The organism is Sorangium sp. So ce834, from assembly GCF_051521425.1.
Classification (GTDB): Bacteria; Myxococcota_A; Polyangia; order Polyangiales; family Polyangiaceae; genus Sorangium; species Sorangium cellulosum_D.
The window spans coordinates 7,194,901-7,252,571 of record NZ_CP150351.1 but is presented as its reverse complement, the minus strand read 5'-3'; the positions used below and the strand labels follow the sequence as shown (position 1 = coordinate 7,252,571).

Below are 57,671 nucleotides of genomic sequence, written 5' to 3'. Positions count from 1 at the left end.
GCGCGGCCGGCTCTTCTACGAGGCGCGGCTCCGCTACGCGCGCAAGCAGCTCCCGACGGCGGGGCTCGACCGCGGCTTCTATATCGAGAAGTCGCTGCGCGCGCTCGCGCCCGAGGACCTCGCCGCGGCGCTCGGCGGCGGCGCGCCGCCCGGCGCCGCGGCGGGCGCGGCGCCCTCGTCGCTCGCCTTCGCCGGCGGCGACCTCGTGCTCGGCGAGATCCTCGTGGTGGCGCCCTCGCCGCGCGATTTCGTGGTCATCGACGACCCGCTTCCGGCCGGCCTCGAGGCGATCGACGCCCGCCTCGCGACGTCCGCGCGCTCGCTCGACGTCGACGCGGCGGAGGCCCAGGCGGACGACGAAGGCGCCGACGCCGACCAGGACGACCTGCGCGCGACCGGCCGTGCGTACGAGCCGAGCCGGTTCGTCCGCGAGGTCCGCGACGATCGGGTCCTGTTCTTCGTCGACCACATGGCCGCCGGGATGTACCGGTACCGGTACCTCGCGCGCGCCACGACGCTCGGCGCGTTCGTGGTCCCGCCCGCGCGCGCCGAGGAGATGTACAGCCCCGAGGTCTTCGGCCGCACGGGCGCCCTCGCGGTCAAGGTCGGCAGCCGGGACGCGGCGCCGCGCCCGCGCTGAGCCGTGGGCGCACCCTCCTCGCCCGGCCCCGGCCGCGCGCGGCGCTGGCTCGCGGCCGTCCGCCCGCGCCTGCCGCTGCTCCTGCGCCGCGCGGCGCGGATCGCGCTCGCCCTCGCCGTCGCGCCGTGGCTCCTGCTCGCCTTCGCCGCGGCCCTCACGAAGCTCCCGCCGGAGCTCGCGGCCCCCGAGGAGCGCGCCGTCTCCACGGTGCTGCTCGACCGCCACGGCACCGTGCTCCGCGAGCTCCGCGCCGGCGACGGCGCCCGCGCGCGCTGGCTGCCGCTCGCCGAGGCCGGCGACCGCATCCAGCGCGCGCTCCTGGCCGCCGAGGACCGGCGGTTCGCGGTCCACCCCGGCGTCGACCCGATCGCGATCGCGCGCGCGCTCGGCCAGCTCGCGGCGGAGCGGCGCGTCGTCTCGGGCGCGTCCACGATCACCCAGCAACTCGCGCGCGCGCTCGTGCCGCGCCCCCGCACCGTGCGCGGCAAGCTCGGCGAGATGGCGCTCGCGCTGCGCATCGAGGCGTCGCTCTCGAAGCGCGAGATCCTCGAGCAGTACCTGAACCGCGTCGCGTTCGGCCCGGGCCTGCGCGGCGTCGAGGCCGCGAGCCGCTTCTACTTCGACAAGCCCACCGCGGACCTGTCGCTCGCCGAGGCCGCCGCGCTCGCCAGCATGCCGCGCGGCCCCGCGCTCTACGATCCGCGCCGCGGCGCCGGCCCGCTCGAGCGCCGCCGGAACCGCGTCCTCGACCGCATGCTCGCGGCCGGCCTCGCCGGCGAGGCCGAGGTCGCCCGCGCCCGCGCCGAGCCGATCGCGCTCGCCCCGAAGGGCAGCGGCCTCGGCGCGCCGCACCTCGTCCGCGCCGTGCTCGGCGGCGCGCTGGGCCCGGGCGCCGGCCCCGCGGCGGGCGGCGCCGGCGCGGCGCCGCTGCGCGGCCGGGCGAGCTCGATCACCCTGACGATCGACCGCGGCCTCCAGCGCGAGATCGAGGTCCTCGCGCAGCAGACCGTCCGCGGCCTCTCGGACCGCGACGTCGGCGCCGCGGCCGTGGTGGTGCTCGAGAACGCGACCGGCGAGATCCTCGCGTACGTCGGCTCGCACGACATCGAGGACACCGCCGGGCTCGGCCACAACGACGGCGTCCTCGCGCTGCGGCAGCCCGGCTCGGCCCTCAAGCCGTTCGTCTACGAGCTCGCCATGGAGCAGCTCGGGTTCACGGCCGCGACCGTCCTGCCCGACGTCGAGCTCTCGTTCCCGACCGCGGACGGCAGCTACGCGCCGCGCAACTACGACGGGCGCTTCCACGGCCCCGTCCGCCTGCGGGACGCGCTCGCCAGCTCGTACAACGTCCCGGCGGTCTGGACGGCGGCCGCGCTCGGCCCCGAGCGCGTGCTCGCGCGGCTCCGCGAACTCGGCCTCGGCTCGCTCGATCGCGAGCCGTCGCGCTACGGCGTCGCGATCGCGCTCGGCGACGGCGAGGTCCGCCTGCTCGATCTCGCGAACGCCTACGCCACGCTCGCGCGCGGCGGCGTCTACCTGCCGGTGCGCGCCGTGCGCGCGCTCTCGCTCGCGTCGCCCGCGGTCTCCGACGTGGCGCCCGCGCGCGGCGCGGGCGACGCCGCCACCGAGCCCATCGATCCGCCCGGGCGCGGCGCGCGCGTCCTCGACGCCGCGCGCGCCCGGGTGATCGTCGACATCCTCGCCGACGACAAGGCGCGCATCGCCTCGTTCGGCGAGGGCAGCGCGCTCGACCTGCCGTTCCCCGTGGCCGCGAAGACGGGCACCTCCAAGGGGTTCCGCGACAACCTCGCGGTCGGCTTCACGCCCGACGTCACGGTCGCCGTCTGGGTCGGCAACTTCGACGGCTCGCCCATGGGCGGCATCAGCGGCATCACCGGCGCGGGTCCGCTCTTCCGCGACGCCATGCTCGCCGCCGCGCGCGTCCGGCCGCCGCGCCCCTTCGATCCGCCCGATCCCGAGCTCCTCGCCGAGGTCGAGGTCTGCAGCCTGTCCGGCATGAAGCCGACCGCCGTCTGCCCGCACCGCCGCCGGGAGCTCCTCCCGCGCGGCGACGCCGCGGCGCTCGCGCCGTGCGACATGCACGAGGCCGTGCGCATCGATCGCAGGAACGGCCTGCGCGCCGGCGCCTGCCCGGACGCCGCGGTCGAGGAGCGCGTCTTCGAGCGCCACGACGCGGAGCTCACCGCCTGGGCGCGCGCCGCCGGCCGCCCGATCGCGCCCGAGGAGGCCTCGCCCCTCTGCGGCCCGCTCCCGGGCGGCGACGGCGTCCCTCCGGCCGGCGCGCGCGTCCGCGTCGCGTACCCGCCCGACGGCGCCCGGTTCGTCCTCGACCCCTCGGTCAACTCGCTGCAGGCCATCCGGCTCCGCGCCGACGTGCCGCCGGGCGTGCGCCGCGCGCGCTTCGTGCTCGACGGCCGTTCGATCGAGGTCGGCCCGCCGTTCTCGCTCGACTGGCCGCTCGTCGCCGGCGCGCACCGGCTCCGCGTCGAGGCGGACGGCGCGTCCGCCGGCGAGGAGATCGCGTTCTCGGTGGAGTGAGCGGCGGGCGAGGGGAGCGGCCCGCCCTCCGCCCCGCGGCGCGCGTCAGCCGAAGAACGGCAGGTCCTCTTCCTCGGAGAGCGGGAACCGCTGCGCGAGCGGGTCGTCCGCGATCTTCGCGAGCTTGCGCAGCGCCTTGTGGACGTGCCCCGGCTTGATCCGCACGCCGCCCTGCCTGGGCTCGAGCGTCACCGGATCCACCTCGAGCGGGTTGTGCCGATCGTCCGTCGCGCCGATCACCCGGTTCCCCGGGATGCCCGCGCCGACCATCATCATGCTCGTGATGTTCCAGTGGTCCTTGCCGTTGCCCTCGTTGTAGCCCGGCGTCCGCCCGAAGTCCGAGCCCACCACGATGACGATCCGGTCGGCGATGCCCTGCTCCTCCGCGGCGGTCAGGAGGAAGTCGATGCCGTCGCAGATGTCGGTGAGCCGCGGGATGTGGCTATCGTCGTGGTTGCCGTGGGTGTCGAACCCGCCGATCGTCAGGTTCGCGCTGACGCAGATGCCGGCCTGGTAGGCCGCGAGCGCGACCTGCGCCTGCCGCCGCAGCGACGCCCGCTCGAACTCCGCGGGCAGGAACTGGATGAGCTGCTTGAGCTCGTTCTGCCCGACGCGCGAGGTGAAGAGCGTGCTCATCGCCTGCTTCACGTGGGGCAGGCGCTGCTGCTCGAGCTTCGCCATGTGCCGCGCCTGCCGCGCCTCGAGGATCCGCGTCATCGTGGCGTCGGTGTGGTACTGCTCGCGGTTCTCGCTGTTCGAGGGATCGGTCCTGTTCGGGTAGGCGAGCCGCTGCAGGAGGCCGGTGTCGGGCACGCGGGTGACGGCCACGACGTTCGCCGTCGTGTCGTAGCCGCCGTTGCTGATGAACCCCATCGGCAGCGCGCCGCCGTGGACGCCCGCCACGAGCGCCGCGAAGCCCGGCTTGCCCTCGCGGAGCGTCCCGGACCACGTGTTGCGCACGCCCGCGTCATGGCTGTTCGTCGACGTGTCGATGCCGTTGATGACGAGCAGCCGGCTGTAATGCTTCTTGAAGAACTCGGCGTTGCCGCCGACCGGCGCGAACTTGATGTTGCCGGCGGTCCCGATCTCTTCGTGCAGGTAGCTGCGGTTCATCGCGTCCCGCGTCTTCTGCTCCTCGACGCTCATGGCGCCCTTCGGATCGCAGAGGCTCGTCGGGTCCCAGCCGCCGCTCGCGTGGAGGTTGATCCAGAGGGGGCCCTCGTAGGGGCCGGCCGCCGCGGCGTCCCGCGACAGCGCGCCCGCCGCGACGACGCCCAGGCCCGCCATAGATGCCAGTTTGAGGAAATCTCGACGTTCCATGGCTGCTCCTACTGGTAAAGAAACCTGAAGTCCGACAGGAGATAGGTCATGACGCTCATCCACGCGCGGACCGTGTAGTTCGCGTCCCGCTGGAGCCTCTCCTCGTCGGGCAGACCGTCGCGGGTCCAGTAGTCGTTGTTCACCTGGCAGGGGCCCGGCAGCCACGTCGAGAGCCGGCCCTCCTCGCCCTCCGGCTTCTTCATGCCCGCCTTGCCCTCCTCCCACGTCTCGACGAAGATCTTGTACGTCCGCTCGATCTCCGGATCTCCGATCTCGAGCGACTCGCCCAGCACCCGCTTGTGCAGGTACTGGATGTTGTTCTTGATCGCCTCGACGGCCGGCAGCACGTCGAAATCGTTCGTGTCCCGCGGCTCGAACGTCGTCTCGACGAACGGGAAGAGCAGCCGCTCCTCCTGCGGGAGCCAGAGATCGCGCGGCACCGAGATGCACGCCATCTCGTTCGCCATCCGGTCGGCGACGTTGGCCATGATCCCGTTCGGCTCGGTGATCCGCTGGATCACCTCCTCCGAGTCGATGCCGCCGTACAGCAGGCGGTAGGCGTCGCGCCGGAGCAGGTAGTCGTAGCGGTTGCCGTCGTCCTCGAACGCCCTCGGCCGCCACGGATACCCGGTCACCGCCCAGATCTTCCGGTGCAGCTGCTCGGGCCCGAGGAACCGCGTGCCGCCGAGCTGCGCGAGCGGATCGCGCTGGGACGACGCCTGCGCGACGTTGCGCGCGCGGAAATAGGGGCTCTTGACGATGGCCTTGACGACCGTCTTCAGGTTGTAATCGCTGTCGGCGAAGTCGTGCGCCATCGCGTTGAACGCGTGGTACTGGGCGAGGTACGCCCGGAACTTGGCGCTGAACTCCGGATCGTCGTTCGTCGGCGCGACGAGCGGCTTTTGCCCGGTGAGGCCCGTGTACATCGTGTAGACGGCCGCGAGCGCGAAGCGCGGGTCGTCGGCGACGCGCTTCGCCACCCACGAGAGCGCGCTCGGGAACTCGCTGAACGGCACCGACGCGGCGCCGAAGCCCGGCGGCCGCATGTCCTCGTACCAGGTGTCGTCCGGCTTGTAGCGGCCCGAGGAGTCGAAGCTGTGGAACCCGCCGGACAGCGGGTCCAGGGCGGCGTGGCAGACGGTGCACGCCGCGTTGTTCATCGTCGGGTTGAAGTCGGTGATCTTCGTCTGATCGAGCGGCTGCTCGGCGGTCTTCAGGATGTCGGTGCCGAGGAAGAACTGATAGACCATCCTCGCCCGGTGGCGGTTCCTGTTGGTGCTCGTCGTCGGGTGCCTGTTGAGGAAGACCGGCGAGGTGAGCACGCCCGCGAGCGGGATCGGGTCGCGCTTCGCCGGGACGAACTCCTCCGGATCCGCGTCGTTCTCGAACTCGGCCGTCACGCCGTACGCCTTCGCGGAGAACGGGTTCACGACCGTGTAGTCGGCCGTGAGGACCTCCTTGAACGACCGGTCGTTCCGCACGATATAGGCGATGAGCTCGAGCGGCTCTCGCCCGACGCCCCGGTTCGTCCAGCTCTTCAGCTTGTTCGTGACGTCCTCCAGGTCGCGCGCGCCGTATTTCTCGACCAGCGCGGGATCCTGCGGGAGGCTGTTGTACCACTTGGCGTCGTACGCGTCGTTCTTCAGCAGATCGACGGCCGCCTCGCCGTTCAGGTAGCGGTCGGTGAGGAAGAGATCGTTGTAGATCTCCTTCAGCCGCACGTAGAACGCCTCCTCCGTGAGCATCTGGTCCAGGATCGGGTCCAGCGCGTCCATGCCGCTCTGCGCGACGGCCTGCTCCTCGGCCTCGGTGGGCAGGCGGCCGGCGATCTCGAGGCTCGCGGCGCGGAGCGTGTCCTCCGGCCCGCTCATCACCACGCCGGCGAAGGACGCGTTGACGTCCGTCTCGCAGGACGACGGCTCCTTCGTGCGGTCGACCATCTCCCGGAGCGCCTCGTACTCGGCGCCGTCCGCGTCGATGACGTGCCCGCCGCCGTGCTCGATCCTCTTCGTCGGCTTGAGGAGCACGTACGACTCGCCGCTCAGCTCGAGCCCCGCGAGCGATTTGAACGTCGCGAGGTTCTTGTCGAGGAAGCCCGCCTCGCTGCTCCCGGCGAGGATCAGCTTCGACTCCGCGGCCTGCCCCTGCGGGTTATGGCAGCCGATGCACTTCGTCGAGAGGATGGGGACCCACACCTTCTCGGCGAAGAACTGCTCGTCGGAGATGCACGGGCCGCCGGCGTCGCCGGTGCAGCCGCTCGACCCGGCCGCGAGCGCGCCCGCGCCCGCGGTGAGCCCGAGGAGCCCCAGGGCCGTCGCGGCGCGCTTCCGGAGGTACCATCCTGTTCTCGGCATAAGCATCCTCGCCGGGGGCGCCTGCGCGCGCCCCCGCGTTGAGGGGACCGGGGGTGCGGACCCCCGAACCTCGTTGATCGACATACCGTCGAAGCACCCAAGGAGGGCTGTCGTTCAACGACGCCCGATGAAGCGAACTGGACAATCGCCCGCTCCATCTCCTGCGTAGCCACGTAGTCTAACCTCTCTAGGGGTTCTCCCGCCATGCGCTCCGTACATCGCTTGATGTGAATTTTTTCCTGATATCTCTCGTGATTGTGAAGTTTTTCGACGCGACGCTGCGGGTCCTCCGGAATGCGCGTACCCGGTGCGCCCAGGTGGGCGCGGCCATGTGGTGGCGGGGTCGTACGTGGATGTGGTCAAGTCCGGGGAAATCGAATAACCGTTGGATATGAGCTCGTCGAGGGATGCGACCCGCGCTCGCGCGGTGCAGTGGTTCGTGCGCGGCGGCACGCTGCGGGCAGGTGGCCGGGATCCGGTCAAGATCGGCATCGCGCCGGTCGTGGTGGGGCGCGATCCCAGCTGCGATGTGGTCGTCGACGATCCGGAGGTCAGCTCGACGCATTGCGAGCTGCGCGCCGAGGGCCCCGGCGTGCTCGTCCGCGATCTCGGCAGCAAGAATGGGACGTTCGTGTCGACGGTGCGCATCCGCGAGGCGATCCTGACGGCCGCGTGCGCCATCCAGGTCGGCGGCTCGGTGCTGGGCTTCGAGCCGCTCGACAAGGAGCGCGTCGACGTCGGCTTCGACGAGAGCTTCGGCCCGCTGATCGGCGCCTCGCCGCGGATGCGCCACCTGTTCCGCCTGCTGCGCGAGGTGGCCGCGACGGAGCTGTCGCTGCTCATCACCGGCGAGACCGGCACGGGCAAGGAGCTCGCGGCGCAGGCGATCCACGACAGCTCGAGCCGGCGCGGCGGTCCGTTCGTCGTCGTCGACTGCGCCTCGCTGCCCGGCGCGCTGGCCGAGAGCTTCCTGTTCGGGCACGAGCGGGACGCCTTCCCCGGGGCGACCGAGCGCAAGGGCGGCGCCTTCCACGAGGCGAACGGCGGGACGATCTTCCTCGACGAGCTCGGCGAGCTGCCGCCCGAGCTCCAGCCGAAGCTGCTCCGCGTGCTGTCCGAGCGGAAGCTCAAGCGCGTCGGGTCGCGGGTCTACGAGCCCGTCGACGTGCGGATCATCGCGGCGACGCGGCGCGATCTCGGCCGCAGCATGAACACCGGGCGCTTCCGGAGCGATCTCTTCTTCCGGATCGCCCAGATGCGCATCGAGCTGCCGCCGCTGCGGGAGCGGCGCGAGGACATCCCGCTGCTCGTCGAGAGCGTCTGCGCGCGCCTCGGCTGCCCGGAGCGCTCGGTGGAGATGGTCAATCTCATCACCACGACGCTCGGCCAGCACGATTTCCCGGGCAACGTCCGCGAGCTCATGAACGTGACCAGCGTGGCCGCGAGCCTGCCGCCGGGGGCCGAGGCGATCGCGGCGATCCTCCCGCTCGAGGGCGGCGGCGACGTCGTCGCGCCGACGTCGGCCTTCGGCGAGGCGAAGCGGAGCGCCGTGGCGGCGTTCGAGCAGCGCTACTTCAGCGAGCTGATCCGCGCCACGGGCGGCAACGTCAGCGAGATGGCGCGCCGCGCCGGCATGGAGCGCCACCACGTGCGGATGTTCTTGAGGAAGCACGGGCTGACCGCGAAGCCGTGAGGCCGCCGGCGCCTTCCGCGGCCTCTCTGTTCTTTCTAGAGCACCGAATAGGTTGAAAGTCAGCCAAGTTCAACAGGTTACGGCACCCGCCGGATCCGTCGAGGAGCAAGCTGGGAGAGCACGGCATGCAGCAAGAGGAGAGGCCGCAAGGGCGCAAGGGGCGCAAGGAGAAGGGGACAGAGATGGAATGATATTCTTCTCTTCCCCTCGCGTCCCCTGCGCCCTTGCGGTCCTCCTCCCATGAATCGATTTCGCGGGAGTTCGACGCGATCGGCGTTCTAGGCGCCGCCCGCGCCGCCCGTCCCCGCGGCCCCGCCGCTGCCGCCCGGATCGCCGCCCGCGCCATTGCCGCCGGTGCCGGCCGGGGCGCCGCCCGCGCCGCCGCCGCCGCCCTCGCCGCCGCCCGTCGTGGCCGCGGTGGTCGTGGCCGGGCCGCCGCCGCAGCGCTCCGCGGAGCGGCAATCGGCGCAGGAGCAGCCCTCGAAGTACGGCGCGCACGAGCCGTTGTCCGTGCAATGGTCCGTGCACCGCGGCGTGTCCGTGCAATCGGGGCAGGTGCAATCCTCGTTGGCGTTGCACCCCATGTCGCTGTTGCACCCGCGCGACGGGCTGCACTCGGCGACGCTGTTCGCGCAGTCCTGGCAGGTGCAATCCTCGCCGTCCGGAGCGTCGGGCCGCAGATCGCAGACGCCGTCGTCCTTGCAGAAGCCGAGGCAGCTCGCCGAGTCCGCGCAATCGGGGCAGCCGCAGCCCTCGGAGACCTGGGCGAGGATCGTGCACCGCCCGTCCGGGCTGCCGCCGAAGCAGCCGAAGCCGAGCGAGCCGCCGGCGCCGGCGACCGTCGCCGCCGTGGCCGTCGAGGTCGCGTCGGTCGCCGGGCTGCTCGAGCAGCCGCCGCTCGCGGCGAGCCCGAAGACGATGGAGGAGGTGAGGAGGGCAAGAAAGGCACGCATGTCCGACAGCATCTCTCCCGGGAGCACGCCACGTCAACACCGCGCGTCGAGAGGCGCGCTCAGCGGAATGCCACGCTCTTGTCCGCCGTCTTCGCGCGCACGACCGCGCGCTCGCGCACCAGGAAATCGCGCACGGCCGCGTCGAGGCGCGGGTGAGCGAGGTGGTGGGCGCTGTGGGTGATGCTCGGAGCGAACCCGCGCACGAGCTTGTGCGACCCGCCCGCGCCCGGCTCGAAGCGGCGCAGTCCGCGGGCGATGCAGTCCTCGACCGGGTGATAATAGCAGACGTTGAAATGCAGGAACGGGCGCTCCTCCGAGGCGCCCCAGTAACGGCCGTAGAGCGTCGTCGGCCCGGCGATGTTGAACGCGCCCGCGATGGGCCGCTTGCCGTCGCGCGCGAGGACGACCTCGACGCCTCCCTTGCCCCCGGCGCGCTCCCCGGACGAGCGGAGCCGGGCCGTGATCTCCTCGAAGAAGGCGCGGTTCAGGTACTGCCGGCCCCAGGCGAACTTCTCCACCGTGGAGACGTAGTAGCCGAACATCACGTCCACGATCTCGGGCGTGATGTCCGCGCCGCGCAGCGTCTCGATCGACAGCCCCTGCTTCGCGACCTCGCGCATCTCGCGCCGGATCTGGTGCCGCCGCTTCGCGTTGAAGCGCGCGAGGAAGTCGTCGAGCGACCCGTACCCCTCGTTCTCGAACTGGAACTGGATGCCGCAGCGGTGGGCCATCGCCGCCTCCGACAGGGCGGCGGCCTCATCCGCGGTTGGGAACAAGACGTGGGCGCCCGAGATGCGGCTCCGCGCCACCAACTCGCGGAGCGTCTCGGCGAACACCGCGAGGAGCGCCGGGCGATCCTCGGGCCGGCGCACGAGCAGGCGCGGCGACGTGGCGGGCGTGAACGGCACCGCCACGACGAGCTTCGGGTAGTACGGCGCGCCGAGCTGGTGGGAGGCCGACGCCCAGCCGTGATCGAAGACGAACTCCCCCTCGCTGTTGTCCTTCAGGTACGCGGGCGCGGCGGCGAGCAGGGCGCCCTCGGCACGGAGCGTGATGTGGTGCGGCAGCCAGCCCGCCGCCTCGCCCACGCACCCCGTCCGCTCGAGCGCGTCGAACCACGCCCACGAGAGGAACGGCGCCTCGCTCGCGCCGTCGAGCGCGTTCCACTCGCTCTCCGGGATCTCGCGGATGGTGCCGTGGACGTGCGCTTCAAGCTCCATGGCCGATCATAGCAGCGCGCGCAGCGCTGCCCGTCCGGCCTCCGACGAGGTCCTGGATCGACCGCGCGCCGGCGCGCGCCACGAGCTCCGACAGCCCGCGCGCGATCGCGGCGGGGAGGAGGGGGCCGCCATAGATGAAGCCCGTGTAGAGCTGCACGAGGTCGGCGCCCGCCTCGAGCTGGTCCATCGCGTGCTCCGCCGACTCGACGCCGCCGGCGCCGATCACCGTGACGCCGCCCCCGAGGCGCGCGCGGATCCGCCGCACCATCGCGAGCGAGCGCTGCCGGAGCGGCGGACCGCTGAGGCCGCCGGCGCCCATCGCCTCGACGACGGCCGGGCTCGTCGCGAGCCCGTCGCGGCGCACGGTCGTGTTCGTCGCGATGACGCCGGCGAGGCCGACCTCCTCCACGACGGCGAGCAGCGCCTCGAGCTCCTCGTCGCCGAGGTCCGGGGCGACCTTGATGAGCAGCGGCAGCGGCCTCCCGGCGCCGCGGTTCTCCCGCGCGATCGCCGAGAGGAGCGCCCGCGCGATCGCCGGCCCCTGCATGGCCCGGAGGTCCTTCGTGTTCGGCGACGAGACGTTGATCACGACGAAGTCGGCCGCGCGCCGCACCTCCCGGAAGCTCGCGAGATAGTCCTCGATCGCGGGCTCGATCGGATCGAGCGGCGCGACGCGGGACTTGCCGATCGACATGCCCACCGGCACGCCGACCGCCGCGGCGCCGCCGCGGCCGAGGAGCCGCTCGGTGACGCGCGCCGCGCCCTGGTTCGGGAAGCCGAGCCGGTTGATGAGCGCCCGGTCGGCAGGCAGGCGGAAGAGGTTCGGCGGCGGGTTCTCGGCCTGGGGCTGCGCCGTGACGGTCCCGAGCTCGACGAAGCCGAAGCCCAGGGCGGCGAGCGCGCGGGCCCGGCGGGCGTCCTTGTCGAAGCCGCCGGCCACGCCGAGCGGGGACGGGAAGTCGAGCCCCATGGCGCGCACCGCGATGCGCCCGTCCCGGGGCGCGAGGCGGGCGCGCACGAGGGCGCGGAGCGGGGCGGCGTGCTCGAGCGGGGCGAGGGCGAGCATGCCGAGCTCGTGCGCCAGGCGGGGCGGCAGCGCGAAGAGGAGCGGTCGGATGAGGCGGTACATCGGGGCGCGTCTCCGTGGCGGCGCGGCGCCAGAGGGTCCGGCGCGGCGCGGCGGTGGGCGATACCATGGCGCAAAGGCCGCGTGGGCCGCCATCTCGGCGCCATCTCGGCGCCAGCGCGCGCGACGGCCGGGCGCGCGCAGGTGCGGACGGAGCGCGGGCGCCGGCGCGGCCACGGGCGAGCGCGCGCCGAGCGGGGCGCGCGGCGGCTCTGCTAGACTCGGCGCCCCCACCTCCATGACGACCCCCGAGATCCTCGATCGCCCAGGCGATCCAAAGCCATCGACCGACCTTGGCGAGCGCTTCGCGAAGAGCGCGGACGAGATGTCGGCGCTGCGCGAGCGCGGCGCCCTGGCCGCGCGCGACCTCTGCGCCTTCATCGATCGCTCGCCGACGCCGTACCACGCCGTCCGCGAGGTCGCCTCGCGGTTCGCGGCCGCGGGCTTCTCGGAGCTCGGGGAGCGCGACGCATGGGCGCTCGCGCCGGGCGATCGCCGCTACGTCATCCGGGGCGGGTCGACGATCGTCGCGTTCGTCGCCGGGGCCGAGCACCCGGCGGTCGGCGGCTTCCGCGTCATCGGCGCGCACACCGACTCGCCGAACCTCCGGGTGAAGCCGAGCGCCGAGCTCTCGCGGAGCGGCTACCAGCAGCTCGGGGTCGAGGTCTACGGCGGCGTGCTGTACTCGACCTGGCTCGATCGCGACCTCAGCGTGGCCGGCCGCGTCCACGTCCGCAGGGACGGCCGGGTCGAGCGCCACCTCGTCGACCTCGGCCGCCCCGTCGCGCGCGTCCCGAACCTCGCGATCCACCTGAACCGCGGGGTCAACTCCGACGGGCTCGTGCTGAACGCGCAGAAGCACCTCGTCCCCGTGATCGGCCTCGGCCGCGAGGCCGACCTGAACGCCATGCTCGCGCGCGCGGTCGACGCGCCGCGCGACGCCGTCCTCGGCTTCGATCTCTGCCTGTACGACACCCTCAAGGCGTCGATCGGCGGGCTCGCCGACGAGTTCATCTTCGCGTCCCGCCTCGACAACCTCGCGAGCTGCCACGCCGCGACGGCCGCGCTGATCGGCGCGGGCGCCCCCGGCGCGGCGACGCGGGTCATCGCGCTCTACGACCACGAGGAGTGCGGCAGCCGGAGCGCGGTGGGCGCGGCGGGCAGCGTGCTGCGCGACGTGCTCGCGCGGATCGTCGACACGTACCCGGCGCGCGAGCCGCAGGCGTTCGCCCGCGCGATGGCGGGCTCGCTGCTCGTCTCGGCGGACATGGCCCACGCGGTGCACCCGAACTACGCGGACCAGCACGAGCCGCGCCACGCCCCGCAGATCAACCGCGGGATCGTGATCAAGTCGAACGCGAACCAGTCCTACGCGACCGACGGCGCGACGGCGGCGGAGCTCGAGGCCCTCTGCCACGACGCGGGCTACGCCCCGCAGCGCTTCGTCGTGCGCAGCGACCTCCCGTGCGGCAGCACGATCGGCCCGATCACCGCGGCCGCGCTCGGCATCGCCACGGTCGACGTCGGCGCGCCGATGCTGAGCATGCACTCCTGCCGCGAGATGGCCGGCACGCTCGACGTGCACCTCGCGATAGAGACCTACCGCCGCGCCCTGGCCTGATCATTCCCAGCGCCGCGCCACGCCGCGTCCGATCGCCGCCCGGCGCGCCGGCTAGCGGCTGTTTTGGGCGTTGTCCTGGGAGAGGAGCGTGAAGCCGATCAGCTTGTAGAGGAGGCGGGCGCCGACGTTGCCGTCCCACTCGTCGTGGTCGTCCTTGGGGGCGACCTCGTTCAGGTCGAAGCCGACGATGCGCCGGCCGCTCCTGTGGATGCGGCCGATCAGCGCGACGGCCTGCTGGAACGACAGGCCCCCGGGCACGGGCGTGCCGGTGCTCGGGCACAGCGTCGGATCGAGCCCGTCGATGTCGAAGGTCACGTAGACGTCGTCCGGGAGGTCCTCCACGATCGCGTCGGCGATCAGGTGGAACGGCTCGCCCTCGAAGAGCCGATCGGCGATCGCGGCGTCGACGTGGGCGACCACGCGGCCGTTCGACTCGCGGATGAACCGGAGCTCGTCCTCGCTCATGTCGCGCAGCCCGACCTGGACGATCCGCGAGATCTTCGGGTGCCGGGTCGCGACGTTGCGCATGATCGAAGCGTGGGAGTCGGTGAACCCCTCGTACGCGTCGCGCAGGTCGGCGTGCGCGTCGACGTGCAGGATCCCCATCCCGGGGTAGCGCTCGGCGTGCGCCGCGATCGTGCCGTAGGGCGCCGAGTGGTCGCCGCCGACCACCCCGACCAGCTTGCCCCGCTCCATCCACCGCTTCGCGATCTCGGCGACGCGCTCGTTCAGCCGGCGCGACAGCGCGTTCACCGCGGCGAGCCGCGCCTCCAGGTCGCGGTCGCCGGCGACCTCGCCCTGCGCCGCGATCACCGGCTCGGCCGCCGCGCACGCCTCCGCGTTCCAGCGGACGATGTCCGGGTCGACGTCGAGCATCGTGATGCCCTGCTCGTACGGTCGGCCCGTGTGCAGGTCGAAGAGGTCGACCTGCCGGCTGGCCCGCAGGATCGCCGCCGGCCCCTTGGCGGCGCCGCGGCGGTAGGACACCGTCGGCTCCCAGGGCACCGGGATGAGGACCACCCGAGCGTCCTCGGCGGTGTGCGGCAGCCCGTAGATCCCGTGGCCGACCGCAGGACCGTTCGGATCGAAACCGAGAGGGGATGAGCTCACGCGGCCACGTTGGCGGTTCGCACAGAGGTCGTCAAGCGCGAGCCGCGCCCGCCGAATGCGCGCCGGAGCGCGGCGGGGCGCGCTGGAGCGCGCCGGAGCGCGCCGCCGCGCTCCGCAGAGCGCCCGCGGAACCACGTCCGCGCCCGCGATCTCCGGCGCGAGGTGCGTAGAGGCGATCGCACCGCGCGCGCGACAACGCACCGCGCGCGCGCGACATCGGCGTGAAACACGGGTGTCGCGCGCGACGGCGTGCAGCGCCCGTCGGAATGCAACTTCGGGGCTTCCAGCTGTGACGAAATGCGGTACGAAGGGTGCCGAGACGATGGATGACGGGCCGCCGCGCCCGTTCGGACCGGCCAGCGCCCGGCGCGCTGCCGGGTCGGTCCGGCGCGCGGGGCCCTCGCACCGTGAAGAACAGCCATGCTCCGCTACCGCGCCGACATCAAGACGCTCCTCTTCGTCGCGACCTATTTCGCCCTCGTGGCGGTGCAATGGGTCTATGCGCCGCGCGCGCTCTGGCTCGCGATTCCGCTCCTCGCGATGACCTGCGTGTTCTCGTTCCTCGGCGCCGTCGCGACCCACAACTCGGTCCATTGCCCGGTCTTCCGGCGGCGATGGATGAACCGCGCGTTCCAGGTCGTGCTCACGCTCACCTACGGTCACCCGGTCAGCGCCTACGTGCCCGGCCACAACCTCAGCCATCACAAGTACACGCAGTCGCGGCGCGACGTGATGCGGACCACGAAGGTGCGCTATCGTTGGAACCTGCTGAACGGGCTCCTCTTCATGAGCCGCGTGGTCCGGGACATCCTGCCCGCCGACATGCGCTACTTCAAGGCGATGTACCGGCGCAACCCGCCGTGGTTCCGGCAGATGCTCCTCGAGTCGGCGGTGTTCCTCGGCACCATGGGCGCCCTGCTCGCGCTCGACTGGAAGAAGTTCCTCCTCTACGTGCTGATCCCGCACCAGTACGCCGCGTGGGGGATCGTGACGATGAACTACCTCCAGCACGACGGCTGCGACGAGGACAGCGAGTACAACCACTCGCGCAACTTCGTCGGCCGGCTGGTCAACTGGTGGACGTACAACAACGGCTTCCACTCCATCCACCACACGGAGCCCGGCCTCCACTGGAGCCTCCTGCCGGCCGCGCACGCGCGCCGCGTGGCGCCGTTCATCCACCCGAACCTCGATCAGCCCTCGCTCCTCGCGTACCTGTTCCGCAGCTTCGTCTGGCCCGGCAAGCGCCTGCGCTACGACGGCGCGCCGGTCGTGCTCCCGCAGGAAGAGCCGGACGAGGAGTGGATCCCCGGCCCGAAGGAGACGCCGAGCGACGTCTCGCTGGGCGCGATCGCGCCGAGCTGACGACGCCCTCCCGCCGCTCGCCGCGCCCTCGCGCCGGGCGGAGCTCGGGCGCAGGCGAGGGCCGCGGGATCGCGGCCTCGCCACCTCGCTGGATGCTTTTTGGATGCTTTTGAAGGCGCAGCTTGCGGCCACGACCGGGAGCCCCGGGCCGTGGACCGCGCAAGCGTGCAGAGGGCTGGCCCGGCGCCACGGCGCCGGGCCGCTCGCCTCCCCGATCAGCGCGGCTGATTCTCCCGCGGCTGATCTCCCCGCGACTCGCCGCCCCGGCGACCGATCTCGGCCATGTGCTGGCGATCGCCGCTCACGGCCTCGCCACCCTTGCGCCCGATCTCGGCCATGTGGGCCCGGTCCTGGCTCACGCGCTCGCCGCCCCGGCGACCGATCTCGGCCATGTGCTTGCGGTTCTGGCTGACGACCTCACCGCCCTTCTTGCCGGCGGCGCGGGCCTCGTCGCGCGTGAACTCGTGGGCCGTGCCTTTCTCGTGGGCTGCCTTCCCGCCCTTGCTGGCGATCTTGCGCTGACGCTCCTCATCCATGGCGGCAAACCCACGCTGCTGCCGCTCATTTGCCTGCTTCTGCGCCGCTGAAGAAGGCGGGGGCTCGCTCGGCGAGGCCCCGCTCTCCTCCTGGTCCTCCTCACTCCTGGAAATCATCCCACGATCATCCATGCTCGCCATCATCCTCTCCTTACGGTTGGCTCGCTCGATTCAGGTCTCCGAACGGGGCCTCTGAGCCGGGAGGGGGCGGCGCTCGCCGCCCCCTCCCGGGCGGGTCGAGGCCGGCGATGGCCGTCCCCTCCCGGGTTCGGTCGGGGATCCAGCGTTCGCCATCCCCTCCCGGCGCCGAGCGGGAAGCGGCGTTCACCGCCTCCCTCCCAGCTGCGGAAAGGCCGACAGGCCCTTTCCGCGGGGGCCTGTTGTACCGGGCGGAACAACGTCAAGCGGGCTGAAGGTTGGGACGCGACGAATTGGGGGGAGGTTCGCCGGAGACGCAGGTGGAAACCTGGGCGAACCTGGAATTACCGAGAATGTCGTGTTCCCAGCGCGGTCAAGCCCTCTTGGCGAAGTCCCGCATGAACGCCGTAAGGCGCTCCACCGATTCAACAGATACAGCATTGTAGATCGAAACCCGGATACCCCCGGTCGACCTGTGTCCGGCGAGCCCCACCATACCCTCCTTTGCCGCCTCGGCGACGAAGCGTTTTTCCATCTCCTCGCTGGCCAGCCGGAACACCACGTTCATGAACGAGCGGCTCTCCTTCTCGACCGGGGCCCGGAACACATCCGGGTGCGCGTCGAGGGTTTCGTACAGCAGCTCACCCTTCTTGCGATTCCGTCGCTCGACCTCCTCGAGCCCACCGATCTCAAGCGTATACGCGAGCACGTTGCGCATGAGGTAGATTGCGAATGTCGGAGGTGTGTTGTAGAGCGAGTTGTTGGCAGCGTAAGTGGCATAACGGAAAATGACGGGAATGTCTTTTCGCCCGCTGTCAACGATGTCCTTGCGGGCGATCACGACCGTGATCCCGCTCGGCCCGATGTTCTTCTGGGCGCCCGCGTAAATCAGGGCAAACCTGGAGATATCCATCTTGCGCCACAGGATGTCGGACGACATGTCCGCGACGAGCGGCACGTTGCCTGTCTCGGGCAGCCAGTGCCATTGCGTCCCGAACAGCGTGTTGTTCGTCGTCATGTGGACGTACGCGGCGTCCGGGTCGAGCGAGAGCTCGCTCTGGTGGGGGATGCGGGTGTAGCGCTTGTCGACCGCGGTGCTCGCGGCGACGCGGACGGCGCCGACGCGCTTCGCCTCGTCCAGGGCCTTCTCGGACCAGCCGCCGGTGAGGATGTAGTCGGCGCTCCTGCCGGGCGGCAGGAGGTTCATCGGCACGACGGCGAACTGCATCGCCGCGCCGCCCTGCATGAACAGCACGTGGTAGTCGTCCGAGAGGCCGAGCAGCTGCCGGAGCAGCGCGATCGCCTCCTTGTGCACCGCCTCGAACGCCTTGCCGCGGTGGCTGTGCTCCATGATCGACATGCCCGTCCCCTCGAAGTCGAGGAGCTCGCGCTGAGCGCGCTCGAGGGCGGGGAGGGGGAGCCCGGCTGGGCCGGCGTTGAAGTTGTGGACGCGCGCCATGGTGCTTCTCCTGAGGTTCAAGTCGGCGGTTCCAGATGCCGCCGCCGCGGCCGTATACCACGGCGGGCGCCGGCTCCGCCCGGGCGGGCCGAGCCGGAGCCGGGGCGCGGCGGGGCTCGGGCGAGGGCTCGGGCGCCGGGCCCGCGCGCCTCGGGCCTGCCCGGGGCCGCGATCTGGGCTAAATTCACCGCTCTGGAGGCCGATCGATGCTGGTGACCCGCGAAGAGATGGCGTTCGATTTCCAGGGCGCCAAGCTCGATCCCGTCAAGGACAAGGACGTCATCGTCTGGGCCGTCCAGCAGTTCCTCTACGGCGAGATCACCGGCGTCCAGATCGGCCACTGGCTCTACAACGCGCCGGATCTCGAGTCCGCGCGCTTCCTCGCGCGCCAGGCCGTCGAGGAGTTCCAGCACGTCGGCAACTTCCTCCGCATCCTCGAGATCCTCGGCGCGCCGCCGGAGAAGGCCGCCTGGAGCGTGCGCTTCCTCGCCACCGGCCTCATGGGCGGCGACTGGGCCGAGCACGTCGCCCTCGAGATGGCCCTCGGCGAGGGCCTCGTCCTCCAGGCGTTCTACGCGATGATCGACACCGTGGACGAGCCGGAGATCGTCGCGATCCTGAAGCGCGGCGTGCGGCAGGAGGAGCGCCACGTCGACTTCGGCGAGCAGCAGACGAGGAAGGCGATCGCGGGGCGGCCCGCGCTGCGGCGGCGGCTGCTCGGCCTCGCGCTCGTGTCGCTCTGGGGCGTGTCGCGGCTCGAGGCGTTCATGAAGAAGCGCCTGCCCATGGATCACCCGGCGCTCCGGCGCCTGCCCGATCTGGTCCGCCACTCGGTGCGGATCGCGGAGCTCCGGCTGATGCGCATCGGCCTGACCGACGCGCCGATCTCGTCGATGTCGGCCGCCCGCAAGCTCGCGCTCGTGGCGGAGGCGTACGCGGGCAAGCTCGCGCTCGGCCTCGCGTCGTGGGTGCTCTCGGTGCTCCTCTTGCCGCTCCGGCTGCTCGGCCTCGCGGGGCCGAAGCGGCTGACGGACACGTACCTCCGCGATCCGCTGGTCGTGCGCGGCGGCCGGCTCGGCGCCGGGGCGGAGGACGATCCCGGCGACGCCGGCGAGCAGGCGGGGCCGGGCGGCCCTCCGGCGGGCCACGGCGCGGCGGCGCGCGCCTGAGCGTGAGGGGCGAGGGGGTGGCGGGCGACGAGGAGGGGCGAGCCGCCCGCGCCGGGGCGGCCGGCGCGGCGGGCGCCGCCGGCGCGGCGGGCGTCGCCGATGCGACCCCGGGCTTCCTCCCCGCGTCGCGCGAGCTGCCGCTCTTCGCCGAGCTGCCCGAGCTCGCGGGGCAGATCCCCTGGCGTCCGCTCGCGCACGCGCCGACGCCGGTCGTCCCCTGCGCCGCGATCGAGGGCTACCTCGGCCGCGGCGGTGTCTGGGTCAAGCGCGACGACCGGATCTCGCCGCTCTACGGCGGCAACAAGGTGCGGCGCTTCGAGTTCTTGCTCGCGGACGCGGAGCGCCGCGGGGCGAGGACGCTCGTCACGGTCGGCGGGCTGGCGTCGACGCAGGTCATGGCCACGGCCCTCTTCGGCCGGGCGCTCGGCTTCGCCGTCACCGCGGTCCTGTTCGACCAGCCGATCACCCGCTTCGGCCGCGACGCGCTCCTCGCCGGCGCGGCCAGCGGCGCCGAGCTCGTCCACGGCGGCGGGTACGCGACCACCGCGATCCGGGCGATCCGGGCGCTGCGCCGGGCCGATCGGCCGTACTTCATCCTGCCCGGCGCCTCGGCCGCGCTCCCGTGCCTCGGCTACGTCGACGCGATGCTCGAGCTCGCCGAGCAGGTCCGGCGCGGCGAGGCGCCGCGCCCCGATCGCATCGTCGTCCCCTCGGGGACGGGCGGGACGCTGGCGGGGCTCGCGCTCGGCGCGGCGATGCTCGGCTGGCCGACCACGATCGTCGGCGTGCGCATCACCGAGCGCGTCGCCTCGAACCGCGCCGTCGTCCGCTACGAGGTCGGCAGCATGAAGCGCCTCCTCGCCCGGCGCGCGCCGCGCTTCACCCGGCGGCGGCTCCCGCCCGTCCGCTTCGCGATCGATCACCGCGCGATCGGCCCCGGCTACGGCGCCCCGACCCCCGCGTCGATCGCCGCGATCCCCGAGGTGGAGCGGCTGATCGGCGTCCCGGGGGAGATCACGTACAGCGCCAAGGCGCTCGCCGCGCTGCGCGAGATCGGGCGGGAGCACCCGGGGGAGACGATCCTCCTCTGGCAGACGCTCTCGAGCGCGCGCCCGCCGCTCGCCGAGGGCGGCGCCGCGGCGCTCCCGCCCGCGTTCGCGCGGTTCTTCGAGGGCGACGTCGCGTGCTGAGGGCGCGGCGCGCGCGGCCGAGCGCTCCCTGCGGAGGCTCGGCGCGCGGCGGCCGCGCGCCCGATCACTTCAGCCGCAGGCTGTTCAGGAGCTTGTCGAAGTCGGCGCGCGCCCCGGTGACCGTCTTCTCGGGGCCGGTCATCTTGAAGAACCAGAGGTCGCCGGAGGGCGTCTCGGCGATCGCGCCGAGCATGGCGTAGCTCGACTTCGGCTCCCCGGCGGGCATGCCGGGCATCCCGGAGCCGGCGAACGTCCCCTTGATCTCGACGACCGCGACCTTGATGTCGTTGACCTTGAGGTCGGCGCGCTTCGGGGAGTCGTCGCTCTTCTGGGAGAACTGGCCGACCCAGCGCGTGATGTTCGCGTCCACGCTGCCGCCGGCCTGGCTCACGCTGAGCTCGGCGTCCTCGGTGTCGCCCGCGGCGCGCTTGATCTTGTAGGTCGCCTTGCGCATCGCGTTGGGGTTTGGCGCGCTCTCGAAGCTCGCCGGCGCATCCCAGGCGAGCTCCGCCCCGGCCGCCTGCTGGCCGCCGGCCGCCGGCTTCGGGGCCTGGGTCGTCGGGGCGGGGGCGGCGGCCTTGTCCGTCGCGGGCGGCTCGGGCGCCGACGTGGCCGTCGGCTCGGGCGTCTTCGAGCACGCCGCGGCGAGCGCGGCGACGAGCGGCAGGACCATGGCGGAGCGGAGCTTGATCATCGTGGGTGCCTCGGCGTGGGTTCGCCGCGACTGTAGTCGCCGCGCCCGGAGCCTCAAGCCGGATCGGAGCGACGCGGACGCTTCCCCGCGCTCCGGCCGGCGGCGCCGTCGGTCGTGCAGCCGCGCGCGCCGCCGTGGTACCACCAAAATTCATGGAGCCCACCTTCCGGCGCGCCTTCAACGCGGCCTTCGGCCCCTCGACCTACGCGGAGATCCTCGGCCGCCTCGAGCGGCGGCTCGGCTGCGCGATCCCGTTCCGCGTCGCCGAGACGCCGCTGTTCCTGCCGGCGCGCCTGCGCGAGCGCCTCGAGCGCTCCGCGACGGAGATCGTGCGGCAGATCTCGAGCCCCGCGCTCATCGCGCAGATGAAGCGCGCCATCCCCGCGCACCTCGACGCCCCCGGCATGGACGCGCTCCCCAACTGCGCGCAGGTGGACTTCGCGATCGTGCGCGGCCCGGACGGCGAGCTCGACGCCAAGGTGGTCGAGCTGCAGGCGTTCCCGTCGCTCTACGCGCTCATGCTCGTGCAGACCGAGATCGTGGCCGAGGTGCTGGCCGGCATGCCGGGGCTCGACCGGCGCTGGACGTGCTGCTTCGGGGGCCGGAGCCGCGACGATGTCGTCGCGCACCTGCGCCGCGCGATCCTCGCGGGCGAGCCCGAGGAGTCGGTGGTGCTCCTCGACCTCTCGCCGGAGAAGCAGAAGACCTACCCGGACTTCATGGCGACGAAGCTCCTCGTCGGCGTCGACGCGGTCTGCCCCACGGCGCTCGTCCGCGAGAAGAACCGCCTGTTCCGCCGCGTGGGCGGGCGGCTCGTCCCCGTCCGCCGGCTGTACAACCGCGTCGTGTTCGACGAGCTCGAGGCGAAGCGGGTCGAGCTCCCGTTCCGGTACGACGAGCCGCTCGACGTCACGTGGTGCTCGCACCCGAACTGGTACTGGACCTGGTCGAAGTACACGCTCCCTTACCTCGATCACCCGGCGGTCCCGCGGGCGCGGCTCCTCAGCGCGCTCGACGAGGTGCCGCCGGATCTCGAGCGCTACGTGCTCAAGCCGCTGTTCTCCTTCGCGGGCTCCGGCGTGAAGGTCGACGTCACGCCCGAGCACCTCGCCGCGATCCCGGAGGCCGAGCGCTCGCGGTGGCTGCTCCAGGAGAAGGTCGCGTACGAGCCGGCGCTCCCGATGCCGGACGGGGGCGGGGTGAAGGCCGAGGTCCGGATGATGTTCCTGCGCGCGCCGGACGAGCCCGAGCTCTCGCTCGCGCTCGACCTGGTGCGGCTGTCGCGCGGGAAGATGCTCGGGGTCGATCAGAACCGCGATCTGACCTGGGTGGGCGGGACGGTGGGGATCTGGCCGGTCGACTGAGCGCGCGCGTCAGGCGCGGAGCGCGAGCTGCCACGCGCCGAGGACGAGCCCCGTCGCGGTCGCGCCGAGGGCGACCTGGACGAGGGGGCGGCGCGGCGCGGGCCGGCTCCGCAGGAACAGGCCGGCGACGAGGCCGATCGCGGCGCCGCTGAGCAGGCCGAAGGCGTGGGCGCCGAGGTCGGCGCGCGGGCTCGCGCCGAGGGCGCCGAGGAGCGAGAGGCCGCCCACGAGCGGCGCCGCGAGCTGGAGCAGGTGTCGCTTCTCGCCGCTGTCCTTGTCGTGCGCGCGGTCGAGCATGAGCTGGGTGGTGGCGAGCAGCCCGATCGCGCCGAACACCGCGGTGGAGGCGCCGATCGAGGCGTGGTGGTGGCCCAGGCCGTGGTGCCAGAGCGCGTTCGCGAAGTTCCCGATCGCGCCCGAGGCGACCACGGCGAGCGCGGCGCCGCCGGGCCCGAGGCGGCGTTGCACGGCGGACGCGAAGACCGTCCCCGAGATGACGTTGCCCATCACGTGGGCCGAGTCGGCGTGCAGCGTGAGCGCGGTGATGGCGCGCCACGGCTCGGGCCCGACGACGAGGTCGGCGACCGAGGCGCCGCGCTGGAACAGCCGCCCGCCGCCGCTCGCGGGGCCGGTGACGAGGAAGAAGAAGAGGGCGAGGGCGACGAACGCGACGCCGGCGGCGATGGACGGCGGGTGGCGCGGGCGCTCGCGCGGGCGGCGCGGGGGCCAGTCGCGGTTCTCCGCTTCGTACCGATCGATCGAGGTCGCGGCGAAGTCGTAGTCCTCGTCGCGCACGAGGAGCACCCAGCCTGCCGGGGTGTACTGCACGGCGTGCCAAAGCTCGCTCGACTGCAGCACGAGGGCCCATTCGCGGACCTTGCGTTCCGGCATCACGGGCCCGATGGCCGTCAGCCCGGGCCCGGGCCCTTCTCCCACGCCTCCAGGGGCATCGCCGTTCAGGACCATCGCCGCCCTCTCGCCGCGCGCCGGCGGCAGGATCGCGATCGGGACGAACCGTTCGCCTTCAGCACATCGAGCACCGGTACAGTCATGTTCGCCCACGGCGGGTTCCTCCACGGATCGTTGACCCCAGGTTCGACGAAACCTGCGGATGAGGCCGGAGGCTGTCAACGCCGCCTCTCGGGGAGCCCGGCCGTCTCCGTCCCGGCGTCTCCCGCCATCTCCCCGCCTCTCCCAGCGTCTCCCAGCATCTCTTGCGCGGCCGGGCCCTTGTGCGCGCGGCGCAGCGGTGGCAGTGCGTGGTTGTGTCGACGGCCATCACGCAGGGCATCCGGGTCACCGTCTCGACGGTGTACGTCCCCACGCAGTCATCCCCGACGGAGCACCGCTACGTCTTCGCCTACACGGTGCGGATTGCGAACGAAGGCACCGAGCCCGCCCAGCTGAGGACGAGGCACTGGATCATCACGCACGGCAGCGGGAAGGTGGAGGAGGTGCGCGGCCCTGGCGTGGTCGGCCAGCAGCCCTCGCTGAAGCCTGGCGAGCACTTCGAGTACACGAGCGGCTGTGTGCTCGAGACCCCGCGCGGCTCGATGCGCGGCACCTACCAGATGCACCGCCCGGACGGCCGTGTCTTCGACGCCGAGATCGCGCCGTTCACCCTCGCGATGCCGCACTCGCTGAACTGATCCAAGCCAGCGGTCCGCGACTCCACCCGTCCGCTGTGACGAGGTAGCGCTCGTTGGTCTTCCGGCCGGCCGCGAAGAGCCAGCGGGGAGGGGGTGCCCGTGCGCGCGGGCGGCGGGGTAGGGCCCCGCGAATCCGAGCGCCGGCCCGCATCGAAGCGGGTCGCTCCCGGACCGGCTCTCCCCGTACCTATGGCAACAGCCTTCTACGAGGCGCGAGTTCGCGGGAGGGGCCCCCGCCGCCCGCGCGCACGGGCACCCCCTCCCCGCTGGCTCCGTTGCCCTCGGGCTAGCCGACGGCCGCCGGCTCCACCGCCGCCCCGTTCGCCTTCGCCTTCTCCGCGTCCCCCCCGCTCCCGCCCGCCGCCGCGAACTTGAACGTGAAGTCGTCCCCCTCGAAGTCGACGGTGACGTTCCCCCCGTTCTCGAGGGCCCCGAAGAGCAGCTCATCCCCGAGCCGCCGCTTGATCTCGTTCTCGATGACGCGCCCGAGCGGCCGCGCCCCGTTCGCCGGATCGTACCCGCGCGTCGAGAGCTCCGCCCGCGCCCGCTCGGTCACGTCGATGGTGACCGACCGGTCCGCGAGCATCGCCGCGAGCTCGCCGATGAACTTGTCGACGATGCTCCCCATCACCGACGGATCCAGCGACCGGAACATGATGCGCGCGTCCAGCCGGTTCCTGAACTCCGGGCTGAACGTGTTCTTGTAGGCCTTGTCGTCGTCGCCCGCCGACCCCCGCTCGCCGAAGCCGACCCGCGCCTGCGCGAGCTCCCGCGCGCCCACGTTGCTCGTCATGATCAGCACCATGTGGCGGAAGTCGCTCTTCTTGCCGTTGTTGTCGGTCAGCGTGCCGTGATCCATCACCTGGAGCAGCACCTGGAACACGTCCGGGTGCGCCTTCTCGATCTCGTCGAGCAAGAGCACCGCGTGCGGCGTCTTCGCCGCCGCCTCGGTCAGCAGGCCGCCGCGATCGAACCCGACGTAGCCGGGCGGCGCGCCGATGAGCCGCGAGACCGTGTGCCGCTCCTGGTACTCGCTCATGTCGAACCGCAGGAAGCCGATGCCGAGCGCCTTGGCGAGCTGCTTCGCGAGCTCCGTCTTGCCGACGCCGGTCGGGCCCGAGAACAGGAACGAGCCGATCGGCTTCTCCGGCGCGCGCAGCCCCGCGCGCGACAGCTTGATCGCGGACGAGAGCTGCTTCACCGCCTCGTCCTGGCCGAAGATCACCGAGCGCAGCGACTGCTCGAGATCCTTGAGCTGCGCCTTGTCCGACGTCGACACCTGCCGCGGCGGGATCTGCGCCATCTTCGCGATGACGAGCTCGATGTCCGCGGTGTCCACCGTGTACCCGTCGCCGTGCTTCAGCCGCGCCGCCGCGCCCGCCTCGTCGAGCAGGTCGATCGCCTTGTCGGGCAGCCGGCGGTCCTGGAGGTAGCGCGCCGACAGCTTCGCCGCGGCCTCGAGCGCCTCCGGCGTGTACGTGATCTTGTGGAACTCCTCGTAGCGCTTCTGCAGGCCCTTCAGGATCTGCGTCGTGTCGTCGACCGACGGCTCGGTCACCTCGATGCGCTGGAACCGCCGCGCGAGCGCGCTGTCGCGCTCGAGGTGGCCGCGGTACTCCTGGAACGTCGTCGCGCCGATGCAGCGCAGGCGGCCCGACGTCAGCGCGGGCTTGAGCAGGTTCGAGGCGTCCATCGTCCCGCCGCTCGCGGCCCCCGCGCCGATGATCGTGTGGATCTCGTCGATGAACAGGACCGAGCCCGGCTGCTTCTCCAGCGCGCGCAGCACCGCCTTCAGGCGGTTCTCGAAGTCGCCGCGGTACTTCGTGCCGGCGAGGAGCGCGCCCATGTCGAGCGCGTAGACGGTCGCGTCCTTGAGCGGCGCGGGCACGTCCTTCTTCTCGATCCGCTGCGCCAGCCCCTCCACGATCGCCGTCTTGCCGACCCCGGCGTCGCCGATGAGCAGGGGGTTGTTCTTGCGGCGCCGCGCGAGCACCTGGATCGTCCGGGCGACCTCGTTCTCGCGGCCGACGAGCGGGTCGATGCGCCCCTCGGCCGCCTCCTTGTTGAGGTTCATCGTGAACGCGGCGAGCGGATCCTTGATCGGCTGCGCGTTGCCGGGCTCGCCGCCCTCGTCGGACGACGACTCCTCGCGGAGGCTGTCGTCCTGGCCCGTCTTCGAGATGCCGTGCGAGATGTAGTTCACGACGTCGAAGCGGCTGATGCCCTGCTCCCCGAGGAGGGTCACGGCCGGGCAGTCGCGCTCGGCGAACATCGCGACCAGCACGTTCGCCCCCTTGAGCTCCTTCTTGCCCGAGGACTGCACGTGCATCGCGGCGCGGCCGACCACGCGCTGGAACCCGAGCGAGAGCGTCGGGCTCGTGTCCGCGTCGTCCGGCAGCGCCTCGATCTCCTCGTCGAGGAAGCGCTCCAGCTTCTTCTTCAGGAGCGGGGTGTCGCCCCCGGCGTGCCGGAGGACCTCGGCCGTCTCCTCGTCGAAGAGCAGCGCGTAGAGCAGGTGCTCGATGGTCACGAACTCGTGCCGGCGGCGCGAGGCCTCCCGGGTGGCGAGCGAAAAGGCGATCTCAACTTCGGGGCTGATGCGCATGGTCATTCCGGCTCGGCGGTCAACCGAAGGGGCATCCCGTGCTCCTTGGCGAAGTCCTGGACTTGGGCGACCTTGGTCTCCGCGACATCCTTGGTGTACACGCCCGCGACCCCGTGGCCGCGGTGGTGCACGCTCAGCATGATGTGCGTGGCCTCCGTCTCGGTGCGGTGGAAGAACTTCATCAGGACGAGGACGACGAACTCCATCGTCGTGTAGTCGTCGTTGTGGAACACGACCTTGTAGCGGCGGGCCTTCTCGACCTTCCGTTCCCGCTCCGTCGCGAGGTCGCCCTGCCTGTCTTCTCTCTCCTCAGGATCGTTCGGCATAAATCCGTCGGGAAGGATAGCAAGAGCCCCGCCCCGGCGAGCGGCCGACGGAGGGAGCTCACGCTCCGGAAGCATGCTCCGGCGGGGCGTGTTCCGCCACGCGCGCGCCGGGATTTTTCCGTCCGTCACGGCGCCCAGGTCGTGGAAGCGAGCTGAAGAGGGGTCGGGTCTGCCCGGAGGCGCCGGTCGGGTCCGCCCGGCGTGGCGCCGCCGCCTCTCGGCGGGCGCGCGTCGCCGTCTCTCGGCGGGCGCGCGTCGCCGTCCCCCGGCGGGCGCGGGCGCGCCGGCCGGGGCGGCGGGGTCATGCGGTCACAGGAGCGACCTGGCGGCGCCGACGTCGATGTCGACGGGCGTGAGGCCCCAGATGTCGCGCGCGTACTCGCGCACCGTGCGGTCGGAGGAGAACTCGCCCACGCGGGCGATGTTGAGCGCGGACTTGCGCAGCCAGCCCTTCCGGTCGGCGTAGGCCGCGTCCACCTCGCGCTGGCAGGCGGAGTAGGCCTTGAAGTCGGCGAGCATCATGTACTCGTCGCGGCCGAGCAGCCGGTCGAGCAGGGGCTGGAAGAGCTCGCGGTACTCCGGCGAGAAGAAGCCCGACGAGATGAGGTCGATCACCTCGCGGAGCTCCGGGTCGGCCGCGACCGCGTCGCGCCCCTCGAAGTGCTCGTTGCGGCGGGCGATCACCTCGTCGGCGGTGAGGCCGAACAGGAAGAAGTTCTCCGGGCCCACGGCGTCGCGGATCTCGATGTTCGCGCCGTCGAGCGTGCCGACGGTGAGCGCGCCGTTCAGCGCGAGCTTCATGTTGCCGGTGCCCGACGCCTCCATGCCGGCGGTCGAGATCTGCTCGGAGACGTCGGCGGCCGGGATGATGCGCTCGGCCAGCGAGACGCGGTAGTTCGGCATGAACACGACCCGGAGCGCGCTCTGGCGCCGGTCGCCGTTCACGACGTAGGCGACGGCGTGGATGAACTTGATGATGAGCTTCGCCTGCCGGTAGCCGGGCGCCGCCTTGGCGCCGAAGATGAAGGTCCGCGGCGTGACCGGCTCGCCGCGCTTCTGGCGCAGGTAGAGCGCGACGATGTGGAGCGCGTTGAGCAGCTGGCGCTTGTACTCGTGGAGGCGCTTGATCTGGACGTCGAAGATCGAGGCGGGGTCGACCTGGATGTCGAGCTCCTGCCCGATGAACCTGGCGAGCGCCGCCTTGTTGGCGCGCTTGACGTCGGCGATCCGCTCGATGAACTCCGGGTCGTCGAGGTGGCGCTCGAGCTCGCGCAGCCGCTCGAACTCCGTCACCCAGCGCGGGCCGACCTTCTCGGTGACGAGCGCGGCGAGCGCGGGGTTGCAGGCGAGCAGCCAGCGCCGGAACGTGACGCCGTTCGTCTTGTTGTTGAACCGCTCGGGCCAGAGGTCGTAGAAGTCGCGGAGCAGGTCGCGCTTGACGAGCTCGGAGTGGAGCTTGGCCACGCCGTTCACCGAGTGCGAGCCGACGACGGCGAGGTACGCCATGCGCACGTGGCGCTCGTGCCCCTCCTCGATGAGCGACATCCGCGCCACGCGGTCGTGGTCCTGCGGGTGGGCGTCCATGACCTCGCGCAGGAAGCGCCGGTTGATCTCGTAGATGATCTCGAGGTGCCTCGGCAGGAGCCGCTCGAAGAGCGCGACGGGCCAGCGCTCGAGCGCCTCGGGCAGGAGCGTGTGGTTCGTGTACCCGAAGGAGGCGACGGTCTGCTTCCACGCGTCCTCCCAGGTGACGAGGTGCTCGTCGATGAGCACGCGCATCAGCTCGGCGATCGCGATGGCGGGGTGCGTGTCGTTCAGCTGGATCGCGTTCTTCTCGGCGAAGCGCGAGAAGTCCGGGTGGACCCGGTTGTAGCGGTTCACGATGTCGGCGATGGAGCAGGCGACGAAGAAGTACTCCTGGCGGAGGCGCAGCTCCTTGCCCTTGTCGAAGTTGTCGTTCGGGTAGAGGACCTTGGAGATGACCTCCGACTGGTTCTTCTCGTGGACGGCGTGCACGTAGTCGCCGGCGTTGAAGAGCTCGAAGTCGAACTCCTCGCCGGCGCGGGCGGACCACAGCCGGAGGGTGTTCACGGTGTTCGACTGGAAGCCGGCGATGGGCGTGTCGAAGGGGACGCCGACGACCTGCTCGGCGGGGCGCCAGATGACGCGGAAGCCGCCGCGCTTGTCGGGGACGCGCTCGGTGTAGCCGCCGAACGAGACCGGGACGGCGTGCTCGGGGCGCTCGACCTCCCAGGGGTTGCCGAAGCGGAGCCACTCGTCGGCGCGCTCGACCTGGTAGCCGTCGCGGATGGCCTGCTCGAAGATGCCGAACTCGTAGCGGATGCCGTAGCCGTAGGTGGGCAGGCCGATGGTGGCCATGGAGTCGAGGAAGCAGGCGGCGAGCCGGCCGAGGCCGCCGTTGCCGAGCCCGGCGTCGGGCTCCTGCTCGACGAGGTCGTCGAGGTTGAGGCCGAGCTCGGCGAGGACGGTCTTGTAGCTGTCGTAGATGTCGAGGGCCTGCAGGTTGTTGACGAGCGCGCGGCCGAGGAGGAACTCCGCGGAGAGGTAGTAGCCGCGCTTGACGTCCTGCTCGTAGTAGGTGTGCTGGGTCTTGGTCCACCGGTCGACGAGGCGATCGCGCACGGAGAGGGCGAGGGCGACGTAGCGGTCGAACGGCGTGGCGGACAGGGATTCCCGGGCGCGCGAGTAGTGGAGGTGGTCCGCGAAGGCGCGGCGGAGCGCGACCGGGTGCATGCCGGTGCGGGCGTCGGGCGCCTGGTTTCCGCGGAAAAAAGTGGCAGGGGTGTCTCGCTGGGAGGGCTCTCGCTGGGCGGGGGTTTCTCTCTGACGGTTGGGATCGACGTCGATCGGGTTGGCCATGGCGGCGCACTTTAGACGGATCCGGCCCAACCTGGTGGGCTGCGCGACGTGGCCGGGTGAGGTTCCGTGGGTCGGAGGTTGGCGATCGCACCAGGCCGCCGGTGTGCTAGGAGCGCAGGCGGCCCGGCGGCCTGGTGCGCCAGGGGAGCGTCGCCCGCCGGAGCCTCGGGAGGTCGGCGGATGATCCACGGCGGGCGGGCGGTGCGAGGCGGCGCGGGGGGCGGGGCGATGGCGCGCGGCGGGGCGATGGCGCGCGGCGGGGCAATGGCGCGCGGCGGGGCGACGGCGCGCGGCGGGGCGACGGCGCGCGGTGGGGTGCTGGCGCGCGGTGGGGTGCTGGCGCTCGCGGGGGTGCTGGGAGCGCTCGGCGCGGGTGCGGGCTGCGAGGAGCGCGCGGGGGTGGGCCCGGCGGCGAAGAAGGGGATCGGCGAGGCGTGCGCGGACGGCGCGGAGTGCGCGTCGTCGGTGTGCGCGGCGATCGGGGGCGTCTGCTCGAAGGGCTGCCGGGTGGACCGGGAGTGCGGCGCGGGGTACGTGTGCCGCTCCCGCGACGACGGTCCGGACGGCGTGTGCAGCAAGCCGCAGGGCCGGGCGCCGGGCGAGGCGTGCATGACGGCGGTCGAGTGCCAGCACGGGCGATGCCTGCACCGGGCCGGCGCCCTGGATCAGCCGGGGCACTGCTCGGCGTACTGCGAGAGCGCCGACGATTGCCCGGCGGGTCTCAAGACCTGCGAGGAGATCGCCGACAGCGCCGGGCGGAAGATGTGCCTCCCCGGCGAGGGCGGGGCGGGCACGGCTGCGCCCGGCTCGCGGGGCAAGGCCTCCGAGCGGTAGGGCGGGAGCGCGGGTCGGCCGGGGGGCGCGGGGCGCAGCGCGCGTCCGCGCGTCAGGGCTCCGCGGCGAGCTCCGGCGCTGCGGCGGGCGGGACGGGTCCGGCGCTGCCCGGCTTCGCCGTCCCGCTCGGCTGCGCGGCCGAGGGCGCCGGGGTGCGGGCGCCGATCGGGGGCACGTGGGCGTCGAGCTGGCGTAAGCCGAACACGGCGACGCCGGCTTCGCGCAGGTGCTCGTAGCGCTGGTGGATGACGGTCCAGAACTGGTCGCGGACGATGGCCTCCGGCGAGCGCTCGGAGGGCTTCAGCTGGGCGCCCCGGGGCCTGAGCTGGACGAGGAGCCAGCTCGCGTGCTCGGCCATCTCGGCGAGGTAGTCGCGCGAGAACGGGTGTTTGCCGTCGAGGGCGTCCGCGAGCTCGTCGAACATCCCGGCGATATCGACGCCGTCGCGGGCGCTGTCGACCGGCCCCGAGCCGCGGCGGATCGCGGCGACGCGCTGCTTGGGGACGAGCTTCAGATCCGCGAAGATCTCGAGTTGCCGCAGCGTGAGATCGCGCATCGGGCGGAACTTCTCGAGGCGCGCCTCGATCTCGCGCTCGCTCGCGGCCGTCGCGACGCGCCCCGCGGCCGCGACGAGCCCGAGCGCGAGGCTCGGGAGCTCGAGCACGTCGTCGATCGGGCAGAGCGGCAGCTTCTCGCGGACGCGGCCGAGGTGCGGGAGCACCGCCTGGACGCCGCGGTCGACGTTGGCGCGGACGAGCTCGATCGAGAGCCGGCAGACCTCGGCGCGCTCGGCCGGGACCTCCGCCTGCACCCGCGGCAGGAAGTGGCGATAGGCCTCGTTCGCGTCCGAGGTGGTGAAGATCTGGCGTGCTGACACAGACGGCTTGGTGTTCTTCGATGTCGATCGGGTCTTGGTCATGGCCATTGTCGCAACCTATGCACGGCGCGCGCATATGTCATTGGGAATCTGCTCCCGGGAAGGAGGAGGCATGATTCCGACGGTGGGGAGGTGAGGTGAGGGAAGAAGGTTTCACCATGAAGGCAATACGGAGGGCGGCCTCGAAGGGAGGGTGAGGTCTCGCCGGGAGAGGGGAGGTGGTCGCGGGCGGAGACGGGACCCTTCGCCGCGAGACCGGAGGTGGTCGCGGAGGGAGAGCAGGGTTTCGCCGGGAGAGGGGAGGTGGTCGCGGGGGGAGACGGGACCCTTCGCTCCGAGACCGGAGGTGGTCTCGAAGGAAGGGTGAGGTCTCGCCGGGAGACCGGGATCGATCTCGACGGAGAGTCGAGCGCGAGAACCGGATTGACTCGCCATCATGACCATGGTGTTTGCCATGCTCCCCGGCGAGCTGCTCTTCATGGCAGCGGATTGAACCTGAGTTGGCGGGAGTGTGTCGGGGGGAAGCCCCGCTCCACGGGTGAACGATATGAAGAATGAACCTCGGCGCGCGGCCGCGCGGGCGGCCTCGCAGCGTCCTCGGCGATCTCCGGTGCATGCATCGATGGCGGCGTCCTCGCGGGCGTCGTCTCTGGGCTGGTTTCTATCCCTTCTCGTGCTCGTCCTCGTCGCCTGCGGCACGCACGAGCGGCCGGGGGCCGAGCGGCTCGGCCTGGCCGCCGCCGCGTCGACGGGCGGTGCGCGGCCCGCGCTGCCCGAGCCGCTGGATCTCCCGCAGTCTCCGATCCTCAGCGGCGACGACGTCGGATACCTGCCCGGCGCTGGACAGGTCACCGCCGACGGGGCCTATAGCTATACGATTCCGCTCGACGTCCCGCCGGGGCTCGGGGTGACGCCGGAGCTCGCGCTCCGGTATTCGAGCCGCGGCGGCAACGGTCCGGTGGGGCGCGGGTGGAGCGTCGCCGGCAGCTCGTCGGCGATCGCGCGCTGCGACGCGACGATCGCCACGGAGGGGCGCGCCGACGGCCCGGACTACGACGCGTCCGACAGCTACTGCCTCGACGGCAAGAAGCTCGTCCCGGTGGCTGGGTTCGGGGGACGAGCCGAATACCGCACCGAGGACGACGAGATGTCGATGATCCGCGCGCTCGGCAGGACCAACGAGGGCGCGCCGGGGGCCTTCGAGGTGCGCACCAAGGACGGCCGGATCCGGATCTACGAGGAGACCTACGCCACGCGCGTCGCGGCCAGCGTCGAGGCCGAGCAGCCGGCGGGCGTGGTGACGCCGCTCTGGCTGCTCGCGCGCGAGCGCGATCGTTCGGGGAACGAGATCGAGTACCTCTACGAGAAGCACGGGGCCTCGGCGCCGCCGTACTCGCACGAGTTCCTGATCGAGACGATCGCGTACGGGCCGGGGTCATCGCCTCGCCGGAAGATCGTGTTCGCGTACGAGGATCGCCCTGACCCGAGCATCTCTTACGCGGGCGGGATCGGCTGGCGATCGACGAAGCGGCTCAAGACGATCGCGATGTGGGCCCCGAACCCGGTGTCCACGCAGAAGGTCTGGGAGTACACGCTCGACTACGAGATGGGGCAGCTCGGCCGGAGCCTGCTCTCCTCGGTGCAGAAGTGCGGACATCAGGGGACCTGGGCGCGGCGGTTTCTGGGGGCACGTTGCGCTTCTGCTCGCGTCGTTTCTCCGCGTCCCCGCCCGAGCTCGAGCTGGTCGATCTGAACGGCGACGCGTTGCTCGACGTCGTCGTCGAGTTCGCGCAGTCGTTGGACGAATCGTTCTGGAGCATCCAGATGAACGAGGGCGGCCGGTTCGGCGAGCGCATCGTGACCGGCGTGCGCTCCGCGCCCTGGCAGTGCGAGGCGGTCGGCGGCGATCTCGACGGCGACGGCCGCGGCGAGCTGATCGTGGGCGAGGACGATTGCGAGGCGGGCGTGGCGATCGGGCTCGACGACGCCGGCGAGGTGACGACCTGGCCCGCGTTTCCGCTGAAGCGCGGGGGCGCGCCGGTGACGCTCGCGGATGTGAACGGCGACGGGCTGAGCGACGCGCTCTGGGTCGACGTCGACGCGGGCTCGGTGGAGCTCAGCGTGAACACGGGCAACGGGCTCGGCCCTGCCGTGGCGCTCCCGGATCCCGGGCTCGCGGAGGCGCTGGCGCTGGAGGCAGGGGGCCTCGTGGTCGAGCCGTTCGACCTGAACCGCGACGGGCGCGACGATCTCCTCGTGTCGATCTCCGACTGGTTCAGCCCCGTGCCGCCCGGGGGCCGCTTCACGGACCTGATCCTCGCCTTCCTCTCGCGCGGCGACGGCACGTTCCTGCGCCAGGAGATCGGCTGGGAGGAGCCGGAGACGGGGACGCACTATTCGCCGCTCCCTGCGGGGGGCGCGATGTGGCACGGCGACTTCGACGCGGATGGCCGCGCCGACGTGCTCACGCGGCGAGGGAGGGCGCTCGAGGTCACGCGCGCGATCGGAAAGGATGTGGAGCTCCTGAGCGGCGTGTCCGACGGCGACGAGCCGAGGCACTACCGCGCGCACGTCCGGTATGGCCGGACGAACCCGTCATCGTCGCCTCGGGAGGTGTGTACGTATCCGCTGCGGTGCGTGTACCGTGGGGCGCCGGTGGTGGCCTGGGTGGGCGGGCTGGAGCGGCCTGGCGGGACGAGCTACAGGTTCGAGGATCCGCGGGCGGACCTGCTCGGGCGCGGCTCGCTCGGGTTCGAGCGGATGATCGAGTGGAGCAGCGCGTGGCCCGTGGAGCGGATTACGGCGTTCGACAACGAGACGCGCGTGGGGACGGCGTATCCGTTCGCGGGTCGGCCGCGGTGGATCCGGGAGGTCACGCCGATCGTGCCCCACGGCCCGCTGGGCGCGCGCGACTGCGACCCGCTGACCGACGGATCGTGCACGGTCGAGGAGGGCCCCGCGAGCGCGAGGGCGCGGGTGGTCGAGCAGGACATCGACTACCGGGTCGTCGGGCTCAACGACGGTCGCAGCTACCTCGTCTCGGTGAAGGGGACGTTGCGGCGCGAGTACGAGGATCCCGAGGTGAACATCCACTGGGCCGAGGGGGTGCGCCTGCACTGCCGGGACGTGGAGGACCCCGGGGATGCCGCGCCGATCCGGCAAAGCGCGGCGTACGAGGTGGATGACTACGGCAATGTGCGGGGCGAGACCGTCGAGACGGCGGGGGGCGCGCGCCGGGAGGTGACGAGGACGTTCGACGTGCGGCCCGACGAGTGGCTCGTCGGGCTGATCGACACGCACGCGGAGCGCGTCTACGAGGCCGGCGAGACCCCGCCGGCGAAGCTGCATGTCGATTACCACCACGACGAGCGCGGGTTGCTCGACGAGGTGAAGATCGAGCCGGACAGCACGGATCCCGACGTCCGGGAGACGATCTCGTTCCAGCTCGACGAGGCCGGGCGGCTGATCGAGGAGAGGCGCGAGGCCGCCGGGGAGTCGCCGCGGATCTGGAGCTACGCGCACGACGATGTGTCGGGCGAAGGGATCTTCGTCAGCCAGGTGTGGAACGGGCTCGGGGTGTCGCACTGGACGTACACGCACCCGGCGTACGGCGTGCTGATGGGAGAGATCGACGTGAACGGCGCGTGGTCGACGCGGGTGCACGACGACCTCGGGCGGCTGAAGCGGGCGAGGTCCGGCGCCGGCGCGTCGAGCGAGACGACGATGGCCGCGTGGGTGGAGGCGGGGGAGACGGCCGGGCTCCTGGTGGAGACGACGCTGGCGAGCGGCGGCCACGCGGTGGTGACGCTGGACGAGCGCGGTCTGGCGGTGAAAGAGGCGGAGCGAGCGTTCGACGGGCGGATGAAGGTGCGCGCGAGGTCGTACGACGTCTTCGGCCGGCCGCTGTCGGTGAGCCGACCCGGGTTCGACGCGGCGGCGGGGGAGCGGGCCGAGCGGACCTACGACAGCCTGGGCCGCGTGCTGTCGGAGACGGGGCCGGACGGGGCGCAGCAGCGGTACGAGCACGAGCTGTTGCAGACGATCCGGATCGATCCGGAAGGGCGGCGGAGCCGGACGATCGTGGACGTGGAGGGGCGGCCGAGCGAGACGGCGGTGGAGGTGGACGGGGCGTGGCAGTCGACGCGGTTCGCGTACGGGCCGCACGGCAAGCTCTGGAGGGTGAACGACCCGAAGGGGAACAAGACGGCGGTGGAGTACGACGTCCGGGGGCGGCGCACGATCCTGAGCGACCCGGACACCGGGGTGCGGCAGACGCGGTACAACGGCTACGGGGAGATGCGGGAGGAGGTGAACGCGCTGGGGCAGAGGACGGTGGTGGAGCGGGACGCGATGGGGCGGAGGCTCCGGGTGACGAGCGCCGACGGGGTGACGACGTACACGTGGGACAAGGCGGAGCACGGGGTGGGGCAGCTTGCGTCGGCGCTGAGCCCGGATGGGACGGAGGTGTTCTCTACGTACGACGCGCAGGGGCGTGTCTCGGAGGTGTGGACGGCGATCGAGGGCGAGGCGTTCGCGGTGGGGGTGACGTACACGCCCGATGGGCTGCGCGATGAGCTCTTGTACCCGAAGGTGCCGGGGCGGGACCGGTTCCGTGTGAAGCACGTGTACGAGGACGGGTCGCTGTCGGAGCTGCGCGCGAGCCAGGAGGACGGGACGACGCGGTCGCTATGGAAGGTGAACGCGCGGAACGCGGACGGGGCGCTGCTGGAGGCGACGTTCGGCAACGGGGTGCGCGCGGAGCGGACGTACGAGCCGGTGACGGGGCGGCTGGCGACGGTGGAGGCGAAGACGAACGCGCCGCTGCAGGCGCTGGCGTACGGCTACCACGACGACGGGCGGGTGCGGGAGCGGCGCGACGGGGTGGCGCTGCGGGTGGAGACGTTCGGATACGACGAGGCGGGCCGGCTGGAGCGGTGGGAGCTGGCGGCGCCGGGCGGGGCGCGGGGGACGACGTACGGTTACGACGAGCTCGGCAACCTGCGCACGGTCGCGGTCGACGGGGTGGTGGCGGAGGAGAACCGCTACGAGCCGGGGGGAAGGCCGCGGCTCGTGGCGGGGCGCGATGGGGTGACGTTCGGGCATGACGCGGCCGGGCGGCTGGTGGGCTCGAGCGCGGGGCTCGCGATCGCGTACACGGCGTTCGACCTGCCGAGGCGGGTGGAGAAGGAGGGAAAGAGCTGGGCGTTTCTGTACGACGCGTTCGGTGCGCGGGTGAAGAAGAAGCACGAGGGGGAGGAGACGGTCTACGTCGGCGGGTTGTACGAGCGGCGGACGGACGCGGGCGGGACACGGCACGTGTTCCGGGTGGGGTCGCCCGAGGGGGAGGTGGCGCAGGTGGTGTACGCCGGTCCGGGTGAGGAGCGGACGCTGTACGTGCACGCCGACCCGCTGGGGAGCGTGGGGCTGTTGACGGACGAGGCGGGCGAGGAGGTGGAGCGGCTGCACTACGAGCCGTTCGGGAGGCGGGTGGATGCCGACGGCAATGCGCCGGGGGTGGCGAAGAGCGAGGTGAAGCACGGGTTCACGGGGCACCGGCACGACGACGAGCTGGGGCTGATCGACATGCGCGGGCGGGTGTACGACCCGAGCTTGCGGAGGTTCTTGACGCCGGATCCGCTGGTGAGCGACCCGCTGTGGGGGCAGAGCTACAACCGGTACAGTTACGTGATGAACGACCCGGTGAACCTCGTGGATCCGACGGGGTTCTACTGGAAGCGGGTGTCGTTCGACAACGGCGGTTGGGGGTACGCCGAGTACGACGACACCACCGGAGATCTGAAGGGGATCTGGGACGCCACGGAAGAAGTCGTCACGGCGCCTGGTGCGCCTACGCCGCCATCCGGCGATGTGGGGCCGCCGCAGCCTCCCGGTGGGGCGGAGGAGCGAGGGAATCCGGAGTTCGAGAGCGACTGGGCGTCGTTCGTCCATGCCGGAGACGAATACTTCGAGCAGCGCGGCGGCTCGTCGGTAGGCGACGAGTACTCGGGCGCCGGGGACTCGCTGGCGGCGGTGCTGGAGCGCGGGGTGCGGCTGTCGGACCTGACCGGCGAGAAGCCGACGCCCGGGCTGGTGAGCGGGTCGGTGATGGGGGACCCGGTGATCGTGCCGCGGTTCAACTGGTCGGCGGCCGTGGCGCGCGACTTCCACGAGGCGCTCGAGCTCGGGGCGCTGGCGTGGCACGCGGGAAACGACGCGGAGGCGTTCATCCAGGACCTCCGGGCGGCGATGGATGTCGCGGCGCTGGGCGTCACGGTCGCCCTGGAGAGCGGCATCGGGGCGGCGATGGTGCTCGGCGCCGTGCTGCCGAGGCTGAAGGGAGGGGCGGCGGGGGCAGATGCCGCACGAGGTGCATCGAAAGCGATCAATCTCCCAGCGTGGCGGAGCGTTGGCATAGACATAACCCACATCGCCGAGCGTCACATTCCAGGGGGACCACTTACCGCAGGTCGCACGGTGTTTCCGGAGCACATGAGCTCCAAATCCGTCGAGCGTGTAGTGCGGCAAGCATATCGCTACGGAGAAAAAATTGGTGGTCAGGGCGAACGGGTGCTGATGCGGGGCCAGTACGACAGTCTCACTATAGAGATGTGGGTGAACACTACAACGAAGACCATCGAAACCGCCTATCCGGTGTTCTGATGCAGACCATCGCGCTCAAGATCAACCCCAAGTACGCAGGGCGCTCGCAGGCAGGCGTTGTGTGGGCTGGACTGTGCCTGGACTTTGGCGACCGAGCATTTCCGGATCCCAGATGGAGCGATTTCGTAGTCGTCGTGCTCACGTGGTGGGTGAATGCGTTGACGATCCTTCTGCGCGGAAATTCGCGGCGGCAGGAGGTGATGTTCATGGAGGGGCCCTTTGCGGTCATTATTGAAGTTGCGGTCGCAGGTGCTTGGCGACTCACTTGCGTTGAGCGCGGTCTACGGAACGTGATGAAAGAGCAGGGTACGATCGAGCCCAAGGAGTTGCTCAGTAATGTCGTTTCTTGCGCCGAGGCTGCGCTGGCTCTCTGTCAAGAAAATGATTGGTGGTCGTCCGATGCTGACGCATTGGATAGCAATTTGCGTGCATTGAAGATGGAAATCGCCATGAGGACTAACTGAAGTTGGAGCCCGCCCCATGCCCACAAGTCAACTCGACGCCGGCAGGCTCCTGCCCCGACGGAGTTGAAGGCGTTCCGGATCGGCCATCTGGAGTACGACGTCCGCGGTCGGCGCATCGAGGTGCGCGACGCGGACGCCGGGATGAGGCAGACGCGGTACAACGGCTATGGGGAGAGCCGGGAGGAGGTGAACGGGCTGGGGCAGAGGACGGTGGTGGAGCGGGACGCGATGGGGCGGAGGCTCCGGGTGACGAGCGCCGACGGGGTGACGACGTACACGTGGGACAAGGCGGAGCACGGGGTGGGGCAGCTTGCGTCGGCGCTGAGCCCGGATGGGACGGAGGTGTTCTCTACGTACGACGCGCAGGGGCGTGTCTCGGAGGTGTGGACGGCGATCGAGGGCGAGGCGTTCGCGGTGGGGGTGACGTACACGCCCGACGGGCTGCGCGATGAGCTCTTGTACCCGAAGGTCCCGGGGCGGGACCGGTTCCGTGTGCCGGGAGGAAGGCCGCGGCTCGTGGCGGGGCGCGATGGGGTGACGTTCGGCCACGACGCGGCCGGGCGGCTGGTGGGCTCGAGCGCGGGGCTCGCGATCGCGTATACGGCGTTCGACCTGCCGAGGCGGGTGGAGAAGGAGGGAAAGAGCTGGGCGTTTCTGTACGACGCGTTCGGTGCGCGGGTGAAGAAGAAGCACGAGGGGGAGGAGACGGTCTATGTCGGCGGAGTGTACGAGCGGCGCACGGACGCGGGCGGGACACGGCACGTGTTCCGGGTAGGGTCGCCCGAGGGGGAGGTGGCGCAGGTGGTGTACGCGGGTCCGGGGGAGGAGCGGACGCTGTACGTGCACGCCGACCCGCTGGGGAGCGTGGGGCTGTTGACGGACGAGGCGGGCGAGGAGGTGGAGCGGCTGCACTACGAGCCGTTCGGGAGGCGGGTGGACGCCGACGGCAAGGCGCCGGTGGTGGCGAAGAGCGAGGTGAAGCACGGGTTCACGGGGCACCGGCACGACGACGAGCTGGGGCTGATCGACATGCGCGGGCGGGTGTACGACCCGAGCCTGCGGCGGTTCTTGACGCCGGATCCGCTGGTGACCGACCCGCTGTGGGGGCAGAGCTACAACCGGATGCAAATAAGAGGACTGCTCAGGCCGTATACGAGACGCTGGCGTCACGAAATGGGATCTCTGGCGGTGTATCGAGCGTCCAGGTTCGTTCGGTTATCGGCCAAGTGGCGCGCGGTGAGCTCAGGACTGTTGACGAGATTGCTGCTGGATTGCGAGGTTTCTGATGGTCATGGGTGATCGTGTGCTCATTTCGTCTCTGGCTCGCTATCTTGGTCTGGGCACAATTCCGGCACAATGGCAAGGGATTGATGCGGTGCTTCCGCTCCTCGAGCGCATGCGCGGCGACGGGGCGGTGGTGTTGATAAAGCTCGATGGCGGTAGAGATTTGGTCGAGGGTGATCCGTATACCGTCATTGCTTCCGGTGGGCCGCTCAAGGGCGACTATATTCGTGCGGAGATGTCGTCGCTTGAGCGCGGTGTCGCAAAGGTGATAATAGAGTACGCGAGGAGGTGCTGGGGATTCGTTGAGCCATCGTAGCCAGCGCCGAGGCTGAGCGTGAGCCTGCTTGTTCGCCTCTGCTTGACCGCGATCCGGTTACGTATGGCGTGCCCTCCTCGTGACTGTCCTGATCGACACCTTCGTGGCCCAAGGCATCTCCGGCTACCGCGAGCAGCAGCCCGAGCTGAAGCGAATGCTCGGAGCTCAGCCTCACCCGCTCCGCTCGTCGTCGCTCCAAGCTCACCACGAAGGCCGTCCTCGAGCATCGGACGGCGATCCGCTTCGAACCCGGAGCTGTACCCTACGTTGTTCCAGGAGCGCTTTGACCATGTCTCGTCGATTCTGGTTCGAGTTCGTCGTCGATAATCCTTCAGAGCTGCCGCCGGGGGTCAGGATCGGTTGCGGGGTGACCGCGTCCTCCATCGAGGAGGCTAGGGTTCTGATTCAGCAGCGTATTTTCGGGGGTGCTCCAGTCCCACGAGTGAGAAAGGTTGTGTCCGATGTTGATGTCTCGACCTTGGATGTAGGACACGTTCGGCCCAATATGGCTAGTCCTGCGATTCCGGGTATCTGGTTCCCTCTCGGCTACTGAGGCGATGCACCTACCCGCCAGGGCAGAAGCGTTCCGGTTCGGTCGTCGTAGGCCATTGTGGCGCGCACACATTCCCTAGCAGCGTCCAATCCGCGAATCGGCGTACGGCACGCGGTGCGTTTCCGGAACCGGCCACGCGTTTTCGAGCCGAACGAGGAGGACAGTGATGTCTGCGACAGGAGAAAAATCCGCCGACGAGATTCTCGGGCTGGAGTTCGATTGGCTAGCCAGTGACGCTGATGGGTACGTTGCCCTGTTCAGCACCGCGGGAGGTGGCTACGCCCCGGATGAGCTCCTACGAGACACCGATGCACACGATGCGGCGATCGACGCTGTCCTTGCGTCGCCCGCTTCGACCGTGGCGCGGTTCGCGCAAGAGCTGCCCCCGGGATTGAAGAATACGTGGCGGATGGTGGCGGAGCGCGGGCTCTTCGCCTTCGATTCAGACCCCCATGGCGGGCCCTACCGAATGGTCGCAGCGCCAGCCGATCCCATTCGGATCTTCGACCTGCCCACGAGCGTGATCGGTATTGTTCAACGGCTCAACCTTCGTCAGGTGCGATTTGCACGCCAGTCGGTCATCCCCGCGGAGCTCCTTCAGCAGGCCGACCCCCGATGACACCTGGACGGATGCGCGGCGATGGTGTACGCCTCGCCGGGGCTCGCCCATCCACGGCGACGGGCATCAGGGAAATCGTATGTTGACTTCCATCCTCGCACGGTCCCTCAGCGCTGCCGCGCTCGCGCTCTGCGCCGCAAGCGGGCTCGGTTGCGCTCAGTTCAAGCCACCGCTCACCTGCCCGTCCCAGGGCGGTGCTCCGTGGGTAGAGCTCTCCTCGCCGCACTTCGTGATGTGGACAGATCTCGACCGCGCCGAGGCGCGCGACGCCCTCGCGGAGTTCGAGAGCTCGTACAAAGCTCTCGAAGACATCTGCTTCCCGAGCGACAACCCCGATCCGTTTCGCATGCAAATCATCCTGTTCGCGCGCGAACGGGATTTCCGTCAGTTCGGTTCAAGGTTCGCCGTCGGCTATTTCATGCATAAGCTGCCGAGCGACCTCGAGCCGGCGCCGACCATGGTCATGTACGGCTCGCTCGAGGATCACGTGCGCCTCACGTTCCAGCACGAGCTCGCGCACCACTTCGTCGCGCAGAGCATCGGGCCGGCGCCAGCGTGGCTCAGCGAAGGCCTCGCCGAGTTCTACTCGACGTTCCGGGTGCAGGATGGTTATGCATACGTCGGCTCGCCGCTGCCCCATCGCAGCTTCCTGAAGAGGACCTCTTGGCGCGCCGTGAGCGATGGCTCGTTCACACGCTGGCTGATCCCCGTCGGCCAGGCGAGACCCGCCACGGAGCTCATCCACCTTGGCCGACCCGGCTTCTACGGCCGCTCCGACGAGACGTCGGGGGCCTCGCGGCGCCGGGTCGTGCTCAACTACCTGAGCTCATGGGCGCTCGTGCACATGCTGATGAATGGCCCCGAACCCTACGTGCGGCGCTTTGCCAGCTTCCTCGAGGCTGCCTCGCGCGGCGCGCCGGTGCGGCAGGCGTTTCAGCAAGCGATCGGGGACCTCTCGCCCGAGCAGCTCGAGCGGGATTATCGGAACTACCTCGTGGGTCCGCGGCTGATCAAGAAGGTTGGCCCCTACACGGCTCCGCCGCCCCCGCCGCCACAGGTCGAACGCGCGATGAGCGACGCAGAGGTGCACGTGCTCTGGGCTCGCCTCAAGAGGTGGCAGCGACATGAGAGGGCGTGGGCGGCAGCGCACCTCGAGAAGGCGCTCGCCCATGAGCCGGGCAACCCCGAGGTCCGCTTCTGGCGCGGGCGCCTGTGGACGGTCGAGGCCCGCCTCACGGAGGCGGAGCAGGAGCTCGCGGCGGCGCTCGCGGCGAGGCCGACGGACCCTCGATATCTCATGGCGAACCTCATGTTTCTCTCCACGCTGTGGCGCAGCCACGCGATCACGACGGACGAGGCGATGGAACGAGCCGCCCCGCTCGTCGATCGTCTGAGCCGCGCTGCATCCACGGCGGCACAGCTCAACGGGGTAGCCCGATACCGCATCGCGTTCGGCGAGCTCGACGAGGCGCAGACGTTCGTGAAGCGCGCTCTGAAGACAGACCCGAGCTGCGCGTCCTGCTATGATACGTACGGCATAGTGCTCGTCCTGCAAGGTCGGGTCACGGAAGCCATCAGCGCGGCGTCGCGCGCGCTCGACCTCCTGCCGGAGGGAGTCGAGAATCCGTTCATCGAGGCTCGTCTCCGCTGCTTCCGCGCGCACGAGCAGGCGCTGCGCGACGGCGCGCCGACGCACCCGGAAGATTGCTTCAAGCTGCTCATGGAGTGACGCCGGTCAGGATCCCGCCCCGCCTCCGGTCGCGCGCCACGTCGGCACACCCGCTCCCGCGCCGCCCCCGCGAAGCCCTCAGGCCGCCGCGCGCACCGGCGGCAGCCGGAACGCCGCCCCCTCGGACCGGCTGCGCCGGCGGAACGCGCCCGGCGCCTCGCCCGTGTGCCGCTTGAACGCGCGGCTGAACGCGAACTCCGAGTCGTAGCCGACCTCGGCCGCCACGGCGGCCAGCGAGCCGTCGCCCTCGGCGAGCAGCTCGGCCGCCCGCTGCATGCGCAGCTCGGCGAGGTAGCGGAGCGGCGGGACCCCCAGCTCGGCCAGGAACCGCCGCGCCAGCGCCGCGCGGGAGAGGCCCGCCGCCTTCGCGAGCGCCTCGAGGGTCCAGCGCTCCGCCGGCCTGTCCTGCATGAGCCGGAGCGCGCGGGCGACGCGCCGGTCGAACGCGCGGGCGACGCGCCGGCCCCGCGCGCGCGCCGCGCCCGCCTCGCCCGCCCGCTCGTGGCAGTGCAGCGCGTAGGCGAGCAGCGGCTCGAGCAGCGAGCGCGCCAGCGCGGCCTGCCCCGGGGACGGTTCCGCGAGCGCGGCGCGCAGCAGGCCCACCACGGCCGAGAGCCCCGGCGCTCGCCGCACCTCGACGGCAGGGAGGTGGACCACCGGCGCGAGCGAGGCGAGCGCCCCGCCGGGCGCAGCGGCGTAGGTCGCCGAGATCAGCTCCGCCTCCGCGGGAGCGGCGCCGGTCGACGGCGCGACGCAGCAGAGGCTCCGCTCGCCGGGCGCCGCGCCGCGCGCGCCGAACCCGAGGAGCACGAGGTCGCCAGCGTCGAGCTCCAGGGCGCACGCCCCGTCCAGGGTGCATGTCCCGTCGTCCTGTGAGAGACGAAACGCGCCCTGCACGACGACGTGGACGCTCGGCGGATCCCCCGCGCCCGCGCGCCAGAGCGCGCCAGGAGGGCCGTGATGCCGGGAGACCGCCACGCCGCGGGGAAGCTGCCGCTCCATCTCGTCCGCCATGCCCCATGGTTGCCCGCGCCGAGGCCGCTCGTCCAGCGCTCCCTCGCGGATCGAGACGCGCGAGCATGACTCCGCGCCTCGCGGTCATGGCGCGCGGGCGGGGGCGGCAGGAAGCTCGGGGCCATGATGCGCCTCGATTCCACGCCAAACGAAGAACAGCCGCTCCCCCGCGCGCTGTCCGAGAAGGTCCAGAGCAGCCTGCTGAGGAGCCGGACCGTCCTGATCTTCGGGGAGATCACCAGCGAGCTGGCGCAGGCCACCACGGCGCAGCTCCTCGCCCTCGCGAGCGACAGCGAGGAGCCGATCCGGATCCTGATCCACTCGCCGGGCGGGCACGTGGAGTCGGGAGATACGATCTACGACGTGATTCGCTTCATCCGGCCCGAGGTCAAGGTGATCGGCACCGGATGGGTCGCCAGCGCGGGCGCGCTGATCTTCGTCGCCGCGCGGCGGGAGAACCGGTTCGCGCTCCCGAACACGCGCTTCCTCTTGCACCAGCCGCTCGGCGGCGTGCGCGGCCCCGCGTCGGACATCGAGATCGAGGCGGCCCAGATCCTGGCCGCGCGCGAGCGGCTCAACCGCATCTTCGCCGAGGCGACCGGGCAGGATCCCGCGAAGATCGCCAAGGAGACCGAGCGCAACCTGTGGATGACCGCGCGCGAGGCCCAGGAGTACGGCCTCGTGCATCGGGTCATCGAGAGCGCGCTGGAGGTCTGAGCGCCGCGCGAGCCCTCCGGGGCAGCCCCCCTCCGGTCAGCGCTGGCAGCCGGCGAGCGCGGGCGCCCCGAGCAGATCGAGCTGCTCGACCGCGCGCTGCGGCCGGCGCGCGCCGAGGCCCGCGTCCGCCGCCGGGGCGGCGCCCCGGAAGGCCGCTCGCCGGAGGAGCTCCTCGCGGAGCGCCCCGAGCTCGCGCGCGGGAAGGGTGCTCGTGTCCGTCACGAGCCGCGCGCCGTCACGGTAGCCGGTCCACACCGTGTAGCCGTTCCGCGTGACCTCGATACCGAATCTGGGGCCATAATCCGTGATTTCGTAGCTGCGTCCCAGGGCGAGAAAGCTCCACGTTTTCATCGTGACCGTCTCGCCAGTGTCCATCGGGGCGGCCGGAGCGGCCAACAAACCCGCCTCCGGTCGTCGAATCCCGATCATCGCCCAGGGCGGCGCCGCCCCCACCGCCGCGCGCGCAGGAGCGCGCCGCCGGCCGCGACCAGGCAGCCCGCGAGCGCCCCGGCGCGCCCCCCGCCCGACGCCTCGCAGGAGCAGCCGTCGCCGGCGCCCGGCTCGGCCGCGCCCGCGCCGTCCGCGCCGCCGCCGGCGCCCGCCCCGCTCCCGCCCGCGCCGGCGGCGCCGCCCGAGGCCGCGCCGGTCTCGCACGCGCGCGCGGCGCCGACGAAGCTCGCGGTCGCCGGCCAGAGGTCGGGGCAGGTCCGGCCGGTCGAGCCCTCGGCCCCGCAGGCCGCCGGCGGGCCGCAGAGGCGGTCGAGCGTCATGAGCGGCGAGAACGTCGCGCCCCCGTCCGTGGAGACGCCCGCGGAGAAGCCGTCCACGGGCTCGTCGGCGCAGGCGAAGAGGCCCCGCGAGGTCCAGGTCAGGCAGCGGACGCCGAGCTGCCCCACCTGCGTGAACTCCAGCGTATCCGTCGGCGCGACCCACAGGCCATCCATGTCGCTGCCGGCCGCGATCCTGGTCCCGTCGGGCGAGAGGGCGAGCCCGAGCAGGCTCACCGCCTGGAACACCTCGCGCCAGGTGGCGCCCCCGTCCCGCGAGACCAGCAGGGCGTCCGCGCCGTCGCCGTCGCGGCGCACATACACCACGTCGGGGTCCTCCGGGTCCACGGCGCCGAGGTAGGGCAGGTTGCGATCGTCGCTGCCAGGGACGTCGAACTCCTCCCAGGTCGCGCCGCGATCGTCCGAGCGCCGCACGATCCCCTGGAACGCGGGGCCGTTGCGGCGCCCGCTCACGTAGATGCGCCGGGGATCGCTCGGCGCGCTGTCCAGGGTCACGCCGAGGAACGTGCTCGGGAAGTCGGCCCCGGCCTGGGTCCACGTCCTCCCGTCGTCCTTCGACTCCCAGACCTGGGTCAAGATCGCGTCGCTCGCCATCACGCTGGAGCCGAGCAGGAGGACGCTCGCGGGGTCCGCGCGGTCGATCGACAGGTCGACGATGTTGCGCTGGGCGAGCGCGCCCTCGGCGAACTGCCAGTCGCAGCCGCCGTCGTGCGTCGCGCTGAGCCCGTCGAAGAGCCCCGCGAGCATCGAGCCGTCGGCGGTGACGACCATCATGGGATCCTCGAAGCCGCTGTAACCGACCGCCGCCTCACAGATCCACGACCAGCGCTCGCCGCCGTCACGGGTGGTGAGGACGCCGTAGGTCGCGCGGACGACGATGTGCTCCGGATCGGCGGGATCGACGAGGATCTGGCCGGCGGTGGGGTATCGGCCGTTGGCGAGCGCGGGCGCCGCGGCGGAGAGCGCGAGGCTCGCCGCGGCGGCCGCGAGCCCGAGAGCGATGCGGTTCATCGAGGGGAGGTACATCGATCCTCCTGCACGGCGCAACGCTTCGACAGGAGGCCGCGGGCGCGGCGCCGGGCTTGGGAGATCCCTGGCCCGACGCCGGTCACGATCCGCCGCTCTGGGGCGCGCGGGCGGGAGCGGCGCCCCCGGTCGTCGCGCCCCGGAAGCGCGCTATTGCCGCCGGAACCGCTGGTTCGTCCCGGTGCTGCACGTGTACTGGATGTACCTGGCGTTGTCGGCGGTGCTGACCCCGTTGACGTCCACGCACTTGCCGCTGTTGACCGAGCGCAGCGAGATGACCGCGTCGCCGCGATCGATGATCTCCCACTTCTGGCTGTTCCTGCTGCTGTTGCAGTCCGCCTGCGTGATGTTCGCAGAGTTGTTCAGGCTGGCCCCCTGCACGTCGAGGCACTTTCCGCTGTTCACGTTCTTCACGGTCGCCGTGGCGCCGCTGATCGTCTCGATCTTCCACTGCTGATCGCTCGCCCCGGTGCACGGCCGCTGGATGATGGTGGCGCCGTTGTCCTGGCTCGCCGCGTTGACGCTCATGCACTTGCCCGAATGGACGGCCGCCAGGCTCTGGCCGCCGGTGCCGCCGGTGCCGCCGGTGTCGCCGCCGGTGCCTCCGGTGTCACCGCCGGTGCCGCCCAGGCCGGAGATCTGGACCTGTGCGCCCGTGGCCGACACCGAGAGGACCTTCACCGTCGCGTTCGTCCCGAAGAGCTGATGAGAAGCGCCGACCACGAGCGGCGCGTCCCTGAAGTTCCCGCCAGGGACCATGTCGAGCAGGTGCGCCCGGCCGCTCTCTCGCGACTGCGTGAAGAACGCATGGATGAGGACGCCCTTCGTGGAGAGGTTGCGCGAGTCGACGACGTTCGTCGCCGCCGGCTGGCGGAACTCGATCTGGTACATGATGTCGTTCGGGCCCTTGACGCGGAGGAGCTGGGTCCCGCTGCTCGCCTCGGTCATCGGCGCGAGCGTGTAGGTCCCGTCGGCGGTCGCCGTCACGGCCTGCGTCGACGGGATCCACCCGAGGTTCACCTTGTAGTTGGCGTTGAAGTGCTGCTTGCCGCCGTTGCCCATCGGGTCGAACACGTCGCCGTACTCGTCGAAGGTGCAATCGTTGCTCATGGTCACGGTCGCCCCGTTGCTGCGACAGGTGCGCGAGGAGGCGTGCCACAGGCCGAAGTTGTGGCCGAGCTCGTGCACGACGACCTCGGGCCAGAGGCCGGCGATCCAGGTGGCGCTGCCGGGCTGCGCGCCCATGCCGGCGTACCCGCAATCCAGCTTGCCCATGATCATGTAGTGCTGGTACGCGTTGAGATCGAAGCCGGCGTTCCGCGCCGCGGCCTTGGCCTCGTTCTGCCACCGGTTGTAGTCGTCGCACTTGCCGAAGGCGATGTTGAACGGGCCGGCGACGTCGTACTGGAGCTGCATCTTCCCGAACGACGAGCCCGCCAGGTGGGTCGCCGCTCCATCCATGGTGTTGCGCACGTCCTGCTCCGTGCCCAGCGTCTGGCCGCCGTCGAACTGCACGCGCAGCACCAGGACGCGCTTGGCCCCGGTCGTGACGAGCGCGCTCGTCAGCTCGCCGATGCCCTCGGCCGGCCGGATCGCGTCGACGATGATCGTGCCGTCGTCGGCCTCGGTGCCGAACACGTCCACCGGGGAGCCGCTCGCCGTGCGCCAGTCGATCGGCGCCTCGGCGCCCTGCGGCGCCTCCGTCATCGAGTCCAGGTTCAGGCGCACGAACTCCCCGTCTTCCCGCTCCAGCATGTACCGCGCCTCGCCATTGGCGACGGCGACGGTCAGCGTCCCCGAGGCGGTCGGGGGCGGCCCCGCTCCCTCGTCACCGGCGTCGATGCTCAGGCAGCCGGACGCGAACGCGCACGCTGCGGTGAGGGCAACCGTGGTGAGGCGTGACTTGAAGCGCTGCATGGGATCTTCCTTTCCTGGCTCGGTCCGATGCGCCCATCTCCCCCCGTGTCGGAGAGCGCCGCACCATTCCCCCTCAGGAGCCCGGGCGCGGCGCGACGGAGCGCTGCCAAGGAGAGGCCGCAAGCGCCGCCAGCCTCTCCGCTGCTGATGTAACTTGACGGCCAATCCGCTCTTCCCGCGGCGCGACCATCGCTCGTGAGCGTCACGCCGCGTCGACGTCTCGCGGGTGCCCGGACCTCCAGAGCAAATTCGCGGCCACAGCCGTGCTATCGGCTTGACACGGGGAGCTCACCTGTCTCGGCGGAACAATCACGTGCGAACGGCCAGTGATCCAGTCTGATGTTATGTTTGCGCGACTGGCATGGATCGCGAGAGATCCTGAATGGACATGAAAACACCACCCCAGATCCATCATGTGAGTTGGCGAAAGAGCGCTTGTGTTCGTCTGCTCGAGCGATCTCGGCCGGCATTCTGCGCGATTTGGCGCGAGGGTGGCAATCCGTGCTCGAGGGTGAACACATGAGTTCTTCGGTGAGGGCGAGGGCGGCGATGTGGGTAGCTCGGCGCGCTCGCGGTGCGCCGCTGGCGCCTCGCCCCGCGCGGCCGCTCGCTGGTGCGGCCGCCGCCGCTGGTATAGATGCGCGTATGACCCTCCTCCGAGACGTCGTGGCTGCGCTGGAGTCGATCGCCCCGCTCCGGTTCGCCGAGCCGTGGGACAACGTGGGCCTCCTGGCGGGCGATCCCGCGCGGCCCTCGTCGGCGGCGCTCCTCGCCATCGATTACACCGCCGAGGTCGCCCAAGAGGCGCGCGAGCTCGGCTGCGATCTCGTCGTCGCCTACCACCCGCCGCTCTTCGAGGCGGTGAAGCGCGTGGTCGCGCCGAGCCCCATCTTCGCGGCGATCCGGGACGGCATCGCGCTGTACTCGCCCCACACGGCGCTCGACGTCGCCGAGGGCGGCACCAACGATGTCCTCGCCGACGCGCTCGGGATGTCCGGGGAGCGCGCGCCGCTCCGGCGGGCGCCGTCCAAGGCGTGGCAGCACAAGCTCGTCGTCTTCGTCCCGGAGGAGCACGCCGACGCCGTGGCCGACGCCCTCGCCGCGGCGGGCGCGGGCCGGATCGGCCGGTACTCGCGCTGCAGCTTCCGCACGGTCGGGACGGGCACGTTCTTCGGCGAGGAGGGCACGAACCCCACCGTGGGCGAGAAGGGTCGGCTCGAGCGCGTGACCGAGGTGCGGCTGGAGATGGTCTTTCCCCGCGATCGGACCGAGGCGGTCCTGCAGGCGATGCGCGCCGCGCACCCCTACGAGGAGGTGGCGTTCGATCTCGTCGAGCTCGCCGTCGAGCCGCTGCGCGTCGGTATCGGCCGCATCGGGCCGCTCGGCGGCGCGGCGCCGGTCGGCGACCTGCTCGGCCGCGTCAAGGCGGCGCTGGGGGTCGACGCGCTGCTCGTGGCCGGCCCCGAGCGGCGCGCCGTCGCGCGCGTGGCGACATGCGCCGGCGCGGGCGGCGCGCTCCTCGAGGACGCGATCGCCCAGGGCGCCGAGCTCTATCTCACCGGCGAGCTGCGCCACCACGACGCCCTGCGCGCGGCGAGCGCCGGCGTCACGGTGGTGTGCGCGCTGCACTCGAACAGCGAGCGCGCCGCGCTGAAGCGCCTGGCCGAGCGGCTCCGCGCCGAGGTGCCGTCGCTCCGCGTCGAGCTCAGCGCGCGAGATCGGGATCCGTTCACGATCCGCTGAAGATGCGGCGATTCGGGAGGGAGTGGCCATCCTGACCGAGCGAGGGCGGTGGGCGAAGTGCTACGATGCTTGCATGCGTTCCGCGAGCGACGTTCTGCCTCCGCCGATCCCTCCGGCCGAGCAAGTCCGCAGGCTGGTGGAGGCCAACCGGGTCGAGGAAGCGCGCCGCTACGTCCAGGAGTTGCTCGCCCAGGGCGACACGAGCGTGGAAGGCTGGGCCAAGGTCCTCCGTCCGCCTCGGGTCGTGCCGTCGCCCGACCGAGCTCGCAGCGACTTCGCGGCAGACTATGCCTGGTTGCGAGAGAACCGGCAGGCCTACCTCGATCGCTGGGTGGCGCTCCAGGACGGAGAGCTGCTCGACGCCGACATCGCGCTGCGCGCGCTGATCGAGCGGCTGACGGAGCGCGGTCAGATCGATGGCGCGTTCATCGTCCAGGTCGACTGATGGCCAAAGGTACGATGCGGCTCGACGGGGATGCGCAGCCGTGGGCTGCTTCGTCGGCGCGCTATCGGGTCGCGACGGAGCATGAAGGAACACTGCTGACGGTCGCGGTCCGCTGCCGGATCGCTGGTCTTCCGTTCGAGAACCAGGCGTTGCTCGACACGGGCGCCGCGTGGTCGATCATCGGAGGCGATCTCGCTGACCTGCTGCAAGCGCAGCTCGGTCCCTCGGGACAGACGATGATCCTCCTGACGCGACTCGGTCGCATCCGCGGCGTCCTCCACGACCTCGATGTCGTGCTCGTCGCGGAGCGCGGCGAGAGCCTCACGGTATCGGGCAGCATCGTTGTCGCCCCAGGATGGATAGGGCCGATCGTCCTCGGCTACCGCGGGTTTCTCGAACGCCTTCGCTTCGCCCTCGATCCGGGCTGCGGTCCTGACGACGCCTGGTTCTTCTTCTCGAGCGCAGGCTGAGCGGTCGGCGTCGAACGGGCAGCGGGACGGGCGCGGTACCCGTCTGGCTCAGCGGGTTCGGGCGTCGCAGTGCCGGGCGGCTACGGTGGCGGTGCAGGCGAACAGGGGGACTGCGGCGGGCTGTCCTGCATCGACGCAGATCAGGCGGGTGGGCGGCGACGGAGCCGGCAAATGTGGCCGCGAAGGCGGAAGGGGTGGCGCAGGCCGGCGAGATGGCCCCGGCGGTGGCGGCCCAGGCGACCGCGCCGTAGGGATGGCTATGCAGTGAGGCAGTGAGATCGAGCGGAGCGCCGACGGTGCGACTCACCGCTGGCGCCCCGGACAGCAGCGCAGCGCCAGAGCTCCCGCGCTCGCCTGGATCTCGCAGGGCACCGCCGCGTCGAGGGCGAAGCGATGACATTCCCGAAGGACACGCCGAGACGTCCGCCGCCATGGGCCGAGCCAGTCCGGAGCTCGAGCGCGCCGGAGGCGTGGCAGGAGCGGCTCGTCCACGCGCGCGTCAGACGCCTGATGATGGCTCACGGGGTCGACGACCCCGACGTGGAGAGCGCGCTCGTGAAGGTGGCGGCCTGGGTCGAGGAGCTGGTCGCCGCCGAGCAGGCGGCGCCGCAGGAGGAGATGGAGGCGTGGGTGCGCGCGCTCCCGGCCGAGGCCCAGGCCCACGGGCGCAGGTCGCGCCTGGCGCTGCGCGGCGCTGTCATTTTCGTGCTCGGCGTCCTGTGCGGCGTGGCGCTCGCCGCCCTGCGCCTGCGCTGCGTCGCGGCCCGGTCACCCGGACGGACGCGCGGGCCCGCAAAGGCGCTGGACTGGACGGGCGCCCGCGATCAGCCTGCTCGCCCCCATGCGCGACCACGCCACGCCTCCTGCCCCCGATCTGCGCGCGGAACCCGATGCGCCCTCGCCCGGCCTGCGCCGAGGCGCCGGCGTCTGGTCGACGCTCCGCGAGGCGGTGGGCGGCAGCGGGCACGACTTCACCCAGGGCTCCATCGACCGGGCGATCGTCCTGCTCGCGATCCCCATGGTCATGGAGATGCTCATGGAGTCGCTCTTCGTCGTGGTCGACGTGTTCTGGGTGTCGCGGCTCGGCGCCGACGCGGTCGCCGCCGTCGGGCTCACGGAGTCGCTCCTCGCGGTGGTGTACGCCCTGGGGATGGGCCTCTCGGTCGCCGCGTCCTCGACGGTCGCGCGGCGGATCGGCGAGGGGCGCCCCGAGGAGGCGGCCGCCATGGCGGGGCAGGCGATCGTGCTCGGCCTGCTCGCCTCGCTGCCGATCGCGGTGGCCGGCGGGCTGCTCGCGTCGCGGCTGCTCGCGGCGATGGGGGCGAGCGCCGGGGTGATCGCGACCGGCGCGCCGTTCGCCTCGACGATGCTGCTCGGCAACGGGACGATCCTGATGCTGTTCGTCATGAACGCGGTCTTCCGCGGGGCCGGCGACGCGGCGCTGTCGATGCGGGTGCTGTGGCTGTCGAACGCGCTGAACATGGTGCTCGGCCCGTGCTTCATCTTCGGCCTCGGCCCGTTCCCGGAGCTCGGCGTCACCGGCGCCGCGGTGGGGACGACGCTCGGCCGCGGGACCGGCGTCGCGCTGCAGGTCTTCCTGCTCGCGCGCGGCGGCGGTCGCGTGAAGGTGAGGGCGCGGCACCTCGTGCCCGACCCGAGGGCGCTCGCGGCGCTGCTCCGCCTGTTCGCGAACGGCGCGTTGCAGGCGCTCATCGGCACGGCGAGCTGGATCGGCATGGTGCGCATCCTGGCCCCCTTCGGGAGCGCGGCGCTCGCCGGCTACACGATCGGGATGCGGGTCATCGCGTTCGCGATCCTGCCGGCGTTCGGGCTCGCGAACGCCGCCGCGACGATGGTGGGGCAGAACCTCGGGGCCGGGCGCCCCGAGCGAGCCGAGGCCGCGGTCTACCGCGCGGGCGTCTGGAACACGGTCATGCTCGGCGCGATCGGCGTGGTCTTCGCGGTGGGCGCGGGCGCCATCGTCGGCGCGTTCACGGGCGACGCCGAGGTGCTCCGGTCCGGCACGGAGACGCTGCGGATCGTGGCGTGCGGGTTCCTGTTCTACGGGTTCGGGATGGTGTTCACGCAGGCCTTCAACGGCGCGGGCGACACGTGGACGCCGACGATGCTGAACTTCGCCTGCTTCTGGCTCTGGGAGATCCCGCTCGGCTGGGGGCTCGCGCGCGCCGCGGGGCTCGGGTCGACGGGCGTGCCCATCGCGATCGCGGTGGCGTTCTCGACGCTCGCGGTCGCGGGCTGGCTCATGTTCCGCCGCGGGGCGTGGAAGCAGCGTCGCGTCTGAGGGCGAGCTACCGCGCCGGGCGCGCGAGCCAGGCGTCGACGAGCTTGCGGGCGATGCTGAGCGGCGGCGGCAAGAGCGGCAGCGCGTCGCGGTGGAACCAGCGCGCGTCCTCGAGCTCGCGCGTGTCGACGCGGAGCTCGCCGCCGGCATAGCGCGCGGTGAAGCCGACCATGATCTGGTGCGGGAAGGGCCACGGCTGGCTGCCGAAATAGGCGATGTCCGCGACGTCGACGCCCGTCTCCTCGTGGACCTCGCGCGCGACGCACGCCTCCAGCGTCTCGCCCGGCTCGACGAAGCCCGCCACGAGGCCGTACATGCCCGCGGGGAACCGCGCCTGCCGCGTCATGAGCACGCGCGGGCCGTCCTCGACGAGCACGATCGTCGCGGGCGTGATCCGGGGGAAGTAGTTGCTGGCGCAGCGGACGCAGCGCTTGACCCGCTCGTCCTGCCCCGCCTCGAGCGCGGCGCCGCACGCCGCGCAGTACTGGTGCGCCCGGTCCCAGTGCTGCACCTGGTACGCGGTGCCCGCCACGTCGAACAGCTCCGGATCGATGCGCCCGTGGAGGCGCCGCAGCGAGACGTAGGCGTACCCCTCGGGCGCCGGGGAGCCCTGCGCGAGCTCCGCGGAGCGGCAGGGGCGGCCGTCGAGCTCTCCGAGCGGCTGGTCGCGCACGGCGACGACGCCGAGCTCCGCGAGATCGGCCGCGACGGGGACGTCGAAGCGATCGCCGCCGTCGCGAGGCGCGCGGACGAGGAGCTCGTCGCCGCGGAACGCGAACCACGCGATCCCGGGGGCCGGCGCGCTCGGGCGGCCGAGCCCGGGGCGGAAGCGGGAGGGCGGCATGGGGTCACGCCCGCCCGCGGGGCCGCGCGGCCTCCGCTGCGAGGGCCTGCGCTGCGCGACGTCCGCCGGAGGGAGAGCCGATCGGGGGCATGCGGGGGGAGCTTAGCGCCGATTCCGTGCGTCAGTAGCCCCGCCAGAGGCGGCGAGGGCGGCGGCCGCGAGCGGGCCCGCCGCGCCCGGGCGCGAGGCGCCGCTGCCGCCGGGGAGCAGGGGGCGCCAGGTCGAATTTCAAATGGGGACCACGGCTCGTCCCCACGTACCCGTAGCGTTTCAACCCCGCGTCGAGGAATCGATATGCTGCAGTCGTCTCCTGGTCTGATCTTTGCCGGCGTGCTCTCTCTGTCGCTCGCCGCGTGCGCGAGCGGCACCACGCTCGATCCTTCCGCCGGAGCGCTCCCTGGCGAGGGCGGGGGCGGCGGCGTCGGGGGCGGCGGCGTCGGGGGCGGCGGCGTCGGGGGCGGCGACGGGTGGATCGACCCGACGTGGGTGAACCCCGGCCCGCCGGCCGTGTGGAACCCTCCGTCCGTCACCGTCCCCGGCGCGTGCTCCGAGCTGACGTCGCACCACATCTACACGGTCTCGTCGTACAGCGAGCTCTACTCGTTCCACCCGGCCACGCTGGACTTCCGGTTCATCGGCCAGTTCAAGTGCGCGTGTCCCGTGGAGCTCTGGCAGATCGAGGCCGTGTCGCCGCTGTCGATGGCCGTCGATCGGAGCGGCGTTGCCTGGATCGAGAGCCATAGCGGCCGGCTCGCGCGCCTGGATATCGAGACCGGCGTCTGCGAACCGGTCATGAGCACGCCGGGGGACCGCCCGCCCTGGAGGTTCGGGATGGCGTTCGCGTCCGACGGCGTCCCCGGCGAGGAGACCCTCTACCTGCGCGAGGCGCTGCTCGGCGGGACGCCCGACGAGGTGGATCCCGTCCGGGCGCTCGCCACGTTCGATGCGCGGAGCCGCGCCATCCGTCCGCTCGGCGTGGGCGAGGGAAGGGACGCGGACCTCACCGGCACGGGCGACGGCCGGCTCTTCGGCTTCGTGAGGGGGGCGCCGGGGGAGCCGGCGTCCCTCAGCGAGTACGACAAGAGGACCGGCGCCACGCTCTCCCAGACACCGCTCTCCGGCGTGAACATCCACGACAGCGCGAGCTGGGCGTTCGCGACCTGGGGAGGCGCCTTTTACTTCTTCGTCCTGAACCCCGACCCCGTCGACAGGATCACGTCGAGCGTCTATCGCTACGACCCCTTGTCGGGCGCGCCGCCGGAGCTCCTGCGGGACGACCTCCCCGCCGAGATCATCGGCGCGGGCGTATCGACGTGCGCCCCGACCGTCATCCCCCAATAACTTCCGTCTGAGTTTCCGCCGAGCAGGGCTCCAGTGGGGCCCAACCCGGGCCCAGCGCGGCGTGACGAGAGCGCGCCATCGTCCTCGTCATCCCCGCGATGGGAGGCCGACGCTGGCAAGGTAGGCTTCCAGAGCCGGCGCATGATCGGACGACACGATGGCGCCGATATATCCGTCCGGCCGGACGAGCACCCAGTCGCCGGGCGACACGCCGTAGGCAGCGCGGAGATGGCCGCCATCGTCGACGATGTCGCCGTGCGGCCCGACGGCGTGGATGTGAAGCCCGGGGCGCGGCTCGACGGCCGAGAGCCGGTCCACCCCGTAACCCAGCAAGGTCCAATGCGGACCCTGGAAGAGCTTGAAGAGCCGTGTCGGCATCCCCGCCACGCCGCGGACGGGCGCGTCCGGCGCCCGGTGGCCCGCGAGGATGCCGCCGCTGCGCTTCGGCGTTTCCATGGCCAGCGACGACTTCGGGTATCCCAGATCGAGCTGATGCACCTCGCGACCGCGGCGCATGACGCCTCGCTTGGCCGCCTCCAGCAGCTGCGTCGTCAGGCCGAGCACCTCCGCGGCGATCGGCCGGCGCTCCTCCTCGTAGGTCGCGAGCAGCGCCTCCGGCGCACCCGCCAGAACGGAGGCGAGCTTCCAGCCGAGGTTGTAGGCGTCCTGCACGCTCGTATTGAGGCCCTGCCCGCCCGTCGGCGGGTGGATATGCGCGGCGTCGCCGACGAGGAAGACGCGCCCGTCCCGGTAACGGTCGGCGAGGCGCGCGTTCATGGTATAGGCGGAGGCCCAGGACACCGAACGGATCACGATGTCGCCTCGGCCCGTGCGGCCCGCGACCATCGCTGTGAGGCCTTCCGCGGAGAGATCGACATCGCCCTCCGGAGGAATCGGCGCCTGCAACTGGAACATGTCGGTGCCGACGAGCGGGCATAGCGACATCTGCTTTTCCATCGACTGTTTGTTGAAGCGATGCCAGGCGTCCCTGCTGAGCCCATCCAGGACGACGTCGGCGACCACGGCGCGCACCCCCATGGTCTTGCCGGGAAAGTCGATCGCGAGCGCGTGCCGTACGACGCTGCGGCCGCCGTCCGCTCCGACGAGATAGCGGGCGCGGACGGTCTCCTCGCCCCTCGGGCCAGCGACGCGGGCGGTGACGCCCTCGCCATCCTGCTCGAGGCTCTTCAGCTCGCGGCCGAACTCCGGGGCGCTCCCGAGCTCCGCCAGACGCTCGCGCATCGCGGCCTCGGTCAGGAACTGGGGCACGAGCAGCGGCAGAAGATAGGGCTCGCCAGGCGTCGGGTCCTGAGGCTCCATGCGCTGCGACTCCTCGTAGCCTCCGTCGTCGCGATACTCCCGCGGGGGTGGGTACATGCCGCCGGCCGCAACGACGCGGTCGAGGATGCCCAGATCCTCGAACACCTCCTGGCTGCGCGGCTGGATCCCTTTGCCGCGCGAGCCGGGAAACGGCCCGTCCAGCCTGTCGATGAGCCGGAACGCGACTCCCCGACGGGCGAGCTCGATGGCCAGGGTCAACCCGGCAGCACCTGCGCCAACGATCAGTGCATCCGTCGAAAAATGATGTTCCACGGCGAGCTCCGCTTTCTTGAACTGCGTTTCAGATATGTGTATCATGCATATGTTCGCGCCCCCGAACCGTCAAGAGAATTTGTGCAAACTACACGCATCTCAAAAAAGAAGCTCCGCGAGCTCCACGGCGCCATGGTCGATCTGATCGCGGTCATGAACCTGCC

The 57,671-nt window shown here is 71.6% G+C and carries 44 protein-coding genes (2 of these 44 only partly in view); 24 read left to right on the top strand and 20 right to left on the bottom strand.

Annotated elements, in window-relative coordinates; genetic code table 11:
- Positions 1-640, top strand: the end of a protein-coding gene (locus WMF20_RS25970) for an Ig-like domain-containing protein (protein ID WP_437604646.1). Its footprint begins 5,129 nt before the window's first position; only the last 640 of its 5,769 coding nucleotides appear in the window; its start codon lies off the left edge, out of view; it ends in the stop codon at positions 638-640.
- 3 nt (positions 641-643) lie between these two features.
- Positions 644-3,199 carry a penicillin-binding protein 1C gene (gene pbpC / locus WMF20_RS25965; protein ID WP_437604645.1) on the top strand — a complete coding sequence of 852 codons (2,556 nt, stop codon included), beginning with the start codon at positions 644-646 and terminating at the stop codon, positions 3,197-3,199.
- 45 nt (positions 3,200-3,244) lie between these two features.
- Here the strand turns inward: pbpC and WMF20_RS25960 are convergent, their stop codons facing one another.
- Positions 3,245-4,519 carry a DUF1501 domain-containing protein gene (locus WMF20_RS25960; protein WP_129576932.1) on the bottom strand — a complete coding sequence of 425 codons (1,275 nt, stop codon included), beginning with the start codon at positions 4,517-4,519 and terminating at the stop codon, positions 3,245-3,247.
- A gap of 8 nt (positions 4,520-4,527) precedes the next feature.
- On the bottom strand, positions 4,528-6,873 hold the full coding sequence (locus tag WMF20_RS25955) for a DUF1588 domain-containing protein (RefSeq protein ID WP_437604644.1): 2,346 nt from the start codon (positions 6,871-6,873) through the stop codon (positions 4,528-4,530).
- A 391-nt stretch (positions 6,874-7,264) separates the two neighbouring features.
- On the opposite strand from WMF20_RS25955, the gene WMF20_RS25950 reads away from it, so the two are divergent.
- On the top strand, positions 7,265-8,566 hold the full coding sequence (locus WMF20_RS25950; protein ID WP_437604643.1) for a sigma 54-interacting transcriptional regulator: 1,302 nt from the start codon (positions 7,265-7,267) through the stop codon (positions 8,564-8,566).
- A gap of 278 nt (positions 8,567-8,844) precedes the next feature.
- On the opposite strand, the gene WMF20_RS25945 is transcribed toward WMF20_RS25950, so the two are convergent.
- From WMF20_RS25945 to WMF20_RS25935, 3 genes are read right to left on the bottom strand one after another with little or no spacing between them, the layout of a single operon-like run.
- Positions 8,845-9,519 (bottom strand): hypothetical protein, encoded by a 675-nt coding sequence (locus tag WMF20_RS25945; protein ID WP_437604642.1) that lies wholly within the window; start codon positions 9,517-9,519, stop codon positions 8,845-8,847.
- Positions 9,520-9,578: 59 nt separating this feature from the next.
- The gene (locus WMF20_RS25940) at positions 9,579-10,739 is read right to left on the bottom strand and encodes a GNAT family N-acetyltransferase (RefSeq protein ID WP_437604641.1); all 1,161 of its coding nucleotides are present in this window, start codon (positions 10,737-10,739) and stop codon (positions 9,579-9,581) included.
- A complete protein-coding gene (locus tag WMF20_RS25935) occupies positions 10,729-11,868 on the bottom strand; it encodes a quinone-dependent dihydroorotate dehydrogenase (protein ID WP_437604640.1) in 1,140 nt (379 codons plus the stop codon). The genes WMF20_RS25940 and WMF20_RS25935 overlap by 11 nt, the downstream gene beginning before the upstream one ends.
- Before the next feature lie 322 nt (positions 11,869-12,190).
- Here WMF20_RS25935 and WMF20_RS25930 point away from each other — a divergent pair, with 322 nt between their 5' ends.
- Complete coding sequence (locus WMF20_RS25930) at positions 12,191-13,486, top strand: M18 family aminopeptidase (RefSeq protein WP_437617169.1); 1,296 nt, start codon at positions 12,191-12,193, stop codon at positions 13,484-13,486.
- A 51-nt stretch (positions 13,487-13,537) separates the two neighbouring features.
- Here the strand turns inward: WMF20_RS25930 and WMF20_RS25925 are convergent, their stop codons facing one another.
- Complete coding sequence (locus WMF20_RS25925; protein ID WP_437604639.1) at positions 13,538-14,596, bottom strand: agmatinase family protein; 1,059 nt, start codon at positions 14,594-14,596, stop codon at positions 13,538-13,540.
- A gap of 420 nt (positions 14,597-15,016) precedes the next feature.
- On the opposite strand from WMF20_RS25925, the gene WMF20_RS25920 reads away from it, so the two are divergent.
- Positions 15,017-15,961 carry a fatty acid desaturase family protein gene (locus WMF20_RS25920; RefSeq protein WP_437604638.1) on the top strand — a complete coding sequence of 315 codons (945 nt, stop codon included), beginning with the start codon at positions 15,017-15,019 and terminating at the stop codon, positions 15,959-15,961.
- 215 nt (positions 15,962-16,176) lie between these two features.
- Here WMF20_RS25920 and WMF20_RS25915 read toward each other — a convergent pair whose 3' ends face one another.
- A complete protein-coding gene (locus tag WMF20_RS25915; RefSeq protein ID WP_237244120.1) occupies positions 16,177-16,641 on the bottom strand; it encodes a KGG domain-containing protein in 465 nt (154 codons plus the stop codon).
- 367 nt (positions 16,642-17,008) lie between these two features.
- Positions 17,009-18,094 (bottom strand): 3-phosphoserine/phosphohydroxythreonine transaminase, encoded by a 1,086-nt coding sequence (serC, locus tag WMF20_RS25910; RefSeq protein WP_437604636.1) that lies wholly within the window; start codon positions 18,092-18,094, stop codon positions 17,009-17,011.
- Between the two features lie 206 nt (positions 18,095-18,300).
- On the opposite strand from serC, the gene WMF20_RS25905 reads away from it, so the two are divergent.
- A complete protein-coding gene (locus WMF20_RS25905) occupies positions 18,301-19,263 on the top strand; it encodes a ferritin-like domain-containing protein (protein WP_129576924.1) in 963 nt (320 codons plus the stop codon).
- A 17-nt stretch (positions 19,264-19,280) separates the two neighbouring features.
- A complete protein-coding gene (locus WMF20_RS25900) occupies positions 19,281-20,453 on the top strand; it encodes a 1-aminocyclopropane-1-carboxylate deaminase/D-cysteine desulfhydrase (RefSeq protein ID WP_437604635.1) in 1,173 nt (390 codons plus the stop codon).
- Positions 20,454-20,517: 64 nt separating this feature from the next.
- On the opposite strand, the gene WMF20_RS25895 is transcribed toward WMF20_RS25900, so the two are convergent.
- A complete protein-coding gene (locus tag WMF20_RS25895; protein ID WP_437604634.1) occupies positions 20,518-21,147 on the bottom strand; it encodes a hypothetical protein in 630 nt (209 codons plus the stop codon).
- A 152-nt stretch (positions 21,148-21,299) separates the two neighbouring features.
- On the opposite strand from WMF20_RS25895, the gene WMF20_RS25890 reads away from it, so the two are divergent.
- Positions 21,300-22,511, top strand: a complete 1,212-nt coding sequence (locus WMF20_RS25890; RefSeq protein ID WP_437604633.1) for a hypothetical protein — start codon at positions 21,300-21,302, stop codon at positions 22,509-22,511.
- Positions 22,512-22,520: 9 nt separating this feature from the next.
- Here WMF20_RS25890 and WMF20_RS25885 read toward each other — a convergent pair whose 3' ends face one another.
- The gene (locus tag WMF20_RS25885; RefSeq protein ID WP_237244119.1) at positions 22,521-23,573 is read right to left on the bottom strand and encodes a rhomboid family intramembrane serine protease; all 1,053 of its coding nucleotides are present in this window, start codon (positions 23,571-23,573) and stop codon (positions 22,521-22,523) included.
- Positions 23,574-23,776: 203 nt separating this feature from the next.
- Here WMF20_RS25885 and apaG point away from each other — a divergent pair, with 203 nt between their 5' ends.
- Positions 23,777-24,160 carry a Co2+/Mg2+ efflux protein ApaG gene (apaG, locus tag WMF20_RS25880; protein WP_061627952.1) on the top strand — a complete coding sequence of 128 codons (384 nt, stop codon included), beginning with the start codon at positions 23,777-23,779 and terminating at the stop codon, positions 24,158-24,160.
- Positions 24,161-24,446: 286 nt separating this feature from the next.
- On the opposite strand, the gene clpA is transcribed toward apaG, so the two are convergent.
- The 3 genes from clpA to WMF20_RS25865 all read right to left on the bottom strand — a co-directional run bounded on the left by clpA (position 24,447) and on the right by WMF20_RS25865 (position 29,971).
- Entirely contained in the window at positions 24,447-26,771 is a 2,325-nt protein-coding gene (gene clpA, locus WMF20_RS25875; protein ID WP_129576920.1) for an ATP-dependent Clp protease ATP-binding subunit ClpA, read from the bottom strand.
- Positions 26,768-27,091 carry an ATP-dependent Clp protease adapter ClpS gene (gene clpS / locus WMF20_RS25870; protein ID WP_020737250.1) on the bottom strand — a complete coding sequence of 108 codons (324 nt, stop codon included), beginning with the start codon at positions 27,089-27,091 and terminating at the stop codon, positions 26,768-26,770. The genes clpA and clpS overlap by 4 nt, the downstream gene beginning before the upstream one ends.
- Positions 27,092-27,400: 309 nt before the next feature.
- On the bottom strand, positions 27,401-29,971 hold the full coding sequence (locus WMF20_RS25865) for a glycogen/starch/alpha-glucan phosphorylase (RefSeq protein WP_437604632.1): 2,571 nt from the start codon (positions 29,969-29,971) through the stop codon (positions 27,401-27,403).
- A gap of 180 nt (positions 29,972-30,151) precedes the next feature.
- On the opposite strand from WMF20_RS25865, the gene WMF20_RS25860 reads away from it, so the two are divergent.
- Positions 30,152-30,805: a hypothetical protein gene (locus tag WMF20_RS25860; RefSeq protein WP_437604631.1), complete on the top strand. Its 654-nt coding sequence runs from the start codon at positions 30,152-30,154 to the stop codon at positions 30,803-30,805.
- Between the two features lie 52 nt (positions 30,806-30,857).
- Here WMF20_RS25860 and WMF20_RS25855 read toward each other — a convergent pair whose 3' ends face one another.
- Positions 30,858-31,724, bottom strand: coding sequence for a hypothetical protein (locus tag WMF20_RS25855; protein ID WP_437604629.1), 867 nt, complete (start codon positions 31,722-31,724; stop codon positions 30,858-30,860).
- A 580-nt stretch (positions 31,725-32,304) separates the two neighbouring features.
- Between WMF20_RS25855 and WMF20_RS25850 the strand changes: the two genes are divergently transcribed.
- From WMF20_RS25850 to WMF20_RS25820, 7 genes are all read left to right on the top strand, one after another.
- Positions 32,305-33,435, top strand: coding sequence for a SpvB/TcaC N-terminal domain-containing protein (locus WMF20_RS25850; RefSeq protein WP_437604628.1), 1,131 nt, complete (start codon positions 32,305-32,307; stop codon positions 33,433-33,435).
- On the top strand, positions 33,375-38,342 hold the full coding sequence (locus tag WMF20_RS25845; protein WP_437604627.1) for an RHS repeat domain-containing protein: 4,968 nt from the start codon (positions 33,375-33,377) through the stop codon (positions 38,340-38,342). Before WMF20_RS25850 ends, WMF20_RS25845 begins: the two co-directional genes overlap by 61 nt.
- Complete coding sequence (locus tag WMF20_RS25840) at positions 38,342-38,806, top strand: hypothetical protein (RefSeq protein ID WP_437604625.1); 465 nt, start codon at positions 38,342-38,344, stop codon at positions 38,804-38,806. The genes WMF20_RS25845 and WMF20_RS25840 overlap by 1 nt, the downstream gene beginning before the upstream one ends.
- 63 nt (positions 38,807-38,869) lie before the next feature.
- Positions 38,870-40,105 carry an RHS repeat domain-containing protein gene (locus WMF20_RS25835; protein ID WP_437604624.1) on the top strand — a complete coding sequence of 412 codons (1,236 nt, stop codon included), beginning with the start codon at positions 38,870-38,872 and terminating at the stop codon, positions 40,103-40,105.
- The gene (locus WMF20_RS25830; protein ID WP_437604623.1) at positions 40,098-40,406 is read left to right on the top strand and encodes a hypothetical protein; all 309 of its coding nucleotides are present in this window, start codon (positions 40,098-40,100) and stop codon (positions 40,404-40,406) included. The genes WMF20_RS25835 and WMF20_RS25830 overlap by 8 nt, the downstream gene beginning before the upstream one ends.
- Before the next feature lie 719 nt (positions 40,407-41,125).
- A complete protein-coding gene (locus WMF20_RS25825; RefSeq protein ID WP_437604622.1) occupies positions 41,126-41,578 on the top strand; it encodes a hypothetical protein in 453 nt (150 codons plus the stop codon).
- A 232-nt stretch (positions 41,579-41,810) separates the two neighbouring features.
- Positions 41,811-43,307 (top strand): tetratricopeptide repeat protein, encoded by a 1,497-nt coding sequence (locus WMF20_RS25820; protein WP_437617168.1) that lies wholly within the window; start codon positions 41,811-41,813, stop codon positions 43,305-43,307.
- Between the two features lie 78 nt (positions 43,308-43,385).
- On the opposite strand, the gene WMF20_RS25815 is transcribed toward WMF20_RS25820, so the two are convergent.
- The gene (locus tag WMF20_RS25815; RefSeq protein WP_437604621.1) at positions 43,386-44,321 is read right to left on the bottom strand and encodes an AraC family transcriptional regulator; all 936 of its coding nucleotides are present in this window, start codon (positions 44,319-44,321) and stop codon (positions 43,386-43,388) included.
- Between the two features lie 126 nt (positions 44,322-44,447).
- On the opposite strand from WMF20_RS25815, the gene WMF20_RS25810 reads away from it, so the two are divergent.
- Positions 44,448-45,038 carry an ATP-dependent Clp protease proteolytic subunit gene (locus WMF20_RS25810; RefSeq protein WP_437617167.1) on the top strand — a complete coding sequence of 197 codons (591 nt, stop codon included), beginning with the start codon at positions 44,448-44,450 and terminating at the stop codon, positions 45,036-45,038.
- 36 nt (positions 45,039-45,074) lie between these two features.
- Here WMF20_RS25810 and WMF20_RS25805 read toward each other — a convergent pair whose 3' ends face one another.
- The 3 genes from WMF20_RS25805 to WMF20_RS25795 all read right to left on the bottom strand — a co-directional run bounded on the left by WMF20_RS25805 (position 45,075) and on the right by WMF20_RS25795 (position 48,769).
- On the bottom strand, positions 45,075-45,389 hold the full coding sequence (locus WMF20_RS25805) for a hypothetical protein (protein WP_437604620.1): 315 nt from the start codon (positions 45,387-45,389) through the stop codon (positions 45,075-45,077).
- Between the two features lie 74 nt (positions 45,390-45,463).
- Entirely contained in the window at positions 45,464-46,837 is a 1,374-nt protein-coding gene (locus tag WMF20_RS25800) for a WD40/YVTN/BNR-like repeat-containing protein (protein ID WP_437604619.1), read from the bottom strand.
- Positions 46,838-47,002: 165 nt separating this feature from the next.
- Entirely contained in the window at positions 47,003-48,769 is a 1,767-nt protein-coding gene (locus tag WMF20_RS25795) for an RICIN domain-containing protein (protein ID WP_437604618.1), read from the bottom strand.
- Between the two features lie 645 nt (positions 48,770-49,414).
- Between WMF20_RS25795 and WMF20_RS25790 the strand changes: the two genes are divergently transcribed.
- The 4 genes from WMF20_RS25790 to WMF20_RS25775 all read left to right on the top strand — a co-directional run bounded on the left by WMF20_RS25790 (position 49,415) and on the right by WMF20_RS25775 (position 53,729).
- A complete protein-coding gene (locus WMF20_RS25790; RefSeq protein WP_437604617.1) occupies positions 49,415-50,512 on the top strand; it encodes a Nif3-like dinuclear metal center hexameric protein in 1,098 nt (365 codons plus the stop codon).
- Positions 50,513-50,585: 73 nt separating this feature from the next.
- Positions 50,586-50,957 (top strand): hypothetical protein, encoded by a 372-nt coding sequence (locus WMF20_RS25785; protein ID WP_437604615.1) that lies wholly within the window; start codon positions 50,586-50,588, stop codon positions 50,955-50,957.
- A complete protein-coding gene (locus WMF20_RS25780; RefSeq protein WP_437604614.1) occupies positions 50,957-51,427 on the top strand; it encodes a hypothetical protein in 471 nt (156 codons plus the stop codon). Before WMF20_RS25785 ends, WMF20_RS25780 begins: the two co-directional genes overlap by 1 nt.
- A gap of 841 nt (positions 51,428-52,268) precedes the next feature.
- Positions 52,269-53,729 carry an MATE family efflux transporter gene (locus WMF20_RS25775; RefSeq protein WP_437604613.1) on the top strand — a complete coding sequence of 487 codons (1,461 nt, stop codon included), beginning with the start codon at positions 52,269-52,271 and terminating at the stop codon, positions 53,727-53,729.
- A 7-nt stretch (positions 53,730-53,736) separates the two neighbouring features.
- On the opposite strand, the gene nudC is transcribed toward WMF20_RS25775, so the two are convergent.
- On the bottom strand, positions 53,737-54,573 hold the full coding sequence (gene nudC / locus WMF20_RS25770; protein ID WP_437604612.1) for an NAD(+) diphosphatase: 837 nt from the start codon (positions 54,571-54,573) through the stop codon (positions 53,737-53,739).
- A gap of 294 nt (positions 54,574-54,867) precedes the next feature.
- Between nudC and WMF20_RS25765 the strand changes: the two genes are divergently transcribed.
- Entirely contained in the window at positions 54,868-55,914 is a 1,047-nt protein-coding gene (locus WMF20_RS25765) for a hypothetical protein (protein ID WP_437604611.1), read from the top strand.
- 87 nt (positions 55,915-56,001) lie between these two features.
- Here WMF20_RS25765 and WMF20_RS25760 read toward each other — a convergent pair whose 3' ends face one another.
- Entirely contained in the window at positions 56,002-57,552 is a 1,551-nt protein-coding gene (locus WMF20_RS25760; RefSeq protein ID WP_437604610.1) for an FAD-dependent oxidoreductase, read from the bottom strand.
- 87 nt (positions 57,553-57,639) lie between these two features.
- Between WMF20_RS25760 and WMF20_RS25755 the strand changes: the two genes are divergently transcribed.
- Positions 57,640-57,671, top strand: the 5' end (the start) of a protein-coding gene (locus tag WMF20_RS25755; protein ID WP_437604609.1) for a MarR family winged helix-turn-helix transcriptional regulator. 397 nt of this gene lie beyond the right edge of the window; only the first 32 of its 429 coding nucleotides appear in the window; the start codon lies at positions 57,640-57,642; its stop codon lies off the right edge, out of view.

Coding starts and splice junctions, on each gene's coding strand:
- WMF20_RS25805 (WP_437604620.1), bottom strand. CDS start 45,389: ATGAAAACGTGGAGCTTTCTCGCCCTGGGACGCAGCTACGAAATCACG.
- WMF20_RS25800 (WP_437604619.1), bottom strand. CDS start 46,837: ATGAACCGCATCGCTCTCGGGCTCGCGGCCGCCGCGGCGAGCCTCGCG.
- WMF20_RS25795 (WP_437604618.1), bottom strand. CDS start 48,769: ATGCAGCGCTTCAAGTCACGCCTCACCACGGTTGCCCTCACCGCAGCG.
- WMF20_RS25945 (WP_437604642.1), bottom strand. CDS start 9,519: ATGCGTGCCTTTCTTGCCCTCCTCACCTCCTCCATCGTCTTCGGGCTC.
- clpA (WP_129576920.1), bottom strand. CDS start 26,771: ATGACCATGCGCATCAGCCCCGAAGTTGAGATCGCCTTTTCGCTCGCC.
- serC (WP_437604636.1), bottom strand. CDS start 18,094: ATGGCGCGCGTCCACAACTTCAACGCCGGCCCAGCCGGGCTCCCCCTC.
- clpS (WP_020737250.1), bottom strand. CDS start 27,091: ATGCCGAACGATCCTGAGGAGAGAGAAGACAGGCAGGGCGACCTCGCG.
- WMF20_RS25905 (WP_129576924.1), top strand. CDS start 18,301: ATGCTGGTGACCCGCGAAGAGATGGCGTTCGATTTCCAGGGCGCCAAG.
- WMF20_RS25850 (WP_437604628.1), top strand. CDS start 32,305: ATGGCGGCGTCCTCGCGGGCGTCGTCTCTGGGCTGGTTTCTATCCCTT.
- WMF20_RS25890 (WP_437604633.1), top strand. CDS start 21,300: ATGGAGCCCACCTTCCGGCGCGCCTTCAACGCGGCCTTCGGCCCCTCG.
- WMF20_RS25860 (WP_437604631.1), top strand. CDS start 30,152: ATGATCCACGGCGGGCGGGCGGTGCGAGGCGGCGCGGGGGGCGGGGCG.
- WMF20_RS25775 (WP_437604613.1), top strand. CDS start 52,269: ATGCGCGACCACGCCACGCCTCCTGCCCCCGATCTGCGCGCGGAACCC.
- WMF20_RS25780 (WP_437604614.1), top strand. CDS start 50,957: ATGGCCAAAGGTACGATGCGGCTCGACGGGGATGCGCAGCCGTGGGCT.
- WMF20_RS25895 (WP_437604634.1), bottom strand. CDS start 21,147: ATGATCAAGCTCCGCTCCGCCATGGTCCTGCCGCTCGTCGCCGCGCTC.
- WMF20_RS25935 (WP_437604640.1), bottom strand. CDS start 11,868: ATGTACCGCCTCATCCGACCGCTCCTCTTCGCGCTGCCGCCCCGCCTG.
- WMF20_RS25760 (WP_437604610.1), bottom strand. CDS start 57,552: ATGATACACATATCTGAAACGCAGTTCAAGAAAGCGGAGCTCGCCGTG.
- WMF20_RS25955 (WP_437604644.1), bottom strand. CDS start 6,873: ATGCCGAGAACAGGATGGTACCTCCGGAAGCGCGCCGCGACGGCCCTG.
- WMF20_RS25840 (WP_437604625.1), top strand. CDS start 38,342: ATGCAGACCATCGCGCTCAAGATCAACCCCAAGTACGCAGGGCGCTCG.
- WMF20_RS25790 (WP_437604617.1), top strand. CDS start 49,415: ATGACCCTCCTCCGAGACGTCGTGGCTGCGCTGGAGTCGATCGCCCCG.
- WMF20_RS25825 (WP_437604622.1), top strand. CDS start 41,126: ATGTCTGCGACAGGAGAAAAATCCGCCGACGAGATTCTCGGGCTGGAG.
- WMF20_RS25915 (WP_237244120.1), bottom strand. CDS start 16,641: ATGATGGCGAGCATGGATGATCGTGGGATGATTTCCAGGAGTGAGGAG.
- WMF20_RS25920 (WP_437604638.1), top strand. CDS start 15,017: ATGCTCCGCTACCGCGCCGACATCAAGACGCTCCTCTTCGTCGCGACC.
- WMF20_RS25785 (WP_437604615.1), top strand. CDS start 50,586: ATGCGTTCCGCGAGCGACGTTCTGCCTCCGCCGATCCCTCCGGCCGAG.
- WMF20_RS25865 (WP_437604632.1), bottom strand. CDS start 29,971: ATGGCCAACCCGATCGACGTCGATCCCAACCGTCAGAGAGAAACCCCC.
- WMF20_RS25820 (WP_437617168.1), top strand. CDS start 41,811: ATGTGGACAGATCTCGACCGCGCCGAGGCGCGCGACGCCCTCGCGGAG.
- WMF20_RS25930 (WP_437617169.1), top strand. CDS start 12,191: ATGTCGGCGCTGCGCGAGCGCGGCGCCCTGGCCGCGCGCGACCTCTGC.
- nudC (WP_437604612.1), bottom strand. CDS start 54,573: ATGCCGCCCTCCCGCTTCCGCCCCGGGCTCGGCCGCCCGAGCGCGCCG.
- WMF20_RS25950 (WP_437604643.1), top strand. CDS start 7,265: ATGAGCTCGTCGAGGGATGCGACCCGCGCTCGCGCGGTGCAGTGGTTC.
- WMF20_RS25810 (WP_437617167.1), top strand. CDS start 44,448: ATGCGCCTCGATTCCACGCCAAACGAAGAACAGCCGCTCCCCCGCGCG.
- WMF20_RS25830 (WP_437604623.1), top strand. CDS start 40,098: ATGGGTGATCGTGTGCTCATTTCGTCTCTGGCTCGCTATCTTGGTCTG.
- WMF20_RS25765 (WP_437604611.1), top strand. CDS start 54,868: ATGCTGCAGTCGTCTCCTGGTCTGATCTTTGCCGGCGTGCTCTCTCTG.
- WMF20_RS25960 (WP_129576932.1), bottom strand. CDS start 4,519: ATGGAACGTCGAGATTTCCTCAAACTGGCATCTATGGCGGGCCTGGGC.
- WMF20_RS25815 (WP_437604621.1), bottom strand. CDS start 44,321: ATGGCGGACGAGATGGAGCGGCAGCTTCCCCGCGGCGTGGCGGTCTCC.
- WMF20_RS25940 (WP_437604641.1), bottom strand. CDS start 10,739: ATGGAGCTTGAAGCGCACGTCCACGGCACCATCCGCGAGATCCCGGAG.
- WMF20_RS25855 (WP_437604629.1), bottom strand. CDS start 31,724: ATGACCAAGACCCGATCGACATCGAAGAACACCAAGCCGTCTGTGTCA.